The organism is Pirellulales bacterium (assembly GCA_019694435.1).
Classification (GTDB): domain Bacteria; phylum Planctomycetota; class Planctomycetia; order Pirellulales; family JAEUIK01; genus JAIBBZ01.
This window is the reverse complement of record JAIBBZ010000013.1, coordinates 1-56,459: the sequence shown is the minus strand read 5'-3', so window position 1 is coordinate 56,459 and position 56,459 is coordinate 1. Positions and strand designations below refer to the sequence as shown.

Genomic DNA, 56,459 nt, shown 5'->3' with positions numbered 1-56,459 from the left:
CGGGCCACCTTATTTCAACGGCGGCATACCCATGTTTCCGCGACCTTCGGAAACAGCCGACTTGCCGGGCAGAACCAAAGGCGACAGCCGCGAACGCTGAAAGCCGGCGTCGCTGCCGTCGCTGGCCGAGGAGCGAGCCGGATTCGATTCGCCGGCCTCGTCCAAAGCATAGTCGTCGAGCACTTGCTGATCGAACGACAAATCGGGCGGCGGCAGCTTGCGCCAAATGGCGCCGTTCCAATGGGGCTGGCTTTCGCGGGTCGTGCCCCACCATTGCTGCCAGGCGCGGAAGTTATAGGTCTCGGGGTCTTCATCCGCGGCGTCGGCGATGCGCCAAAAGGTTGAGACCCCCTCGTAGAAATTGTCCTCGCCGTGCCACGACAGGCGCCGGCGCTGCAGGTCCTTCGACTCGCCCGTCGCCAGGTCGACGATCGCGGCGCTCGGAGCGTGCAACAGAATACAATCCTTGACGCGGCAAGTGACCTGAGCGTTGAACGGCTCGTCGTGTTGCGATTCGAGCAGCACCAGCCCGCGCTGAGCCGCGACCGTCACGTGGCGCAGGTTCAACTCGATCGGCACTTCGCGCGTGCTGGTCGCGGACATCTCGCCGGCGATGTGGAGTAGTCGGTCACTCGTGGCCAAGAGACCGTTGTCCCAGGTGATCGTCGCCGTCTGGGGGGTCACCACGTCGAACAGCGTTGCTGCCCCGCGCGCCACGCAATCCGTGAATTCGACGACCACGGGCTCGAGTCCGAAAAACGCGCCGATCGTGACCGGCAATTCGCCGCCCGGCGGAGGCAGTACGCGAAGGAACGCCGTCGGTCGCTGAGCTTCACCCTGCCCCGGCGGGATGCTCGCCGTGAGCACGCATTGTTGCAGGCGCACGGCTTGGGCCGCCTGCGCTTCGATCAGCGTCCAGGGCGCGGCCGAGGTGTTGATCGCCGGCGGTTGCCACGCGATCGCCACATTCACCAGGGTCAGGCTGCCACCGACGAGGCTGATCATGGCCGTGGTCGAACGCGGCAACTCGGCATCGCCGGGAGCGAAGACGATCTCCGGACGGAAACCGGCGCCCGCTCGGATCGTCACGGCCTGGTTGGCGAGTTGAATCGGGCGTGTCACTTTGGGCCCGTGATAGCGCAATTCAATTACGTCGCCCATCTTCGCCGCGCGACAAGCCGCCGAGAGCGTCGGGTAGACGTTGCTACCGTTCTCGGCTTCGCTGACGATCAGCAATCCGCGCTTGGCGGCGGGGGCCGTCGATCGGGCAGCATCGCCGGGCGGCGCGGCCGCTGCCTCTGGCACCGAAGCGTTTGCGGCATCAGCGCCTCGCGAATCGGCCAACTTGGCCACCGGCGCGTCGAGGGGCGGCGATTCGGCCGCAAGCGGCTGCTGGCCTTCGGTCGCTCGATCGCGGTTGTCTGGGGCGAGCGGCTCCGTCGACGGCATCTCGCTCGTCGCCAACGATGCTGCCGCGCGGCTGCCAGGCGCGGTCAACGTCGCCTGCGCCGCAGCGGGGCCAAGCTCTCCGCTCGCGGAGTTTGGTTCGGAACCGTTGGTCGATGCATCGGCGTTCCCGTTTGCCGAAGCAGCCGCGCGATCGGCCGCCGGAGCACTCGGCGGAACAGCGCTCTGTTCGGTCGGTGGCAGCGTGGCCGGTTGGTTTGCCGCCTGCGGGCTGACGACGCGCGGCCGCGACAGATCGTCCGCAGCACCTTCGGTCTTGCCGGTGTTGATCGGCGCGGGAAGCGCGTCGGCGGCCGCAGGGCCCGATTGGGGCGCCGCCGCGAGCGCATCACGTCCGCCGCGCGCGACCTGCGGCGGCTCCCAGGCCTCGTCGGCCGAAAGCGGCAAAAACTCGATCAAGGCGACCGCCACCAACAACACGGCCACCGGCGCCATCCAGGGCAAGTGCTGCTCAAAAAACGACAGGGACCGCTCATTCGTCAGCAGCGGAGCCGCCGCTGGTTGGCGCTCGAGCGGCGCGACGCCGAATCGATTGGCCAAAGCCATGAGATCGGCGGTCAATGCAGCGGGCGTCTGATAGCGGCGGCGCGGGTCCTTCGCCAGCATTCGCCGCACGATCGCACAAAGTTCGGTCGGCACCTCGGGATTGAACTGCCGCGGATCGGGCGGCTCGTCACCCTGGTGCTGCAACAGCTTTTGCAGCACCGTGCCATCGGGGAATGGCGGCTGTCCCGAAAGCATGTAGTAAAGCGTGCAGCCGAGCGAGTAGATGTCGCTGCGCACGTCGGCACTGCGCGGGTCGCGCGCCTGCTCGGGAGAGATGTAGTCGAACGTGCCCAGCGTGACGCCGCTGGCGGTCAAGTCGTCTTCCGAGCGCTGCACCTGGTGCAAGCGTGCCAGGCCCATGTCGACCAGCTTGGCCCGGCGGCTGTCGGTGATGATGATGTTCGACGGCTTGATATCGCGATGGACCACATCGCGGCTGCTGGCATGCGCCAATGCGTCGGCGATCTGGAGCGTGAAGTTGACCGCGTCGGGCCAGGCCAAGGGACCGTGGCGCACGATCAAATCGCGAACGTTCACGCCTTCGATGAATTCGAAGACGATGAAATTCAGCCCGCGATCTTCGCCGAAGAAATAGACCCGGGCAATGTTCTCGTGATCGAGCCGTGCGGCGGATTGCGCCTCGTTGCGAAAACGGCGCAGCAACTCCTCGTCGCTGCTCTGATCGCGCGACAACACCTTGAGGGCCACGATCCGGCCGAGTTGGGAGTCGAGGGCCTTGAAAACGGCGCCCATCCCGCCGCCGCCGACGTACTCCTGCAGTTCGAAATGGCCGAGCCGCTCGCCGATCAGGGCCTTGCCCAGGTCGGACGGCGACAAGGACGCTACGCCCGGAAACGGCGTGGGCGAACGCTGGGCGATGACGGTCGGCTGGTCGAATCGCAACAGATCCACCGCGGCCGCGCCGTCGGTGGTCGGCTCGGCGGCAGGCGATTCAGGCTGCGGCGCTTGTCGGCTCGAGTCCGTCATGTATGGCTACCGGGTGGCCTTGGCGTCCTTGCCGCCCTAGCAGTCTGGTTCGAACTGGGGCGAAGCGCCCGCGAGATTTGGATTAGGGAAGAGACGAGCCGTCGGGTCATCCGGTTCCCGCTTTTCGGCTGGCCGCGACATCCTTGTTGGGCCACGCGCAGCTGCGAACGACCTTGTTTCAGGGTATCCAAACCCACGGTGGCCGTCAAAACTAAACCGTTAGCGCGCTTTGACTTGGGCCGCGCCGCCGAAGCGTGGTCCCGCGAATTGCGGGCCACCGAGGGCGTCCCTATACTGGCCCCGCAGTCGCGCACTAACCCATTTCAACCGCACGTTTTAACGAGCCTTCGCTATGAGGAATTTCACGACCCGCCGCGAGATGCTGAAGACTTCGACCGCCTGGGGGGCCGCTTGGGCCCTCGGTTCCTCGATCGCCCCACACGCCCTGGCGCAAACGGAGAAGCCGATGTTCAAGATCTCGCTCGCCCAGTGGTCGCTGCACAAGGCCCTGTACAAGGGGACCGTCAAACATCTCGATTTCGCCAAGATCGCGAAGGAAGACTACGGGATCGACGGGGTCGAGTATGTAGACCAGTTTTTCAGCGCGAAGGCCCAGGACACTCCCTACCTGGACGACATGAAACAAAGGGCAGCCGATCACGGCGTCCAGAACGTGCTGATCATGATCGATACGGCTGGCCCCTTGGGGGAGCCCGACGAGGGCAAGCGGCTCAAAGCGGTCGACAACCACAAGAAATGGGTCGAGGCGGCCAAGTACCTCGGCTGCCATTCAATTCGCGTCAATGCGCGCAGCAACGGTACCCCGGAAGAGCAGGCCAAGCTGGTAACCGACGGACTGCACCGGCTCAGCGAGTTTGCCGCTGGTCATGAAATCAACGTGATCGTCGAAAACCACGGCGGGCTGTCATCGAACGCCGCCTGGCTCGTCGGCGCGATCAAGGCCGTGGGCCTGCCGAATTGCGGTACCCTGCCCGACTTCGGCAACTTCCACATCAGCAAGGAAGAAGAGTACGACCGCTATCAAGGTGTCGAAGAGATGATGCCCCTGGCCAAGGCCGTCAGCGCGAAGAGCTACGACTTTGACGAACAGGGCAACAGCGTGCAGATCGACTTCCGCCGGATGATGCAGATCGTGCTGGCCGCGGGCTATCACGGCTATGTCGGCATCGAATACGAAGGCTCGAAACTCGACGAGCCGGAAGGCATTCGTGCTACGAAGGCGCTGCTGGAGCGCGTTCGCGACGAGCTAGCCAAGGCGTGATCGCATCCGGGAAGACCACCTGAGCGACCGACCTTCGCCAATTACCCAAGATCGACAGACGCCGGACTCGTTCCGGCGTCTTTTTTTGGTTTTTTGCCGGACACTTGGGCTGCTGCCACACATCGCTTTGCACATTTCTTGTGCACAAGGGGCTGTGCTGCCACTTCGGGCACGCGTGCCTAGTCTATCAGCAAGCAGCATGCATCGCTGTAAGTGCTATCACTGCAAGGACATTCGTCTTGCAATTGCCGGCAAGAAACGATTGAATCGTGCCGCGGCCAAGAGAGGTCGCGGAGATGGAAATCCACTTTTGGACATGTGACAGAAGGAGTCGAAGGATGGAAACGCTCTCTGCCGTCGAACGCACCGTGGCCCCGACCACCACCAGCAGCACCGACAAGAGCCAGGAAGTTCACCGTGTGGCGAACGAGCTGTTTCGCCAGGGCCCGGATTGGGTGACTTTCTTCCGCGAAGTGCTCGGTCTGAACGGAGTGGTCCGCAGCGCTTACCCGTCGCCCGAGGCGCTGGGGGATTTCGAAAAGACCGCCGAGTATATGGACATCCAGCACATGCTGGCCAAGCTGCGAACGCGCAGCGGCAACAAGAATTCGGACATCGAGCCGACCACGGTCATCACCGTCCGGCTGCCGAAGAGCCTGCACGACTCGCTGCGTGCCGAGGCTCATCAACGCCGTACCAGCATGAACAAGCTGTGCATCTCGAAGCTGCTGCAGGTGGTCGACAACGAGCTGATCCCGGCCGACGCCTGATTGCAACCGCCCGCTGGCGAGCCGCCGATAGCGCGATTCATTTCGCCCCGGCGCCTCCCCGCCGCCCTCCAACGTGCAGGGCGTGCGGGGAGGCGTCCGGCGCTCGGCCAGAGGCAAGCAGGCACTGCCCCCAGGCATTGAAAGTTGCACCCGCGAAAAAAGAGCGAAGTCTGGGGCGGAACTGTAAGCCGGGTTCTGTTCTCACCCGGTTTTCCGGGCGAGCGACGACCATTTCTCTACGAGACCGATTACTCGGCCCCTGAAGCGGCCTACCCGGGAGTCGTAACGAGCCGGGCCAGCTCGTCGTCGCAGCCCTCGAGCAGCCGCGACATTGCCCCCTGTTTGGCCTTGCTCCCGATGGGGTTTACCTAGCCAGACTGGTCGCCCAGCCTGCTGGTGAGCTCTTACCTCACCGTTTCACCCTTACCTGCGCGGGGACCGAAGCCCCTTGCGCCGGCGGTCTGCTTTCTGTTGCACTTTCCCTGGCCTCGCGGCCGGTGGGGGTTACCCACCATCGTGCCCTGCGGAGCCCGGACTTTCCTCCCGCCACTCGTTGCCGAGCGGCCGGCGGCCGTCCGTTCCCCCCCAGACTTCTGCTTCTAAGTATAGTCGTCACCCGGCACGGATTGGTTCGCCGGCCGTTCGGCGTCTATCGCGCTCAGGTTCGCAGCTTCGGCAAACAGTCGCCCCTGCCAGGTCTGACGACGGGCAAACTCGGCCTCGAGCGCCGCACGAATGGCCGGCTTGTCGAGGCACCAGTCGGGCCCCACGAGATATTTGGGCGGGGCCTCGCCGCTGATCCGTTCGACGAGACATTGGGGAGGCAGGATCTCGAGGCAATCAACGGCGATCGACACGTATTCAGCCAGCGACATCAACTCGAGTTCGCCGCGCGCGACCTGTTCGCCGATGGGCGTACGGCGAACCGCGTAGAGATTGTGAATCTTCACGGCATCGAATCCTAGCCGGCCGACTTCGCGTGCGGACTGGAGCATCTCCTCGCGCGACTCTCCGGGTAGCCCCAGGATCAGGTGCGCACATAGCTCGAAGCCGCGTCCACGGCAACGCTCGACGGCGGCCACGGTGGTCGCATGATCGTGCCCTCGGTTCATTGCGGCGAGCGATCGGTCGTGGCAGGTCTGAACCCCGATTTCGACCGACAGGAACGTCCGCCGGGCCAATTCTGCCAGTAGGTCCACGACTTCGTCGGGCAGGCAATCGGCCCGGGTACCGATCGCGAGGCCGACGACCAACGGATGGGCCAAGGCCTCTTCGTAGACCCGCCGCAGCCGTTCGACCGACGCGTAGGTGTTCGTGGCGGGCTGGAAATAGGCCATGAACCGGTCGACTTTGTAGCGCAGCTTGAGCCGCCGGATGCCGTCGTCGATCTGTTCCGTAATGGGCCGGCGCGGAACGCGCCGGCTGGGGCTGAAGCTAGTGTTGTCGCAAAAGGTGCAGCCGCCGATCGCCACCGTGCCATCCACATTGGGGCACGTGAACCCGGCATTGACGCTGACCTTCTGGACACGGCCGCCGAATCGCCGCCGGAGAAAGAAGTTGTAGTGAAAATAGGCCAGGCCTGCGGCGCGCCAGTCGAGCGCCGCGGCGGACGGGCAATTCGTTGACCCCTGATGCATGGCAGCCTATCCTAGCCGAGATACGCGCCCCGAACGTGTCGGCCATTTGGGCCACGCGAGCACGCCAGTTGCGGGAGCGTGTGAATCCATTTGGGCCATGGCTGTCGGGCACAGCCTGAAGGTGCAGCGCAATGTTCGGCGAGTTGATTCCTCAAGGCGGTGGCGATCCGATTCCGCTGCTGAAAAAGAACTTGCTCGTGGGCCGCCGCGAAAGCTGCGACATCATCCTGCGGTTTCCCAACGTCTCGGCGCACCATTGCCAATTTACCCTCAATGGCGGCTATTGGTACGTCAAAGACCTCCAAAGCAAGAACGGCGTTAAGGTCAACAACGTACGCGTCACAGAAAAGCGCGTCGATCCGGGCGATATTGTCGCCGTGGCTAAGCATTACTACGAGATGCAGTACTCGCCCATCGACTTGGGGGCCGTTGGTCCGCCGCCGAATGACGATCTGCACTCAAACGTTTTCAAGCGCTCATTGCTCGAACGAGCAGGGCTGATGAAGCCCGGACAAGAGCCGGGCAACTCTTCGGGCGGCCCCAAGCGTTACGACGTGTTAAACGACGGCGCCGGCCAGATCAACGATCCCAACCGGCCGAAATAGCCGCAGCTTGGCGACGCCTGCGACGCACACGCCGTTCCGCCGTATCGACGGCGCCTCGAACTGCCACTCAGTGCTCCGACCGCAGCGCCAGGGCGTTCAAACGCGGCGTTTTTCCGCATTGGCGACGATGCGCTCGTTCCGCTGGCGACGGCGCACGCACAGCAACAGCGTTCCGCATGCCGATACCGCCAGCACCAGGCTCGAGGGCTCGGGCACCACGAGGAACGCCGCGTCCGATCCGAACTCAACGACGACTCCGTGTGCGCTGAGAAAATCGAGATTCGCCAAAGACGTGCTGAGCGTCAGCGTGGCAATCCATTCGTCCTGAATCGCTCCCAGGCCACCCAGCGCGACGGGGAGCGCATCGGAAACCAGGCCGGCCTGAGGGCCATTGATATTCGCCGGGCCATCGCGATTCGTGCCGCCGAAGGCGGTCGTTCCGGCAACGTTGCCCGAGACGTAGTTTGGCAGCAGTCCGGTGGTGCCACCGTTGCCGAAACCGTATTCACCCGAGACAACGGCGCCGGGCCCCAGTTGGACGCCGCCAACGTTATCGAAATTGAGCGAGGCGCTGGTTGGCCCGATGACAACTGATCCGCCCGTGATCGCTGGGTCGCCGCCGACGGCTCCCGCGGCGCCAAAATCCCAGGACACAGACGTGAGCAATTGATCCGAGTTGCTGAAGCCCCCCGGTACGCCAGACGAAGTATTGCGGGTGCGCACTTTCAGCGTGGTGGGATTGAGCAAATCGAATTCGACTTCGGCGGACAAGCCACCGGCACCGGAGAAATGGAAGATGGGACCCGCCATGGCTGGTGTCGCCACAGCAAGGACGCAAAAACAAAGCAAGGTGACGAACGATGGCAATGGTGAGCGAAGAGTCTGCATGGTAAATCCCCTGTTTGATCGATTACTGGCGCGACTCGGCGCAAGGCCCAAGTCGCTGCAACGCGAATTCGCGGCCGATTCAAACCGGGGTTGACGGGAGCTGACCCTGCTCCGCTCGAGTTCCGCATGCAGCGGCGTTTGCACGCCGCATGCGTCAACAGGACGGGCCCGCGATTGAATCGCCGACGCACGAGGTGTTGGGCAAAGATTGCTGAGTCCGGTCAGTGCCGTTCAGCGTCAGCAGGCGGCGAGCCTCGGCCAATTCAACCGAGCCGCACCTGCATTGCCCTAGAATTCTTGCTCACGAGCGCTCAAATCTGGCGGATAGCGGTGCTGCATCCAATCCTGCAGCTCTTTTCACATACTAACCCCCCAATGGTGCGAGTCAAGGAATTGACACCGGGATTGTGTGCTTTTTACTCATTTCAGCCAGACGGATATCTACCAGCCGGGTAGAGAAAGCCGTCTCACCGAAATCCAGCAAGCCGCGGCCGCCTAGAACGCTAGGCCGGTTGTTCCAGGGGGGACCGCCGGCCATCGCCGATAAAGGGGCTCGGCAGTCGACCGCCAAGCCACGGCGAACCTCCGCAAAAACACGAAGGTTACAGCGCTTCGTGCTCAGTCGCAGAGCGCTGTCCGAGGCGGCCCGTTTTGCCGGGAAAGAGCGGATCCTGGCCCCTGCCGTGCGCCGCCCGAACTGCCAGAGAAATGCGGATGGGGAGGGATTCGAACCCCCGGACGCCTCACGACGTCAGCAGTTTTCAAGACTGCCGCCTTAGACCACTCGGCCACCCATCCGTTGTTACCGGCGCCCCAACGGATGCCTGGTGCTCGCTACGAGTGGCACGTTGCCGACGCGGTCGCTGGATTATATCGCCGCCTTAGCTGCGGTCGCGAGCACCTCACACGCTGGGCACGGGACAGCAAGACCTCTACGACCGCTACGTCCGGACCGGACGAACTTGTTACGGTCGTCACACAAAGTCCGCCGCAAGCTAGAGTTGCCCAACACCGCGATGCCACTCGTTCCGCTCTTACCGATCTGCTCATGGCCCAGGCGATCTGCGCGAGCTCATTGATCAAGGTCCCGATGGCCGGGATCGGCTACGGACGAGCGCCCGCCGAGCTCGAGACGCTGCTCGGCTCTTGCGTGGGCATCGCCATCTTCGATCGGACGTCGGGCTTGGGGGCCCTGGCTCACGTCGTGCTGCCGGACAGCCGCGGCGCGACCGAGACGCCGGGCAAGTATGCCGACACGGCCATCGCCACGATGAAGCACGAGTTGCTGTGCCGCGGCGCGATGCCCGTGGCCCTGGTCGCCAAGATCGCCGGGGGCGCCACCATGTTCGGCCAACGCACGGCCGGCGACGTAGGAGCCAAGAACTGCGAAGCCGTAAGGGCCCATCTTGCAGAACACAAGATCCGCCTGATCGCCGAGCATATCGGGGGTGACAAAGGGCGCGTAATCCTGTTCAACCTGGCAGATGCCAGCGTGCAAGTGAGAATCGGCCGCGAAACCGTGGCTGTGATCTGAGTGCGGCGGCTCTCTCCGCGGCTTGCAAGGGGGCCGAACGTGGGGTGCTATCCCCTGCCGGCGCGGCGCCGTTGACCCGCGGGCCTCCTTCGTTTACCAATACGTGTTTGGCGCCGGACGCCGGGCACCCTGCGGGCCGCGCGCCAGCGTTTTCGAAGCGGGGAGCGTCGCTCGGCGCCCGCGCACAATCCGGACCGAGGAGTACTGCCCCGTGGGCGGAATCAGCGATCGTCACCAGGAAATCAAGCGCCGTCGGCATCGCCGCAAGAAGCTGGTCGTCTTCAAGCGGAAGCTGAAGCGAGCCACGCACTCCGAGAAGCTGCTGATGTGCGAAAAGCTGCGCCGGATGACTCCCGGGTCGGAAGTCGTCATTGGCAATCTCGGCTTGGAAGAGCGCTAGAACACGTCGCCTCGCGCCGCTCTGCGCATTGCGACGATGACAGATTTGCGCCGGGCCGTTGCGCGCTTCGACCCGCGCCGGGATCGAGCGATCAGGCCAAAGCGGCCCGCAACTCGGCCAGGTGCCTGGGGCAGGCCTTCCTTGGGTCTTCGCCCTCTTCGTACTCGAGCACGACGTATCCGCGATAGGCGGCGTCGCGCAGGATCTTTGCCAGCCGGGCCAGGTCGCTGGGCTGCTTCTGCCCGCCCTGCGGTTGAATCATCACCTTGACCTGCACATTGACGGCATACGGCGCCAGTCGCGCGAGATCGCCGTAGACGTCCGCGCTGCGGAAGTTGCCGGTGTCGAGGTTCACGCCGAACCACGGGCTCCGAACGGCCTCGACCAGGGCCAACGTGCCTTCGGCCGTGTCGGTCAGTCCGCCGTGATTCTCCAAGGCCAGGTAGATGCCGTGCTCGCCGGCCTTGGCGCAACAGGTTTCGATCGCCTCGACCGCCAAACGCCGCGCCTCCGCTTCGCCGACTTTGCCCGCGGCCCCGGAGAAAATGCGAATGACGGGCGCCCCGAGAATCGCCGCATACTCAATCCAGCGCATGACGCCGGCGATCTGTTCGTCGCGTTTTGGTCCCGGGGGCACGGTGAAATCGTTGCCCACGGCCGTGCCGGAAACGTCAAGCCCCAAGCGGAAGCAAAGCTCCTTGATATGCAGCAAATACTCGCGCGCAGGCTCTTGGGGAAAGTAATAGCTCGTTAGTTCGGTGCCTTCGAGACCGAAAGCCGCGCAGTCGCGCACGAAGTCGTCGAGCGTCAACGGAGGGTCTTTGCCGGTCAGTAGATCGCGATAGCTATATGCGGCAAGGCTGAGCTTGAACTTCGGCTCGCCGGTGCGCGCGATCGGCTCGATACCCGGCGCGGGACGCACCCATGCGCCCGCCGTCGCGGCGCAGGCGATTCCGGCACTCGTGTGCAACAGCTGGCGACGTGAGAGGGTACGGACCATCGATTGGCTCCACAAAGTCAGGCCGAACGGCAATCGCTCACCCGCGCCGTCGCAAGGGGGCCAGCCAAGCGCCGAAAAACTCGGGCGGCAAGAAAATGCAGCTCGCGGCCATCATCGCCACGGCAAAGGTACACATCGAAGTCGCCACGGCCAGCAGCGGCCAGACGAGCCACCCCACGACCACCAGCAACGGCCGCAGCCAACGATTCCATACGAGAATCGCAAATGTCATTTCGTAAATCACCTGGACATGGGTCCAAGTCGTGTACAGCAGCGGGCGGTCGTAGAGCGTGCCCGTGAGATCTACGAGCCGCGACTCCGGACGGCTCAACAACCACCACATGGCTTCACCCGTCCACCAGACGTCGCCGCGCAGCTTGGCCAGCGCCATCATCAACACGGCGGCCGACAAGTGAATCTGCAGCAGCCGTGTCGCCACGGTCGCCGCCCACGACCAGGTCGCCGGGCCGGCAATCGACGCCCCTCGGCGGCCGCGTCTCCAGGCGTCGATCGACAATCTTCGACCGCACGGCCCGAGACAGACATAGAACATCATCATGGCCACGAGCGGTTCGAACTCGGTGGTGATCAGCGGCGCCCGATGGAAATAAGAGAGCATCACGACGAGCGCCAGCACCGAGGTGATCCGCGCGAATGCCCCCACGGTGTAGAGCGCGACAATGGTCAGCCCGAGCAGGTGCACCAGCAACAGCTCGGTCGGCTCGCGCAAATAATCCAGATACGACCAGGCGAGAAAATCATCGCCGCGGTATTCACGCACGGTTTCTGAGAGGAGCAGGCCCTTGGGCCCGAACAGCTCCTGCAGATCGGGCGTGAGCGTCGCCAGGTAGTACAGCGCCAGGCAGCCCGAGAGCAGCCGCACGACGCACAGCGGCAGGGGATCGGACGGCGTGAACCAGAAGCGGTTCCAACCCTCGCTGACCGCACGGCCAAAATCGCGGAAGTAGCCCGTCACGGATTGCCCCCGGGAGCCGGCGGTGTACCGGGCGAAGTGCGCGGCGCGCGCCCGGCCGAAGGCGCCGTCTCGCCGGCGGCGGCCGCCTTGAGCAAGCTGACCTGTCCCGAACGCACCAGCATCTGGGCCTCGTAGGGCGTGCGGTAATAGGCCGCGGCGAAGGGATCGGACAGCTTCGAATCCGGGGAACGAACATTCTCCGGCGGTACGAGCAAATGGGCCCGCAGGCGGACCGTGCCCGACACCGCGTCGTACTTCCGCGCCATGTAGCCGGCGGTGAGCCGCGGCAGGATGCTTTCGGCGCCATCCTCACCGATCCGCTGCCCGGCCAGATTGGCAAGGATCTGCATGCGCTGCCGGCGGATGCCGGGCCAGAGATCCGGCTGGGGCAACGTGGCCTCGCGTTTCGTACCGTCTTGGAGTTTGAGATCGAAGACGAACTGATGATCGACGTCGAGCTGATCGGCCTGGGTGAGGAAGTAGTTGTAGCCCAGGTCTTGGAACAGGAGCTGCAAATGCCCGGTCAAGAAGCTGACGTTGTGCAGTCGTTCCACAAACGACTCGCGCTGCGTTGCATTGCCCGTGATGGGGCGCGTGGCCCAAAAGGCCATGACCGCCACGACGGCAAACAAATGCACGATCACCAGCAAGGTAACCGCAGTGCGAACAGAATCCGACGGTGGGGCGGCGGCCACTTCCTGATCGTTGCGAACCGGGGAAACGCTGCCGCTCATGGCACTCGGGGTCGGCTTGGCTGACGTGAACTTGAGCCCTCAAGAGCTGACCATCGTGGCCCACGAGCCCGCCGTGCTCAAGGCCCTGGCGCGGGAATCTTGGCGAGGGCGGCCAAGTCAGCAGCAAAAATAAAACCGGGCCCCTGAAAACAGGGACCCGGTTTGTGCTGTCTCGCGTTGTCGTCCCAGCAGGGCCTCGGAGCGACAACGGGCATTCCTACAATCAACAGTCGGCCGACCCACGCCGAAGTTATCGGGCAGGAGGAGACCGAACTAGTTGGCCATGGGGGCCGGGGCCTCGACGGCCGGAGCCGGGGCCGGGGCCTCGGTGGCCGGGGCCGGAGCTTCGCCAGCCGGAGCGGCCGAACCGCAGCAGCTCGGAGCGGGCTCACAAGCCGGAGCGCAGGCTTCGCAAGCCGGAGCGCCGCAGCAATCAGCCGGAGCGCCACAGCAATCATCAGCGTGGCAACGGCCGTGGCAACGACGACCATGGCAACGACGGCCATGGCAGCGCTTGAACAAACCACAGCAACGGCGAGCGTGGCAGCCGCCGCAATCGGCGCTGCAATCGCTACCACCGCAATCACCACTGCAGGCGTGGCAGCCACGGCAACGGAAGCCGGCGTACGCCTTGCTCGACTCGCCCATCAGGGCGAAGCCGACCATCGCGAAGAAAATCGCGATGCCGAGAATCAAAACACGATTCATGTCCAATCCCTCCTACCAAAGTCCTCAGTGCTACGTAGCAAAACCGGAAAGAACGTCTCTCTGCCGTCGTGAGTCCTAGCTTCGCGTGCCCGTTCCGCGACGGCGGCGGCGGGGCGTCTCCTTGCGGTGACCGCGTTCCCTTCACCCTCCGCGTCATCGAACAGTGCTGCCCTGGAGCCTGTACCGATTGCGCAGAGGTTGCCGGTAACGCAGACTAGGCCGGTAAGTTAGCATGCGCCAACTCGCTGTCAAGGATTACCCACACAGTCTGTAGACCATACGGGAACCAGGAAAGCTGCGTGGCGCATACCGCCACCGATTCTCGAACAACGCTAGGCCACGATCAACGCAGCGAGCGGCTGCCTGCGGCAAAAAAACACCACCCACGTACAAGTTGGGTGGTCAACAGTCGCGATGTGCGACCGGCACGCACATCGTCGAACCCCAAGCAGGTAGATAATTTGCGCGAATTGGCAGCCGGATGTGCGCGGCTCGACTGCGCAATTTTGCGCCGGCTGCCAGTCGAAAAAAAGTTACTGACGCCGAGGGCCCGGGGCAGGCTGCTGCGCTTGGCGCGGAGTCGCCGCCGGGGCTGCCGGACGCTGCGCTGCGACTTTTTCACCTGGCGCCTGTTTCTGCGCCGGCGGGGCAGCACTCGCCGGAACCTGGGTGGCGGGCGTACCCTCGCTCGTCCCTTGCGAACCGGCCGTTGCCCGGCGTTCGATCTCCTGCGCCACCAGTTCCTGCTTGCGGATCATGTCTTCGGGGTCTTCGAAGTTGAGGAACAGCGGCGGCTCCCCGGGGAACAAGACGGCCGCCATGCCGGCGACGCGCCAACCCTCTTCCTCCAAGCGCACCATCCAGACGATGTTGTCGGTGTGGGGCTGGCCCGATTCATCGACGTCGGTCCAACGGCAAGCGACGTGAGCGCCGTCATCGGCGACCATTTCAACCTCGCCGACCTCGAACGAAGCCGTATCGCTACCCGGCGGCGCGACCGCCAGCTCGTGCTTCTTGGTCATCTCGCGCGCGACCGGCGTGAGCAAAGCCTCGGCGGTCTGGTCGTCGCCCGTTTTGACGGCCTGCAGAAACTTGCGCACCGCGTCTTGCGGAGCGCCCGCCGGTTTCGCGGATGCGGTCGTCGGCGAGTCCGACTTGGTACAACCGGTCCCAACCACGGCGATCAACAACGTCAGGCCGACCAGCGGCTGCAAGCAGCGCATCGCTCGAATCTCCTTCCCTGGAGTGCGCGGACCGCTCGCGGCAGGCGAGTCCCCAGCCTGGTTACGATCCGCACTGGGCCGCAGAGTCTGGCAAGAAGGCCGAGGACGGTCAAGACGAGCCCACTGTACGCTTCGAGCGACGCTAGCTGCTGGCGGCGTTTCGCGCGGCGCGATCAGCCGGCGCCAACTCCCCGATCGAAGGCCTCTTGATCGCGCAGATAGAGCGTCAGGGTCGCGTCGAACGTGGCCGCCGAAATCTTCCAGGCCGGCTGTTCATCGGTGTACAGGTTGCAATGCGCCACCAGCACCCGGTGCAGCAGCTTGAACAAGTGGCGCGGTACCCGCAACCGGCGCAGCGCTTCGATCAGCCGCGTCTCGCTCACCGAGGCGTCGAACAGCTCGCGGAGCTTGGGCGAGCGACCTTCGGCCGCACAGGCCTGTAGCCGGGCATTGGCCACGTCGTAGAGCGCTTCGCCCGTCCAATCGAGCGACGGCACCATGTTCTGCTTGTCGAGTCGGGCCCGCTGAAAGAATGCCGCGTCTTCGCGCTGGATGTGGTACGACAATTCGATCGGCAACAGCAGCTTGAAGCCGACGCCCGGGTGCTTGAGAAACTTGTTGTCCAGCAGCGGCCACAGCAGCGACCGCATTTGCTCCGGAGCCCCGTTGATCAGGTGCGGCTCGTCGACCCGGTCGATCAACACGATCGCGCCGCTGTAGCCGGCCCCGCGCAGGATCGTCAGGAATTTGTTGAGCAACTCGTAGCGATCGTCCGTCCGCCCCATCGTCGGCAGCGGCTGGCCGGACAGTTCTTCCGCCGTGAACTTCATCAAGTGGCGGCGCAGCCCGTTGACCTCGCGATTGATCACCCGGAGCTGCCGGGCAATGGCTCGCGCCTGCCACCAGCGCCGCCAGGCGCCCCACGCCCAGGGTATCCAGCCCGCCAGCGCGATCAGATACGGCCAGGGCGTCGACAGCCAGTCCCATTGATCGCGCAGCACTGTGATGGCGGCGACCAGCAACACCGCGGCCAGGCCCAGCGCGACGCGCCATTTGCTGCGCCAGGTTGAGAAGCGCAATTGGTGTCGGAGCCTGCGCCAGCGGCTCGGCGACGGTTCGTCGAGCGATTGATCGTACAGGCTGGCCAGCAACATCAGGTCGCGCGACTGTAGCCGCGTGAGCCGATGCGCAGCGGGGCTGGTGCCGGGGGGCGGGTCGAGCAATCGGTCGATCAGCCGGGTCACGCCGAGCGACAAGATCGCGTCCATGTGATCCCAGAGCTTCCACTCTTGCAGCAGGCGATCGGTGCGGCGCTGGCGCGCCGGCAACTTACTGCTGAAGCGATCAAGGAACGGATTGAAGTCGTCGTACTCGATCACGAACACCCGGCGATCCGGATGCTCAGCGTTGTATTGCTCGAGGTGCTTGACCACCTGCAGCCGCAACGCCGTTTTGCCCGCGCCTTTCTCGCCGAACACGATGGCCGTCGAAGGCTCGGACGGATCGCCGTAGATCTTGTCCCAGGCCGGATGGTGGGTGCTCAGGATGCAATGCTGTTTGAAGACCTGATCGGTCTGGGCATCCTCATCCGTAAACGGGTGAATGACGATGCCGTGATGCTCGAGAAATCGCTGCGTCTTCATCGGCGTGCCCAGGGAGCGGACGATCGAGAGGACGGTTACTTCGCGCTCTTGGCGCCGGTGAGCATCTGCCGGAAGGCTTGCTCTTGCTCGGTCACCGTCTTCTGCGGGCCATAGAACTTCAGAAAGACGAGACCTTGCTTGGTCGCGACGATGGCACCCAGCATGCGGTAATCGGGCCGTTCGACGCCCGGCAATCGCGGAGCCGGGCGGTCCAGATAGGTGCCCGAGATATCGACCCATTCGACGTCGCAGCCGGCGGCTTTGAGCTTTTCACGCTTGGCCCGGTCGGCCGTGGCGCTGCCATCGGGCTGGGTGAATTGGCCGTACCACCGCTCGATGTTGGCCTCGATCGAGCCGCCGGCCGCCATCACGGTCATGCGTCCTGGCAGCTTGTCGCCTTCGGCCGGCTTGATGGAGAACTCGTGAGCGATGATTTGCGACGCCGGCTGCTTGCGGGTCCAGGTGTCCGGAGCCAGCAGCGTGAGCTGGCCCAGGTCGATCGTGCCTGGGGCATCGTCGGCGGCAAACCCCGGGGCCGCGCCCAGGGCGGCCAGGGCCAGGGCCAAGGTCACGATGGACGGCCGGGAATGAACGCGCATCGCACGTCTCCTGTCAGAGGCTTCGAGTTGAGACAGCGGACAACCACCCACGAAGAATTGCCATGAGCAAGTGGGCAGGAAAAGTCTAGCGGTGCCGTCGAGTTGGGGGTAGGCGCCCCGGACGGGGAAACACACCAGGGCAGCGATTCACTGCCGCACCACGATTCACTGGCGCACCACGACCCAGATCAACACCGGCACCAGCACCAGTAGCGCCACGACCAATGCCGTGACCACGGCGACGTTGCGACCCTTCTGGCGATCCTTGCGCCTGCGCCGGCTCGCATGCGGCGCCACTTCACCGATTTCAACTTCTACCGAGACTTCTTCCGTCAGCTCCGGCGCGGCGGGGGGGGGTGGCGCGACCGGGGCCGGCGGCGTCGACGCGACGGGCGGCGGCGCTGGCGGCCGGGGCGCGCTATTCGACAGTGCGGCGATCACCGAATTCGCCGTGCGCCATTGGGGCCACCCTTCGCGCCACACCAGCGCGTCGCCGGCCACGCGGCCTTCTTGCAGCCAGGTGCGAAACACCGTCGCCGGGGCAGGTCCGAACTGGCTCCCGTCCGCCGCGCGCACATACCACATTGACAGGTCGCTTTCCGTCCCCGGCACGGTGTTGCCCGTCGCCAGGGGCGGCTGAGCCGCGGCAGGCAGCTTGGTCGAACCAACGCTCGACGGCGGCAACGCGATCTCGTCAACCAGGACGCTCGTCTCCGGGTCATCGGCGAAGACGCCGGTGCCCCCTGTTTCGGCCGCGGCGGCCCCGCGCGACGGCGAAGCCCCCTCACCGACCGATTCGAGCGGCACGATGAATTTCACGCCGCATTGCGGGCAGACGCAGCGTTTTCCCGCCAGAAAACTCTTGAGATTCAGGCGGTGCTGGTTCGGGCAATAGCAGCGAATACCCATTGGCCTCGACCTATGCCTGTTCGGCGGACGGCGCCGCGGCGCCAGGATCGGGCGTATGCGGCAATTGCAAGGTGTGCGCCGGGACCATCTGCATCTTGTCCGGGTCCCAGCCCATGACCTGACTGGTGCGCCAGGATTCGTTGGCCATGTTCACCGCGACCACACCGGCCAGCCCCAATGCGACGGGGCAGTTCAAGGGCGCCCCATCGCGCAGGTGCTGCTGCAAATTGGTGTGATGAAGTCGGATGTCCTCGCCGCCGGTCTTCTGGTGCGTGGCCAGCACCTTGTCGTCCTTGTCCTTGGCCACCCAGCCCGACGGGGTGAAATACAGCGTGCCGCGGTAGCCGCGGATCAGGTGATCGATACCGACGCGGTTGCTCATGGTGCCCAGGACGTAGACCGTCATCCCGCGCCCATACTCGCAGATCATTTCGAAGTTATCCGGCAAGTCGCGGCCATCGGGCCATTGCCAGATTCCACCCATGCCGACCACGCGGCGCGGATAGACCAGGTTGCACGCCTTCATGATGCGCGTGATGCGGTGAATGAACAGGTCGGTGCAGATGCCGCCGGAATAGGCCGAGTAGTTCCGCCACTCGAAATAGTGATGTGGGTTCCAAGCGACTTGCGGGGCCACGCCGAGCCATGCGTCCCAATCGAGATCGGCCGGCTTGGCCAGGTTGGGGTCGAGGTCGGGATCGCGCCATGGACCCTGCTTGTCGTAGCGCCGAACGTATTCGATTTGTGCCTGGACGACCTGGCCGATCACCCCTTCGGCGATCGCCTGCGCGGCCGAACTATAGCTGTCGTCGCTCATTGCCTGCACACCGACCTGCAGCGGGCGACCAGTCTTCTTCTGCGCGGCCACCACTTCGAGCGCCTGTGGGATCGAGTGGGTCATCGGCTTTTCGCAATAGACGGCCTTGCCCGACTCGAGCGCGTCGATCGTCATCCGGCTGTGCCAGTGCTCTGGCGTGGCGATCGTAACGTAGTCGATGTCTTTGCGATCGAGGAGCTGGCGATAGTCGGTCAGCGGGGCACCACCGACTTTCTTGGCGCCCGCCTCGGCACGCGTCTGCCAACAATCGGCCACAGCCACAGCCTCGAGATTGTTGGACTCCTTGAGGCTGTTGATGGCGTCCATGTGCGCGTTGGCCATCCCGCCTGCGCCGATGAAGCCGATCCGCAACCGCTCGTTGGCGCCAGCGATCTGGGCGTAGCTGCGGGCTGTCCATGCCAATGTCCCGGTCACGGCACCTGCGGCCAAAAAGTCACGGCGGTCGATGGTATGGTCGGACATCAAGCGGTTCCTCGGTGGCTGGACGCGTCAAAGCTTCCTGGCCCTGGTTTTTTGCCGGACGGCACAACCGGTCAGGAGAACGCCTCTAAGACTAGTGGCTCCGGTCGCGTCGCTCAAGCGGCGACGATGCCCGAACTACTGACGGCCACAGACTTTCCGCAGCGGCTGACTTTACCCTCGCCGACCGCGGGGCTAAAATCCACGGCTCAGTCACATTGGTCCTACTTGGGGAGCACGGCCATGCGTTTCCTGGCGAGCTGTCTGGCGGTTGCATCTCTCCTGCCCTCGGCGATCGCCGGGGCCTGGGAAGCATCGCAGCTCAAGGGCGAATACATCGAATCGCGAACGTGTGACGTGTACACGGGCCCGTGTTTCGCCAATGCCGAAGTGGGGCTCACCGGTTCCGAGGCACTTCGGGCCTGGAGCATCGAGCAGGGTCAATTCGATGGCGTCGATCTGTCGGGACTGCGGGTAGCCGTGGCAACGAAGGCCGAGAGCACCTTGAGCTTCGGCGGCCCCCAGGTGGACATGGGCGTGATTCGCTCGGTGGTATACGTGGACCAACGCGCCGACGCACAGCAGCAACAAGCGCTCGTCGATTTCGTCAAGCGGCACGGCGGTCCGGCCGTCGGTACGGTGGTGGCCGTCGAGGCCAAGCCGATCGACATGGCGCTGGATCACCTGGAAATGGTCGGGCGCTTGCAGGTGGGCCGAATTGCCGAACTCGAAACACGTAAGCTCGGCAAAGCCGACTGTGTGTGCACCAACGAGATGATCTACTACCCACCGCTCGCCGCGGTCGACAATTCGGAAGCGGCCTACACGGTCGAAGGCCGGTTCGACGGGCGGGGGTTGGGCGTCAAGTGGAACAACCGCAGCAGCCGTAGCGCTTTCCTGGCGACGTTTTGTTACTAGCATGCCCTGACAGTTACTCGCGCGCCTGGGTCCTAGAAAGTTCGTCGCGGAACTTGCACACGAGCTTGCTCGAAGTCATCGTTGAAGAACCCGGCCGGCATGGATCGCGCGATCTCTGCCGGCTGTTTTGTTTCAGTTCGCGCCCCGAACGGCGCCGCCGCTCGACCGGGCACCGGCAGCACAGCGCTCCGAATATTTGCAGTTGATCAGACCCTCACTCGAAACGGAGAGAGCAGCACATGGCTCGTACGGGATGGATGGTTCTTGCGGCATTGGCCTGGTCGGCCGCGTCCGTCGCGGCGGAATACGAAGTCGGCGCGAACACCGAAAAATTGCCGGCCGGAGCAGTGTCGGACGAAATTGCCGGGCAGCTTGCCGATGCGGGCTGGGCGGTCAAGACGAAGAAGAAGGTCGCCGTCGAATTCTGGCCGCACAAACAGTGGACCGCCAAAGAGGGCTTCGAGGCCTCGGCCGAAGTGTTGTACCCATTCGAGGTCGGTCAACTGCTCGGCGTGATGCGCTACGATCGCGAAGGGACCGATTTCCGCGGGCAGACGATCAAGCCGGGCGTGTACACCGTGCGCTATGCGCAGCAACCGGTCGACGGCAATCACGTGGGCACTTCGGACACGCGCGACTTCTTGTTGCTCTTGCCGGTCGAGGACGACAAGTCGGGCGAAAAGCTTGCCGAAGAGGAGCTCTGGGAGACCAGCGCCAAGGTCGCGGAGTCGACGCACCCGACCATGCTCTGCCTGCTGGCGAGCACGGAAGCAGGCGGCGACGCGCCGGCGATCGTGCACGACGAAGACCGCGAACTGTGGAGCGTGCGGTTTGCCAACGCGGCAATCGCCGGCGGCAAAGTCGCACCGCTGACCTTGACCCTGGTCGTTGTTGGCCAGGCGGCCGAGTGAGCCTCTGATGTCCTGTCGCGTACTGCTTCGACTTTGCTATCGCATGCTGTCGGCCGCGGCGATGTGCCTGGCGCTCGCCGTGGCGCCCAGTTGCGCCTCGGCGCAGAACCCCACGGCGACGGACAACGCTAGCGCCGTTGCAGCGGAGCCGGCTGCGGCCTTTGAGGTCGTCGCGCTGCGCGGCCGCGTCGTTTGGATGGGCGAAGCGCTCAAGCGACGCTTCGGCATCGAGTCGGATCCGGACGCCGCGCAAACACAAGCCGCGCTGGAGACCACCGACGGCCAGGTGCTGCCCCTGGTCAAAGATGCCCGCGGGCGGGGGTTCTGGCTCGATGGGCGGATTCGCGACCGCGACCTCGAACTGCTGGTGCGACGCTACCGCGGCACGCCCGCTCTCAAGATCATTCGCGTCTACGCTTTCGAAGACGGCGAGAAATACGAGCTCGATTACTGGTGCGACATCTGCTCGATTCCGATGTACGAGCTCAAGCCTTGCGAATGCTGTCAGGGGGAGACCCGGATCCGTCTACGCAAGATCGACGACAAAAACCAGCCATGAACTGGCCGTTAGCCGGGGCGATCCGTTCGGTTTATTTGGGTTCTAGTGATCGGGGAGCCGCCTCGAGCGGCTTCGAGTGTCGAACAGGGCTTTCCAAGGGGTGTTTTGGCTGCAGATTGCTTGTGTGCCCCCCAGCGGGAAGCTATACCTGCTCAAGGACGCAGGTGGCGTTGTAAGTTGGCCAGCCACAGCGTTTAAGTTACCCGCTGGCGCCTTCGAGGCGGGTGTGTGGGGGCCAAGGGACCGCGGGGCGGCTAGGCTCGGTGCTTTGGGGGATGCGTACGATGGGCGAGACTGACCGCCATGGACCGATTGAGATCGCCGTTGTCGGTGACCTGACCGAGAACGAAGGTGCGATCAGCGACAAGCTGCTCGACATCCCCCCTGGCGGGGAGTGCATTCTGTTCATTGATTCGCCTGGCGGCAGCCCCTATTGCGCGCTTTCGCTGATGGCCATGATCCGCATGCGCGACATTCGGGCCACCGGTGTCGTCACGGGCGAATGCTCTTCGGCCGCTCTGTGGCCGTTTGCCGCTTGTTCGCGCCGAATCGTCATGCCGTGGAGCGTGTTGCTGTTCCACCCGATGAAATGGCAGAGCGAGGAGCACGTCGGCCTGGCCGAGGCCGCTGAATGGGCCCGGCATTTCGGGCAGCTCGAGACCGAAATGGATCGCTTGCTCGCCGAGTTGTTCAACGTGCCGTACGAGCAGATGGAAAAGTGGATCAATCCTGGCCGTTATGTCTCGGGCCGGGAAATGGCGGACGCAGGCCTGGCCGAGTTGCACCAGCTCAGGCCGATTTCGATGCCGACCCGCAATGGCGCCGCGGCCAAGCCGCGCCGCGGGGCGCCAGCAAAGTCCTAAGCCGATTGGTTCCGCCAACGCGGGTCCGCGCCGCCTTCGGCTGGAAAACCCCGGGCGGTGCTGTCAGCGCTCGATCCGGCCCTCCTGGGTGCAATTGATCTTGGGAGCGGCATTTCTCCGCCGTTAGCATGCCGCGGGGATACTGCGCACTCCTAACAAGGTCTCTGGATGCCGCCACGCTGGATTGGCTGCTTTGCGATCGTCGCCTGCACGATCTGCGGCGGTTGCGGCCCCCGGGCCGAGGCCCAGCGTTATGCGCGGCTGGTCGTCGAACAGTACGGCGGTCTGCACGGGCTCGAGACGACGCCCAACCCGCGACTGCGCGCCGAGTTTGCCCGCGTGATTCGCGAAGGCGGCACGCCACGGTTGCTGTGCCGGCCCGGGATACCCGACGCCGAGAACGCCGCCTCCGTGCTCGCCGGGCTATTCGAACTCCAGCACGTTGACGCCCGACTCGACGAAACGGCTGCCTTGCTGCCGCCGGGGCCCTTGAATCTGGGGCCGATCGACCTGGCGCGCGTCGAGAGCTTGCTCAAGCGTCATGCGGCCGTGCACCGCGTCTGGCGCACCGCCTGGCAGCGGCCGCAATGCGAGTTTGGCCTGTTGCATACGGCCGGTGCATTTGCCGATGTTTCGTTCATCAGCCAGATACGCGCCGGGGCACGACTGGAACTGCTGCAGGGTCTCGTGCATGCGGACCAGGACCGCCTCGACAAGGCCATCGAGAGCATTGGCTATTTATTCCGCGCGGCTGCTGCATTGGCGGCCGAGCGCCACGTCGTGGCCCGGCTCGAGGCGGCCGAATTGCGCGACGAGACTTTGCGCCTCGTCGAGCACGTTGTCCAGCATCGCGCGGCGACGTCCGAACAGCTGGGCCTGTTGCGCGATTGGCTCGGCAAGCAACTCGCCGCGTGGACGCCCGACGCCGAGGCTTGGATCGGCGATCGCGCCTTGGGGATGCACAGCTACGAGGTCATTCGCGGCGGCGAGCTGCTGAAGCTGCTGACCGAAAGCGACCTGGCGCTGTTGGCCGAGCGGCGCGAGTTGGAGCATTTTCCGCAGGCTGCGCTCAAGCAGCTCGACGAGGACGAGCGTTTCTATCTGGAAGCGATGCGCGTGTTGATCGGCGCTTGTCGACAGCCGTACTTCGCGCGCGAGGCCGCCTTCAAGGCCTTGCAAACGCGTCTCACCCAGCTCGAACGCACGCCCCAGTACCCGCTGGTCGCCGCACGGTTGCTGCTGCCAGGCATAGAAGAGGCGCAGCGCCTGCAGGCGCGCGATCGTGCCGCGTGCGTGGCCTGGCATGTGACGCTCGCGGCCGCGGTCGCCGGAGCGCCGGTCGAGCCGTCGCCGACCGATCGGCTCAACCCGCTGTCGGGTCAACCGTGGTGCGTGACGAGCACCGGCGGGCAAGCGTACATCGACGCGATCGGCGCACCGCTCGATCCGTGGCCTCGCCCTGTGGTCGTTCCCCTGCATCCGGCGTCCGCCGCCGCCACCGCCACGCGGCCGCCGCCGCAGCGGAAATAACCACGGCAACCTACCCGCGAAAATCCGTGTGGCAGCGATCGCAGGCTTGATTGGCGCGGCTGACCGCACTTTGCGCCGCGGCCGGATCATCCTGTTCGACGGCCGCGACGAGCTCGCGAACGCGCTCGGCCAGATCCTGGGCAAACTTCAGATACTGTTCGTCGTCGGCAAATTCGTAACTGGAGTCCTGAATCACGGCCGTCAACACCGCCAGTAACCGGGCCTCGTGTAACACCTTGTCGCGTTGACGCTTGAACTCCCCCGCATCGGCGGTCCAGACATCGAGCCGGCCGCGCTGCGATTCTTCCATGCGGGCCATCAGCGGGGCCCGGTCGCTGACTTTGGCCCAGCCGCCGTCCGGCATGCTCGGAGCCGCATCGCCCGCGGGCGCGTCGCCGCGCACCATCTCAGCCAACTCGGCGGACCGGGCCTTGGCTTCCTTGTACGAGCCGTCGGTGCCAACCTTACAATTGAGCGCCACGTGCGCGAGTTGATCGCGCAGCCCCGCGGCGACGCCGCGCCAGCGCACTTCGCCGTCGTACTGGGCAACCACGCCCAACAGCATGGCCAGGAGGCTGAAGCTGGTGCGGGCCTGTCGATAGTTGCCTGACTTGAACTTGCTCGGCGATTTGACCGCCTCGGCCACGAGCGCGACCTGCGCCTTGATCTCGTCTTCGAGGTTGTCGCGCGCGATCAGCGCCGCCCAATGCGCCCCCGAACCGGGCGCGGGCGGATTCTCGCCGGCCGCGCCTGTCGTGCCGGGCTCAGGCGTCGCTGGCTCGGCCGTTGCTACAGGCGATGCTTGATCGGCTACGACCGGCCTGCCTGGCTCGCCGGGGCCCAAATGCTCGCGGACGTCGGTAAAGAACCGGTCGCGAACCGCCGCATCGAACTTTGGCCGCGGCGCCAGCGCCTTCGCGGCCCGGCCAACCTTGCGAGGTGTGGCCGGCTGCTGGCCCCAAACGGGTGCGAGGCATCCAGCAATCAAAAGCAACAGCAGCGGCGGCGCCGCAAGCTTGGTCCAACCCATCGAGACACTCGCCATGCCCAGACAAGAAACCTGTATCCGGATTATGTCCGGTGCCGCCCAGATGAACAAACCGCTTTCGGGCGACGGCATACGCGCCGCCGGCTCGAAGCTAGCCGAAGATGCGGTCGCGGCGGGCCTTGTTCCAGGCCAGTTTTTCGGCCCGGCTCATCTTGGCGAAATCGGGCTCGGCGTTGTCCGCTGAGGGAACGCTCTCGGCCGGAGCAGCCTTCGGAGGACAGGCACATTTCGTGGCCGAGCCGCCTCCGCACCCACAGCCGCCGGCGGGCTTCGTTGCGGGGCTCTCACTTCCGGCGACCGGAATCGCCGCGGGCACCGTAACGCTCGAGCTGCCGTAGCTCATCACGCCGGTTTGCAGCACCTGATCCTCCGCCAGGCTGCGATGCGGACGCAATCCCAGCTTGCCCAATACGGCGTGGTACGCCTTGACCGCCTCCTCGGGCGTGATGACGCGATCGGTGATCAGCCGGAGAAACTCGACGAACGCCAATTGCGATTCGGCACCGTTGATCTTGCGGCCGAACAAGGCCACACGAGCGCCGTATTTCTGCGCCTCGGCGATCAGCTTGAACGCGTCGTAGGTCGTGCCGGCCGCGCCGCCTAAGATGCCCACGACCAGGTGCGGGTCGTAAGCGCACAGCTCTTCCATGGCCTTGGGACCGTGGTAGACGACCTTTAAGAACGTCGGACGGCCGGCCGCCGCCACGCCGGCGAGCGTGCGGGCAATGGCGTCGTTAACGAAGGCCGGCACTTCCGCAGGCGTCAACCCCTGCGGCGCGTTCGGATCGAACACCTCGAGGAAATGCCGAAAGCCGACTCGCTCGGCCTCGAGGCGAAAGGCGCGATAGGCTTCGAGGGCCGTGAGGTCTTCGTCGAGACGGTTGTTGAACGTGATGCTGTAGAGCCCCAGGTTGGCGCCCTTCGATCGCTCCTCGGGCGTGCAGCCGAGATGGCCACACTGGATGTGGTCGAGCGAGGCCGTGCGGAACGGCCGCGAAGGCTCGGCAATGTACTGGTTGCCGCGCAGGACGAAGATGTCGGTCGTGTCGTTGGCCCGCGCCGCGGGCGTCACGTGGCTCTCGGCAAAGAGTTGCTCGGCGACGGCCAGTTGTGCGCACGTGCTGGTCGACATCAACATGATATCGACAAGGCCTTGCCGCACGATTTCGCGGATTTGCTCGCGATACTCGGGCAACGTGCGAAAACGCGTCTCGCCGGCATGCATCTCCGGCGAGCGGCCCGGCGAGCCGATGCCGAACGCCATGTCGGCATCCTTCGCGTCGGCCAGGATGAAGTCCCGGGCGCCGGACGGATCGGCATGAATGTTCCGCAGTTTGCGGTCGAGCGATTTTTCGACCAGGGCCATGGTTGATCCTTACCTTCGCTTGCTGACCGCTCAGCGCGTGGCGCGCACGCGGGCCAGGACGGTGTCGAGGGTTTGCTTGAGCACTTGCCCGCTGCGCTTGAGCGCCTGCATTTCCTTGGGCCACAACTCGAGCTCGTGAATTCCCAGTGCGCCCTTGCGTCCCACGACGGTCGGCACGCTCAGGGCGACGTCGCGAATGCCGTAGGCGCCCTGTTGCACCGTCGAGACGGGCAGGATGCGGCGGCTGTCTTGTCCGATCGCCGCAATGACGTCGCGAATCGCCAGTCCGACCGCGAAGCCGGCGCCGCCTTTTTTCTTGATGACTTCGGCGCCGGAACCCTTTGTGCGCTCGAACAGCTCGCTCGCCAGGTTCGGATTCCAGCCGGGAAATTTTTCCAGCGGCAGTCCGGCCACCGCGGCGCTCGACCAGACCGGCACCATGCTGTCGCCGTGTTCGCCCAAGATCAGCGCGTTGACTTGCGTCGGCGGGACCTGCATCCGCGCTGCGATCAGGCTGCGGAATCGAACGGTGTCGAGCACGGTCCCCAGGCCAATCACCTGCGCCGGCGGCAATTCGAGCAGCTCGGCGGCCAGGTATGTGAGCACGTCGACGGGATTCGAAACCACGACGACGATTGCGTTCTTACAATGCCCCGCCTGGCGCACCTGGCTCAGGATGCCGACGAACAGATCGACATTGCGGTTGATCAGGTCGAGCCGGCTTTCGTCCGGCTTGCGGCGCAGACCCGCCGTAATGCAGATCACGCTGGAATCGGGGATTTCGTCGTAGCCACCCGCAGTAATCCGCTGATCGGCCGTCGTCGACGAGCCGTGCAGCAAATCGAGCGCCTGACCTCCGACCAGGTCGGCGTTCACGTCGAGCAGCGCGAGGTGGCTACCGACCCCGGCCGCCTGCAGCGCAAACGCCGTGCACGAACCGACCAATCCGCCGCCGCCAATGATGCTGATTTTCATTGCCAAGAGAAATTTCTAAGAGTCCGCGAGTTGCCAGAAGCGGTGATTAGCGACTGGCCAAAGCCGCCATGACGCGGTCGGTGATGGTTTGGACGAGGGCCTCGGTGTCGACGCCGGCGATCGGCGCCGGGACCGGGGCGGCATTCGCCGCCGGAGGACTGGCCGCGGCACCCGGCGCCATCAGCGGGGCCGCCTCGAAGGCGCGTTGTTCGACGCCCGTCTCGGTCCAGCTATTGCGGAACACGTCGTTCGCGCAGATGTCGCAGTTCTCCATGCCCTTCTCGAGCCGGGCGTCGGGAAAGCCCCACTTGGCCTTCAGTTCGAGCAGCTCGCGGGCCTCTTGCTGATTGAAGTAGTTAATCTTGCCCAGGTCGCGGGCGAGCATCAGGATGCGGCAGTAGGCGTCGAGGATTTCGGTCCACCAATAGGCGCGCTCGACGTTCTCGCCGTAGCTGACCGTGCCGTGGTTGGCCAGGATCATGATGTTCGTCTTCTCGACGAACGGCAGCACCGTGTCGGCAAACTTCTGTCCGCCGGGGGTCTCGTACTTCGTGATCGGTACGTCGCCGAGAAACACTTCGACCTCGGGTAGCACGCATTGCGGAATAGCCTGCCGGGCCACGGCAAACGCCGTCGCATGGGGCGGGTGGCAATGCACAACGCTTTTCACCTCGGGCCGTTTCTTCATGATCGCCAGGTGCAAGAGCACTTCGCTGGTGCGCTTGCGGCGGCCCGAAAGCTGGTTGCCTTCCAGGTCGACCGAGCAGATGTCGTCGGGCTTCATAAAGCCTTTGCAGATCATCGTCGGGGTGCAGAGCACTTCGTTGTCGCTGATCCGAATCGAGATATTGCCGTCGTTGGCCGCGGCAAATCCCTTGGAATACAGCCGGCGACCAATCTCGCAAATGTCTTGCTTGAGGGCGTGAATGTTCATCGGAAACAGAGCTCCAGGCGGGGTTAGCGTTATGCGGGGCGGACGAGGTCGACGGCGTCGAGCACGGCCGCGTTGTAGGCATCGATCGGTTTGTCGTCGGGATAAAACGGCTGGACGGCCTCGCCGCCCTCGGTGAACGCGATCAGGGCACCGACACCGGCTGCCAATTCGTCGTAGACCACCAGCGCCTCGGCCCGTGGTTCTTGGCTGCCCTGCAAGTTTTCGAGCGACAGCGGCACCACCAGGCGAAACCGCGCGCCGGTCAGGCTGGGATGGCTACGGCCTAGCGTTACGGTGCCAATTACCTCGCCGATGGTCATCGGCCGATCTCCTTAACCGTCAAATCAGTCAAATCTAGCTCGCGGCCGCCGCCGCCAAGGCGCGGCCGTAGGGTTCTAAACAGCGATACGGGGCCCCCAGGCAGAACTGTTGGACCAGCAATTTCACCTGGTGCGGTCGCACGGTTTGCAAATCGACCACCAGCAGGTTGGCTCCCACGGCCGCGCAGCCGCGTCGCAGGCCCGCCTCATCGGCCGGCGCCATGGCCCGGACGCCCGCGTGCCGATTGGTCAGGCACAAGGCGGCGGCAGCCTGGTCGGTCAGCAACACGCCCAGATCGCCACCGCGGGCCACGCGATCCGCCATTTCTCGGGCGACCGTCACCAGCCCGCACGAAGCCAGCGCCTCAACTTCGCGAGGCAGCTTGCGCAAATCGCGGATCAGGGCCGAGGCGTCGAATTTCGTTTCGGCGACGGCGACGGTCACTCGTTGTGTCGATTTCGCCGCCGCCGGAGCCGGGACCGCGGAGGCGCGAACGAGGGCGACACCGCGCTGGCGCAACAGGTCGCGTGCGGCCGGCGTGATCACGGCGCGGGGAGCCACCTGCAAGGTGCGCGCGGAACCCAGGTGCTCGGCAAGCTGCCGCAGCGTGATCACACGCTCGTCGAGCACCAGCGTCAACAGATCCGGGGCAACGGCGGCGGTGGACGGTGTTTGACTGGCCGCAGCCGGCGCGAGACGCACCAGCACCTCGCGCACGATGCGATCGACCAGTTCGGGCGAGAGCCCGACTGCTGCGCCGTTCGTGGTTTCGGTCGATGGCGTCACCGCAAGTCACCAGGCAGTTCTATCGTCCGTCAACAATTCCCAGCACGGTCCAACGGACCGGGCTGGTCGGGTCGCCGATCAGGTCTCGGGCGCTCTTGCCGTCGTTGGACAGCAGGACCAGCTCTGCGCGCCCCGCGCCAAGCGTATCGATAGCCAATTGCGGGTCGCCGTCGGGCGATTGCCCGTCGGCCCGCAACGGCTGCACGACCAGCAGCTTCCAGCCCTGCATCGTGCGATGCTTGACCGTCGAGATGGCCGTGCCGACAACGCGTCCGAGTTGCATCATTCTGTCCCGCCGGTCTGAGGCTACTTGCCGATGATTCGCAGGTCGTCGACCAGCGTGCAGCGGCGCTCGCGGGTAAACGTCAGCGGGGTGGTCACGCCTTCGCCGGTGGGCGTGGCGATCGAAAACGACAGGTAGCCTTCGCCACCGAGACCCAAGGCCGTCATCGAAGCGCCGTTCTTGACGAACAGCGTCGTGTCCATCTCGCGGCCCATGCGGGTCATGTTCCGCACGTTGTTCGAATGAATGATGCTCGTGTGGCGATAGCCGTGCTCGTAGTGCTTGGCCTTGGCGATCGCCTCGTCGACGTTCTTGACGCGCACGATGGGAACGAACGGCATCATCTGTTCGACGGTCACAAAGGGGTTGTGCTCGTCGGTTTCGCCGAACAGCAGTTCGGTATTGGGCAGCACGGTCTTGCCGATGCCCCGCGCCAGAACCGCCGCGTCCTGCCCGAGGAAATCCTTACACGGTACGTCGTGCTTGTGAGCGCCCTCGCCCGCGGTCGTGATGGCGACCTTGGTCAGCGCGTCGACCTCGCGGGCACACAGCGCCGCCGTGCCGGGCCGTTCCATCGCCTTCATAAAGTCGTTGAACACGCTGGCCACGACGAAGACTTCCTTCTCGGCGATGCACAGCAGGTTGTTGTCGTAGGCGGCACCCCGCTGGATGCTGCGCGCCGCGCGGTCCAGGTCGGCCGTTTCGTCGACCACGACCGGCGGATTGCCCGGCCCGGCGACGATGGCCCGCTTACCGCTGTTCATGGCAGCCCGGGCTACGGCCGGCCCCCCGGTGACGCAGATCAACCGGATGCCGCGGTGCTTGAAGACCTGTTCGGCTGTATCGAGCGTCGGCTCGGCGATCACGCAGATCAGATTGTCGATGCCGAGGTCGGCATGAATGGCTTCGTTAAACCGTCGCACGCCTTCGGCCGCGACGCGCTTGCCGCTGGGGTGCGGGTTCACGACCAGCGTATTGCCCGAGGCGATCATGCTGACGGCGTTGCCGGTGATCGTGGGCAGCGAATGAGTGACCGGCGTAATGGCCCCGATGACGCCGAAGGGGGCATGCTCGATCACGGCCAGGCCGTGGTCACCGCTGAACACCTCGCTGCGCATGAATTCAACGCCGGGGGTTCGCTCGCCGAGCGTCTTGAGTTTCTCGATCTTGTGTTCCAGACGGCCGATCTTCGTCTCGTTCATTTCCATCGTGCCGAGCTCGACGCTCTGCTCGATGGAAATCCGGCGAATGTGATCGATGATCCGGCGGCGATCTTCGATCGTGCGTTCCGACAGCCGGTCGAAGGCCTCGGTCGCGGCCGCCACGGCCTCGTCGACCGTTTGAAACACGCCGTGACGCCCCTGGTAGCCGCGCGACACCGCGGCCGGCGCGGTGGCCACCATCTGGGCGAGGACTTCTTGCACCACACTGCGAATCAGGCTTTCAGTCGTTTGCATGGCTCGCTGGATTTCGTTTTTCTCAGGTGGGAATGCGGGAGGATGTCAGGTGCGGGACGTGCGGCCCTCAATCGCCGCGACGATAGACGCAGTCGCTGGCGACGTGCACCGTGTCGACGATGCCGATAATGGCCGCGTCGACGGGCAAGGGTTTTGTTTCGGGAGTCATGCGGGCACTCGAGCCCTGGACAATCAGCACGTAATCCCCCGTGCCGGCGCCGACCGTATCGACCGCCACGAACGTCCGACCTGTCGCTTTCAGCGCGGCGCGGTTTTGTTCGTCGACGCGATAGGGCTCGACCGTCAACAGTTTCTGGCCGACCATCGCCGCGACCTTTTGCGTGGCGACGACGTGTCCGGTGACTTTGGCGACGAACATGCTTTAGCCTTGCAAGAGTTCCTTGACCTGCCGGGCCACGACCAACTCTTCATTGGTGGGCACGACCCAGATTTGCGCGCGGCTCTCGGCGGCATCGATCCGTGCCTCGCCGCGCGCCGTCTCGTTCTTGGCCTCGTCGAGCACGATGCCCAGTTCGGCCAGGTTCCGGCACACCTGGCGGCGGACGTTGATGCCGTTTTCACCGATGCCCCCGGTGAACACGATCGCGTCGGCGCCGCCCAGCTCGACGAGATAGGCGCCCAGGTAATGCCGAACCGAGCCCATGAACACGTCGAGCGCGACTTGAGCCCGCGTGTCGCCCTGGGCGGCCGCGGCTTCGAGGTCGCGAACGTCGCCGCTCGTGCCGCTCAAGCCCAGCAGCCCGCTGTGCTCGGCCAGCTCGACCAGCAGCTCATCCAGACGCTTGCCGGTCCGCTCCAGCAGCACCGGCAAGGCGAACACGTCGAAATCGCCCACGCGGTTGTTGTGCGGCAACCCGGTCTGCGGGCTCATGCCCAGGCTGTTGGCCTGGCTCTGCCCGCCCCGAATCGCGCACAGCGACGCCGAACCTCCCAAATGGCACGACACGATCCGCGCATCGCTGCGCCCGAGCAGTTCGGCCATCCGCGTGGCGATGTAGCGGTGGCTGGCACCATGAAAGCCCCACCGCTGCACCTGGAACGCATCGGCCCACTCCCAGGGAATCGCGTAGTAGCGATTGGCCGCGGGAATGGTCTGATGAAAGCCCGTCTCGAAAGCCGCGACGAGCGGCATCTCCGGCAGCCGCTCGCTGAGAATCCGCATGGCCCGGACGTACGGCGGATTGTGCGCCGGCGCGACCGTCGCCATCGCCTCCATCGCGGCCAGCACCTCGGGCGTCACGCGCTGCACGCCGCTGAATCGCCCGCCGTGCACGGCCTTGAAGCCGATCGCGGCCACTTCGCCCGGATCGCGCAGGCAGCCGTGCCGCGGATCGGTCAACTGCTCCAAGCAGCGGCGGACCGCCACGGCATGATCAGGCACCGGCCCCACCGCTTCCTCGCGGTGGCCGCCGATGTCGACGAACGACTTGCTTTCGGCGGCACCGATGCGTTCGGTTCCGCCGCGCGCAAGCTGGCGCTCGTCGGCCATGTCGAAGAGCCGGTACTTGAAGCTCGTCGAACCGAGATTGGCAACCAGGACTTTCATCGCTTCCCACTCCGGGGAAAGGGCACAGCCCGCGAGGGCCGCGACAACTCCGTTTAGCCGATATAAGCCTGCACCAGACCGGCCGAGGGGCGCGGAATGACGTGGCTGGCGATCAGGTCGCCGATCTGGGCCGCGGTGGCGGCACCCGCTTCGACTGCCGCACGCACGCTGCCGACGTCGCCGCGCACGATCGTGGTCACATACGCGCCGCCGATCTGCACTTGCTTGACGATCTGCACGTTGGCGGCCTTGGCCATCACGTCGGTCGCCTCGATCAGAGCCACGAGGCCCTTGGTTTCCACCAATCCAATCGCGTTATCCATCGAATTTGCCTTTGCTTGAGAGCGAAAATGATCAGGAGAGGGGTCGGGTTCGGCAGGCCGCGAGGCGTCAGTCGCCCGACGACTTGGCCGTCAGTGGCAGCACGACGTTCAGGTCTTCGTGCGGGCGCGGAATCACCTGCACCGCGACGATCTCGCCGATCCGGCCGCCGGCCGCTGCGCCGGCATCGGTGGCCGCTTTAACTGCGGCGACGTCGCCGGTCACGAACGCGGTCACCAGGCCGCTACCGATCTTGGTCCAGCCGAGAAACTCGACGTTGGCCGCCTTCATCATTGCGTCGCTGGCCTCGACCAAGGTGATGAACCCCTTGGCCTCGATCATGCCCAGCGCTTCCATCGACTTTGCCATAACGAATACTCCGGAAACGAAACGGGAACGAACACGATCAAGACACCACCGCGGGTGTCGCTACGAACATCGATCAGTCCTGTGGGATCAACTCGACCGAGGTGGCGTGGTCGAGATCGGCCGCGTTGCCTTCGTCGGTGTCGAGATGCACTTCCAGCTTGCTCGCGGCGTCAGCCCTGACGAGCAGATCTCGCAGCACCACGGCGCACGACGACTCGATCCGCAAACTCATCCGGTCGCCGTTTTTCACGCCGTATTGCTCGGCGTCGGCCAGGCTCATATGCACGTGCCGCTCGGCGCGAATCACGCCTTGTTTCAATTCGACGACTCCCGCGGGCCCCACGAGCACGCAGCCCGGGGTGCCTTCGATCTTGCCGCTGGCGCGCGTCGGCAGATCGATGCCCAAGGAGATGCCGTCGGTGAAGGCCAGCTCGACCTGACTGGCCGGCCGCGTCGGGCCGAGGATGCGCACGCTGGGCAGCATCCGCCGGCGAGGGCCCACCACCATCACGGTCTCTTCCGCCGCGTAGAAGCCGTCCTGGTAGAGCGGCTTCATTGGCGTGAGCGTACGGCCGGGGCCAAACAAGATTTCGACGTGCTCGTCGGTCAAATGCACGTGTCGCGCCGACACGCTGACGACGAGCTTGGAACGCGGCGCAGTGCCTTGCCCGCGCAGGACGATTTCGCGGACGATGCGCTCGACCACGTTGCGGTCGAGTGACGGGAAATTCATCGTGGCGGTGCTCATCGCTCGCTGCGCTCGGTGGGGTTGGTTAGGCGTTATCCGTGGAACCGGCCACGACGACTTGCACGCCCGCGGCCAGCAGGCGGCTGCGCCAGTCCTCGGTGATCTCGTTGTCCACAACCAGGCGCGTGACGGCACTGAGCTCGCACAGGTGGGCCAGGCTTTGGCGCCCGAATTTCGTGCTGTCGGCCACGACGATGATTTCGTCCGCGGCCCGCAGCATCGCGCGTTCGGTTTCGACCAGGAGCAGGTTGCTGTTGTAGTAGCCGCGCTCGGTGATGCCCGCGACGCTCAGCACGGTCCGCCGCACGCCGACATGGCTCAGCATGTCGTTCGCATACGGCCCCAGCGTCACGCCGGTGCGCGGGTAGACGTATCCGCCGACGAGCACCAGGTCGGTGGTCGCATTGGCGGCGAACAGGTTGGCCACGGGGAGGCTGTTGGTCACCACTTGCAGCGGCCGGCCGACCAGCAGCCGGGCCACCTCGTAGGTTGTCGTGCCGCCGTCGAGCAGCACCGTGTCGCCATCGGCGATCAGCCGCACAGCCGCTTGGGCGATGCGTTGCTTCTTGTCCCACTCTGCCGGCTGGCGCTCCTCGAAATGCGGGAGCTTGGGCGAGCTGCCGGCGTAGAACACACCGCCGTGGGTTCGCTTCGCAGCCCCGGACTCCTCGAGGTAATCGAGGTCGCGGCGGATGGTCGACTCGGAAACCTGCAACACTTCGGCCAATTCCGGCAGCGAGGCAAAGCCTCGCGTGCGCACCAATTCCAAGAGCCGGCTTCTTCGTTCTTCCGCCAAGACCACGGTTGGCACCATCCTGCGCAACTTATCCTGATCAACTTCTGCCGATTATCGCCGCAGAATGGCTGTGTTCAATCAGATTTTTGAAATAAATCTGCCATTTCTGTGCGCACGAGTGGTTATGTAGCGTCACTTTCTTCCACAATCGATCGCAAGGCCTTGGCAGAATAGGCTTTGCGCAAAGACACCCGAACCGTATCGGTCAGGCTAAACAGCCAAGATGCGCACTTTACGGCCTTCGAGCCGCAGACGGCCCGCCGCGTAAAGGCGCAAGGCTTCCGGATAGGCTGCGCATTCGGCCTCGAAGACCCGGGCGGCGAGCGACGCCGGGGTGTCGTTATCGAGCACCGGGACGGCCTGCTGCAGGATGATGGGGCCGTGATCGTACTGGTCGTCGACGAAATGCACCGTGCAGCCGCTCAGCTTCGCGCCGTAGGCCAGCACAGCTTCGTGCACGTAGTGCCCATAGAAGCCCGGCCCGCAGAACGCCGGGATCAGCGCTGGATGGATGTTCATCACGCGACCGCGATAGTCGGCCGGGATCTCCACCAGCTTCAAGAACCCGCCCATCACCACGAGATCGACTTGGGCTGCGCGGCAGCGATCGAAGATCGCCGCGCTGAACTCGGCGACCCCGGAAAAACTGCGGCGCTCGACGACGTGGGCAGGCATGCCGGCGCTGGCCGCGATTTGCAATCCGCCGGCCTGCGGATTGCTCGAAACGACTGTCTCGACCGAAGCGTCGAGACGTCCTGCGGCAATCTCGGCCAGCAGGTTGCGCAGCGTGGTGCCTCCACCCGAGATCAGCACAGCCAAGCGTAAGGGCGATCGCTGCATGAGTGACCTGCTCGCCGTCGCTGGCCGCCTCGGCGGCTTCATCAGCCGCGGCCCAGATTGCGGACATAAAGCGTCAACGAATGGCCGTCGATCTCGAGCGGTTTCGCCTCGGCGCCGTCCAACGGCGTTTCGACGAACTGCTTGGCCAACGATTCCTGCATGATGTACTCACGGTGCCTGGTGCAGGCCTGGCGCAGTTCCAGGCTGGCGGTCGCGACGCCGACGGCGATCCGGTCCACATAATCGCATTCGAGTTCCTTGCGGCGAGTCTGCAACGCATGGACGATCTCGCGGGCCAGGCCTTCTTCGATCAGTTCAGGCGTCAACTCGGTGGCCAAGACGACGACTGCCGCGCCGCCGTCGGCCGCGGCCCAGCCGGCCTTGGCCTGCAACCGCACCTGCAGGTCGTCGCGATCGAGCGTGACCGAGCCGCCGGGCAGGTCGAGTCGCACGGCACCGTCGCGCTGTAACGACGCCAGCAGCGCCGCCGCATCGGTCTTCGCGAGCGTCTGCTTGAGCGCCGGCAGCTGCTTGCCCAAGCGCGGACCCAACCGCTTGAGGTCGGGCAGCACCGTGTAGTCGATGTAGTTGTCGGCCGACGCGGGAAACTCGACCTCGCGTACGTTGAGCTCCTCGCGGATCAACGGGACGTGCGACTCGAGCCAGGCGCGATGCTCCGGCTGGCTCAGCACGATTTCGACACCGGCCAGCGGCTGGCGGACCTTGAGCCGGGCGACCGTGCGGGCACTGCGGCCTTGCGAGACGATCTCGCGCACCACGCGCATCTCTTCGGACAGCGCGTCGTCAATCGCGTGCGCAATCGGCACGGGGTAATCGCACAAGTGCACGCTTTCGAGCACGCGCTCGCCGAACGGCCGGACCGCCAAACGCTGCCACAGCTCTTCGGCGACGAACGGCGTGAACGGAGCCAGCAGTCGAGCCAGCGTCAACAGGCATTCGTACAAGGTCCAATGCGCGTCGCTCTGATCGGCGTCGGCCGCGTCGGACCAGAAGCGCTGGCGGCTGCGGCGGACGTACCAGTTGCTGAGCGCATCGAGAAAACTCTTGATCTCGTTGGCCGCGGCAAAATTGTCGTACGCGTCCATCCGCTCGACGACCACCTGCACCGTGCGGTGCAGCTCGCTCATGATCCAGCGATCGAGCTCGCCGCGCTTGGCGATCGGGCAATAGTCGGGCGCGGTTTCGAGCACGCTCGGATCGAGCTGGCCGGCCGCGCGGGCCACGATCGACTTCGCCGGATCGAAGCCGTTGATCCGGGCATAGATGGCGAAGAACGTGTAGGTATTCCACAGCCGCAGCAACGTCTCCGGCACGCTGTCGCGAATCGACTGCTCGTTGTAGCGGATCGATGTCCAAGGGGCCTGGTTCGAGAAGAAATACCAGCGCAGCGCATCGGCCCCGTAGCGGTCGAAGATCTCGTCGGGCTCGCGGTAGTTCCGCTTGCTCTTCGACATCTTCTGGCCGTCTTCGCCCAGCATCAGCCCCAGCACGATGCAGTTGCGAAACGGGTGCGGATACTCGGCCGCCTCGTTGCCAGGCAGCACATCGCGGGCGACGCCTTCGCGGCCGAAGAGCATCGTGCTGATCGCCAGTTGGCTGTAGAACCAACCGCGCGTCTGGTCGATCGCCTCGCTGATGAAGTCCGCCGGAAACTGGCCGGCAAATTGCTCGCGTCCGGCGTGCGGAAAGCCCCATTGCGCGAACGGCATCGCGCCGCTGTCGAACCAGCAATCGATCACCTCGGACACGCGCCGCATGCGGGCGCCCTTGGCCCGGGGCGAATCGTAAGTGATCGCGTCGAGATACGGCTTGTGCACCTTGAGATGCTCGGAAAGGTCGGGACGCTCGCGCTTGGCGGCGGCCCACATCTGCGTCCCGTCGACGCCCGGCTTGGCCAGCAACTCGGCATAGCTGGCCACGGCCTCCATGTAGCCGGACTCTTCGCAGACCCAGATGGGCAGCGGCGTGCCCCAGTAGCGCTCGCGCGAGAGCGCCCAATCGACATTCGTCTCGAGAAAATTGCCAAAACGGCCGTCGCGAATGTGCTCCGGGAGCCAGTTGATGCGGGCGTTGTTGGCCAACATCTCGTCGCGAAACCGCGTCGTGCGTATGAACCAGCTTTGCCGCGGATATTGGATCAACGGATCCTCTTCGGCCCGCCAGCAGAACGGGTAGTCGTGCAGATACTGCTCTTGATGCACGAGCAGGCCGCGGCGCTTCAACTCGCGGGAAATATCCTTGTCGGCCTCCTTCACCCAGCGACCCTGATAGTCGGGCGCTTCGGCCGTGAATCGGCCGTCGGGACCGACGGCGCAGATCAGCTGGGGGCCCTGGCCGGCCGCAAACCGCGCCGCCTCGGCCTGCAGGACGTCGAAGTCGACCTCGCCGAAGGCCGGCGCCTGATGGACGACACCTGTACCGCTGTCGAGCGTGACGAACTCGGCCGCCACGACGCGCCAGGCGACGTGTTCGCTGCCGCCGTCAAGCAGTTTTCCACGGCGCTCGCCCAGGCCGCGCCAGTAGTAGTCAAACGGCGGCCGATAGCGCCGGCCCACCAGCGCGGCGCCGGGCATGGTCTTGAGCACCGTCCAGTTGAGTCCGAACTTCGCGGCCAACGCATCGGCCAGCGCCGCCGCGACGATCAATCTCTCCCCCCCGCCTTCGACCTCGCACACCGCGTACTCCACCGTCGAGTGCACGGCGGCGAACTGGTTGCTGGGCAGCGTCCACGGCGTCGTGGTCCAGACCACGAGCGAAGTCGGCACGCCGCCTTCGGATTCGAGCAGCGGAAAGCGGACGAACACACTGGGGTCGGCAACCTCGCGGTAGCCCTGCCCCACTTCGCCCGAGCTGAGCGCGGTGCCGCCTTGGGCCCACCACCAGACGATCTTGTGACCGCGGTAGAGTTGCCCGGCGTCGAACAACCGCTTGAGCGCCCACCAGACGCTTTCGACGTAGCTCTGGTGATAGGTAACGTAGGCCTCGTCGAGATGGATCCAGAAGCCGAGCCGTTCGGTGAGCCTTTCCCACTGCTGCGTGTAGCGAAAGACGCTTTCCAGGCAGCGATGGATAAACGGCTCGACGCCGAAGGCCTCGATCTCTTCCTTCGAGTGGATCCCCAGCTCTTTGCAGACCTCGACTTCGACGGGCAGGCCGTGCGTGTCCCAGCCGGCCTTGCGTTCGCAGCGCATGCCGCGCATCGTGCGATAGCGCGGAAAAATGTCCTTGATCGCGCGGGTAAGGCAGTGCCCCGGGTGCGGCAGGCCGTTGGCCGTCGGCGGACCCTCGTAGAAGACGAACCGTGGGGCATCCGCCCGGCGGGCGAGCGATTTTTCGTAGATGCCGCGCTCGCGCCAGAATTCCCGAACGAGCGCCTCGAGCTCGGGAAATCTTACGTTGGTAACCGGCGGGTCGAACATCAACCATCCTCGGGCGAACTGTCCGCGACGCGGGAGTCGCGTGCCGCGGGCAGGCGCGTGAGCGTTCCTCGGACCAGCTTGCGGAGTTTCGGCTCGGCCGTGGCCGCCGTGGCCAGGATCTCATGGATATCGACCGGCCGCAGGGCGTCGGGCAGGCACATGTCGGTCACGATCGACAGCCCCAAGACGCGCAGGCCAGCGTGCACGGCCACGATGACTTCCGGCACGGTCGACATGCCCACCACGTCAGCACCGATGAAACGCAAGAAACGATATTCGGCCCGGGTCTCCAGGTTGGGCCCGGTCACCGCCACGTAGACACCGCGGTGCGCGGCAAAGTTCTCCTGACGGGCAATTTCCAGCGCCTGGCCGATCAGCGCCGGGTCGTAGGGGTGGATCATATCGGGGAACCGCGGACCGAGCCGATCGTCGTTGATCCCGATCAGCGGGTTCCCACCCATCAGGTTGATATGGTCCTCGATGACCATGATGTCGCCGAGCGCGTATTGCGGGTTCATGCCGCCGCCAGCGTTGGAAACGATCAACAACTCGGCGCCGAGGGCCTTCATGACCCGCACCGGGAACGTGAGCTGCTGGTGCGTGTAGCCCTCGTAAGCGTGAAAACGGCCCTCCATCGCCACGACCGCATGGCCGCAGAGCTGACCGCAGATCAGCCGCCCCGCATGGCCGATCGAGGTCGAGCGGGGGAAATGCGGCAACGCGGCGAAGTCGAAGGTCGCCTCTGGCTCGATATCGGCCGCCAGGCCGCCGAGTCCGGTGCCCAGAATGATGCCGACGCGGACCTGCGGGCTCCATTGCCGGCGAATCGCCGCGGTGGTTTCGGCAATCTTGCCGGCTAGCTCGAGCATGAAACGCTGTTCCTGGCGCCTGGGTCGGCGATCAACGGTCAGCCGCGAAATCGTATCGCAGGCTACATGTCGTCGTCTTCGAATTCCTCGTCGATCTCGCCATCGTCGCCGCCACCAGTGTCGGCCGCGGGCTCGGGCTCGTCGTCGAAGGTCTCCATGAATTCCTGATCGAGCTCTTCTTCGAAATCGTCGTCGAAGTCGTCGTCGAAGTCGTCGTCGTCGAAGTCCTCTTCCTCTTCGTCTTCTTCGTCGACGGAATCTCCCTCGACGTCATCGTCCAGATCGTCGTCGTCATCGCTGGCGGCCACGGGCACCGCCGGCGCCAGGGGGCGCAACATCGGACGCGCACCGACGGGCGGCACGGCACTCAGACCTCGCAACGGAAACAGAGCGGTCAGCAGCACGGCAAAATCCTAGTCGGGGATGCGTCGGGTGGGCTCGGTTACCCCGCAATCGGAGGTCCGGCCCAGTGCGATTCTTCGCATCACCGCCGGTGTGTCAAGCGGGCTCGGCCGCTCCGAGCGACGCCAGCCGCGCCCCGGGCTCGCCAGCTACTGCGGTACAGCGGGAGGATTCGCCCCGGCGAGCGAGAAATGGGGGCCCGTCGTCAGGCCTTCGATCCCGCGCAACTGCTCGATCACGAAGTCCGCCTCGCGGTGCCTCCCGGTGGAAGCCAGCACCTGGGCCAGCAGCTCGTGGCCGGTTGCATTGGCTGGCTGCCGCAGCAGCAATTCGCGCAGGATCGGTTCGGCCGCCATCCAGCGCCGTAGACGCACCAGGGCGTGGGCCTCGAATTGGCGGACCAGCGGGGCGTCGTAACCGGCTGCCTGGGCCCGTGCAAAGGCCTCGAGCGCGGCCTCGTACCGTCCAACACGGAACTCGCGAACCCCCGCGGCGAATTCGGCATACCGCGGCTCGGCCTCGGGGCCGCGCACCAGGTGCGCGGTCAGCTCGAGCCCCTCTTGAATTCGTTGGCTGGCCAGCAGCAATTCACCCAAGGCTTGCTTGATCTGGGCCGCCTGGGGATCCTTCCGCAGTTGCTCGCGATACATTTCTTCGGCCGCGGCCGGATTGCCCGCCTCGGTCAGCGCCCGAGCCACGGCGAGTCGACCGGCGGCACCCTGCGCTTGCGGCAATTCTTCAGACAACGTCGCGTCGACAGAGACCTGCGTGGGTTGCACGGAGGACGTCGCCGGAGGTAACGCGACCGTCGAGGTGGACCACTGCTCGTCGCTCGGTGCGGCCGCGATCGCGCTCTCGGCGTGGGTGGCTCCCGTGTCGCTGGCCGGCGCCGTCAAGTCGGCCAGGTAGCGATTGGCTTCGGCGTTTTGCGGTTCAGCCGCGAGCCACTCGCGAACCACGGGCAGCGCCTCGTCGCGACAGCCGTTCGAGATCAGCGCCACGCTCAGCCACCGCAGGCAGATCGAGTCGCGACATCCGGCCGAATATGCGGTTTGCAGATATGCAATCGCAGGAATCCAGTTCGCGGTGGCCAACTGGCACGCGCCGCGCACCGCCGAACGCAAATTCTCGCGGCTGCCCGTGATTCCCGGCAAGCGATCCAGCTCGCCCAGCGCTTCGGTGGTGCGGCCATACTTGATGTGCAGGTCGATCAGTTGCCGCCGGGCCGCCGCGACGTGCGGCGCAGTACCCAGCACTTCTTCGAGCGTCTGGCGCGCCGCGTCGTCGTGCCCTTGCAGTTGCTGCACCAGCGCCAGGCAAGTCGCCGCGGCGACGTTGATGTCGCGCACGTGCCACGTTTCGGGATCGGTCTGACCATTGCGCCAGGCCAGCGCATAGGCGCGTTCTGCCAGATCCAGCCGGCCTTGAATCTGCAAGTAGCCGGCCATGGCGCATAGCAGTTGTGCGTCGAGCGGGAACTGTTCGAGCGCCTGGAGACACAAGTCGATCTGCTCCTGACTGGCCTCACTTTGAGCATCGTAGGTGGTCAGCAGGCCGTAGTACGCCTCGAGCAACTCGGTTGAATCGGCAGGCGAGCGATCGAGCGCTTCGCGGTAGTACTGCGTTGCCAGGGCGGCCATACCCAGCGTGGAGTGCGCATCGGCCAGGGTCAGCAGCAGTCGCGGTTGAGGTCCGCACGCGGCCTGGTCCATTTCGGCCAAGGTCAGATTGCGACGGGCCCGCTGGCGGCGGATCTCTTCCAGCGCATCGCGGCGATCGCGCGTCAGGCGCACCGGGGCGAGCTGGATTTGCAGCCCCTCGGCGCCGGCCGCCTCGCGCAGGCTTTCGCGAACGCGACCCTGAAACCGCAGGCCGGCGATACGCGGCACCAGCCTCAAGCAGCCGCGCTGTTCGGCATAGCCCTGCGCGCCGGCAGGCGGAACCTCGATCAGCACCAGGTAGGCCCGTGTGGCCTCGGCCCGCTCGTCGACGAACTGGCGCAGCAACGTCTGCGACTCGGTATCGAGACGTTCGCCGGCGTCAACCCAGAGCACCCAATCGCCGGTCAGTTCGGACCAAAGCCGGTTGCGAGCTGCGGAAAAGTCGTCGGTCCAGACGTGATCGATGACCCGCGCGCGGAATTCGCGGGCAATCTGCCGGGTCGCGTCGCGCGAGCCCGTATCGAGCAGCACGATCTCATCGGCGATCGACTGCAGACTGGCCAGCGTGACGGGCAAGACCGCAGCCTCATCGCGGGCCACGATCGCGACCGAAAGTCGACGTGCAGACTTCGGACCAGGCGCGCTGGACATGGACCCTCCTTGGCCGACACCGTGATGCGAGCAGACTGCGACCCCCAAGGCGGCGAAGTCTATCGACAGACCGGAAGGGCGACCAAGGCCGCTTTTGTCGCGTGCTATCACCGCCCGCGTGCCGCGCGGCGGCGCCGCGAAGGGGCTTCAGGTGTGATAATCGGCGTTCAACCGCACGTATTCGGCAGTCAAATCGGTGGTCCAGAAGCGAATCCGCGCCGTACCTTCGCTGAACCTCAGGTCGATGTGGGTATCGCGGTTTTCGCGGATCGAGGTGCTGACGGCCTGCCGATCGAATTCGACCGGAGCCCCTTGCTCGAACAGCAGTAATCCGTTCACGCGCAAGGACACGCCGCGGGGATCGAACGGAACGCCGGCGTAGCCCGCGGCCGAAACGATCCGGCCCCAATTCGGATCGGCCCCGGCAATGGCCGTCTTCACCAGAGGGCTTTCGGCGACGACCTTGGCAAAGGTGTAGGCCGCTTCGCGGTCGCGGCAGCCTTGCACGTCGATCGTGACCAGGTGCGTGGCCCCCTCGCCGTCGGCCGGAATCGACCGGGCCAACTCGCTGCACACCTCGTGCAAGGCCCGATGAAACGCTGCCCGATCATCACCCGCCAACGGCTGCGTCTGGGCCGCGCCGCTGGCAACCAACAGCACGGTGTCGTTGGTGCTCATGTGGCCATCGACGCTGATGCAATTGAACGTATCTTCGACCACGGCGCCCAACAGCGTCTGAGCATCGGCCGGGGTCAATCGCGCATCGGTCATCACGACCCCCAGCATCGTGGCCATCCGGGGACCGATCATCGCGGCGCCCTTGGCCATGCCGGTGATCGAAACTTCGCTGCCGGCAATCCGGAGGGTGCGGCCGGCCAGCTTGTGCCGGGTGTCGGTTGTCAGCATGCCTCGCGCTGCCGCGACCAGGTCGTCATCGTTGTCGCCGAGCTGGGCGGCCGCGGCGTGGATCCCCCCGGCGATCTTCTCCATCGGCAGAAACTCGCCGATGATGCCCGTGGACAGCACGAGCGCGGCCTCGGCCGGGGCGCCGACGGCCGCTGCGGCCAGACGTGCCATTTCGGCCGCGTCGCGATCGCCACGATCACCCGTGGCGGCGTTGGCATTGCCCGAGTTGATCACGATCACCCGGGTCACGTCATTCGGGGTCCGCTGCCGATCGAACCGCACGGGTGCGGCGCAGATGCGGTTCTGGGTATAAACGCCAGCCGAAACGGCGGGCCGATCCGTGACGACCAGCGCCAAGTCCTGCTTGGCCGCCGAGCGCTTCAGCCCGCAATGAACGCCCGACAATTTGAAGCCCCGAGGAATGCGCGTCGACATCGTTGCCTCTCCGACCGTGTGCCTTGGCGGCGTAGTTCCCGTTAGAGCAGCGCCGTGGTTTCAGGATATCCGTACATCAAGTTGAAATTCTGCAGTGCCGCGCCGGAAGCCCCTTTGATCATGTTGTCCTCGCAACTAATCGTCACGATGCGGTCGCGCACCACGCGCCCGGTGATGTGCACGTAGTTCGTGCCCACCGTGTCCTTCGTGCCCGGCAGGTGGTTCACGACCTTGACGAACGGCTCATTGGCGTAGAAATCGCCCAGGACCGCCAGCAGCTCGTTCTCGCCCAGGGGTTTCAGCGGCCGACTGTAGGTCGTCGTTAAAATGCCGCGATCCATGGGGATCAAATGCGGCGTGAAAATCACGCTGGGGGCCGTCCCCGTGAACCGTCCCAACACTTGCTCGATCTCGGGCGTGTGCCGATGCCGGCCAACGTTGTACGCCGAAACGCTCTCGTTGCATTCGGGAAAGTGCGTGGTCAGTTTCGGCGTTCGCCCGGCACCGGAGACACCACTTTTCGAGTCGACTATGATGTCGCGCGGATCGATCAAACGATGCTTCAGCAAGGGCGCCAACGGCAGAATCGCGCTGGTCGGATAGCAGCCGGGGTTGGCGACGAGCGGCGCCTCGCGGATCGCTTCGCGAAACAGCTCCGGCAGCCCGTAGACGACCTGGCCCAGCCGCTGGGGGTCGCGATGCGGTTCGCCGTACCATTGCGCGTAACTTTCCGGACTGTCGAGCCGGTAATCGGCACTCAGATCAATCACCCGCGCGCCGGCTTGAAGCAGATGCGGCACGATCTCGGCCGTGGTGCCATGCGGCAGGCAGGCAAACACGCAATCGGCGCGGGCAGCCACCGCCACGGGCCCCAGGTCCTCGCAATTCAGGTCGACGCGGCCCGTGAGCGATGGATGCACCATCGCCAGGGGCGGGTTGCCATCTTGCCGGCTGGTGACCGTGGTGAGCCGGGCCTGGGGATGGCGCAGGAGGAGCTTGATCAGCTCGAGGGCGGTGTAGCCCGTTGCTCCCAGGATTGCGACCCGCGTCATCGACTCGACTCCCGCTGCGGTAGGACCAGAAACCAGGCCGGCCGTTGCCCCCCAGCCGAAAGCCAGGGAGTATACCGCGCACGTCCGGCAGGCAAATGACGCCGGCGCGCGGCGAAGTGTTCGCGCGGCGGCGGCGCGAACGTCACAGGCGATCGATCACCAGCTTGTGCGCGGCGACAAACGCTTCGGCGTCGGCCCGGGTAAAGACGCTTTGCGTCGCACTGACGGCGCGCACGCAGCTGGCCCCCAAGGCGCTACCCCATTGCAGGCAAAGCTGCGGATCGCCGCCACGGAGCAGACCGACGATATAGCCGGCATCGAAAGCGTCGCCGGCGCCCGTACCACCGACAAATTCGGTGGGATACACCCCCGCGCGCAACCGCACCTGGTCGTTGACCAGATAGGTGCCTCGACCGCCACAGGTGATGACCGCGGTGCGCGCCCCGGCGGCCACAAACCGTTCGGCCTGTGCTAGCGGGTCGCTCAGCTTGGTCAGGGCCACTGCCTCATCCTCGTTCGGCAGAAACACGTCGGTCTGCGGCAGCACCGGCTCCAGCAGCGGCCAGGCGTCATGATGGTCGGGGAGTACGACGTCGAGCACAGTTCGCACTCCCGCGGCGCGGGCCGCGCGAAACACGTCGGCCAATTCATACGGGTCGAGCGCCGACATCAGCAGGTAACCGCCGACGTAGAGCACCTTCGTCCGCTGGACGCGATGCATGGGAATGTCGGACGCGCGCAGGACGGCATTGGCGCCCAACGTGTGAATGAACCGCCGATCCTCGCCGGCGACGTTGATGATCAAGGTCGCCGAAGTATGGCGTTCGGCCACGCGGTGCACGCTTTCGATGTCGACCCCGCAGGCGTAGAGCTTGTCGAGCATGAAGGTGCCCATGATGTCCTGGCCGACGCAGCCGACGATGCCGACTTCGACCCCTACGCGGGCCAGGTCGATGGCCGTGTTCGCCGCGCAGCCGCCGATATCCAGGGGCAAGGCGTCGGCCAGCACGAGTTGCCCCGGCGCGGGCAGCTCCGGAATCGGCGTGCAGAGATGATCGGCCACGAGGATGCCGACGCTCAGGCAGTCATGTGCCACGGTGATTGCTCCCACTCGCCGCGGTTCGCGGCGCTATGCCCTTCGCTGGCACCACGGTGATATCAGTCGACGTAGTGCGTCGAATTGGCATTGACTCGCTGTCGACCCGGAGCGTAACGTCCGCCGCCTGGCCCGCTGCGCTGGGCGTCGTTCCCTGTGCAACAGGCCCCGCCGCGACCATTTTGCCGGCAGTTCCGGACCGCGCAGGCCCCCGGTTCTACTGGCCGAACGGCGGAATTTCCACCCCCGCCGCGCAGCCGCACCCGGCGCGGCGATGGAGAGCAGGTCATGGCGCATTGCCCACGCGCATGGCTCGGATGCTGCTGCCAGGCAGCCATCGCCGCGGCACTCACGCCCCTGGGGCTGGCTCAAGACGTTCCAGCTCCCGCCGAGGGTCTACGTGTGGCCCGGCTCGTCGAACGGCTCGGCGACCCTTCGTTCCAGAACCGTGCCACCGCGCGCGACGAACTGCTCGCCGCGGGCGCCGCGGCGCGTGTCGCGATCGAGCAGGCCGCGCAATCGCCCGACCTCGAAGTCCGCCTGCGCGCGAAGGAGATTTTGCGCGATCTTAAGGTTCACGAGCTCTGGTCGGCCATGCCGCTGGAAGCATCGGCGGCCGCCGAGCCCGCCTCGCAGGTGCTCAAGCGGCTGAGCGCGAGCAGCGGCAACGAACTGCTGTTGGGCGACCAATACAGCTCGTTCCACGACAAGCCCGTGGACCTCGCCGCAGGCGCGACGACTTTTTGGGTGGCGCTCGACCAGATCTGTGCGCAAACGGGCAACCACGTGCGCCCACATTACGACACCTCGCGGCCGGGCCTGGTCGTCGTCGCCGGGATGCCCGGCAAGAACCCCGTCGCCTATGCCGGCCCAGTACGGGCCCAGATTTCCAGTGCCCGCCGAGTATTCATGGAAGATCTCGACTACGAGACGCTGCGTACCGAGACGACGCACACCTTTCAGATCAACGTGCAGATCATGTGGGAAGATCGGCTGCAGCTGGTTGCCTATCGGTCGCCTCCCGAAGTTGCCGAAATCCGTGTCGGCGATCGGGCGTTTCCGTCGGCCCCGCAACCCACCAGCGGTGGCTGGAACGTGGCCGGCAGCGCGAATCGAAAGCTGTCGCTCGATCTGCGCCTGCACCCGCCGGCCACGGTGACCGGTCGTCTCGATGAGCTTTGCCTGCTTTGGGACGTGATCGCCGTGGGTGATCACGAGACGATCGAAATCTCGCAGCTTGACCGGCCCTCGACGCATCGGCGCGACGGACTGGTGCTCGACGTCGCGGCGCTCGAATCCAAGCCCGGCGGCCGCTGGGATGCCACCCTCACGGTGCTGCGCGACCTCGTGGTGCCCGAACCGGCCGACGTCTTGCTGCAGGAAAATGAGGTCGAGTTGCTCGATGCAACAGGCCGGGCTTTTCGCATTCACGGGCAGACCAATGCGCTGGTCGATGGCGCCGCGCGTCTCAAGATCACCTTCGGCACTCCGGCCGAGGACAGCCAACCCGTAAGGTTGCGATTGACCTACCCGCGAATTCGTTCGCAGCGGAGCCTGGAAATCTGCTTTCGCGACGTGCCGCTCCCCGCGGGGCGGCCGGAATAGACGCCCTGCCCCCTCGTTGTCAGGGCGCTGAGCGACGGACGGGCTGAGCGATGAGCCGCGCTTGAATGACGTCGAAAATCTGCCGGGCGACGTCCTCTTTCGGGCCGCTGAAGGCCGACAGCACCGCACCGGCCGGGTCGATAATTTCGACCGAGTTCTCGGCCGAGTTCATTGCGTCGGGTCCGTTGAGCACGACCAGATCGCAGCTCTTCTTTTGCAGCTTGGCGAGCGCCCGCAATCGATGATCCTCGGTCTCCAGGGCAAAGCCGACGAGCCATTGGCGGGTTTTTGTGGCACCCAGCGTCGCCACGACGTCGGACGTCTCGATCAAGTTCAGGACCAGCGGATCGCCTGTCTTGGCAATCTTACCGGGCGACACCCGGATTGGACGGTAGTCGCACGGAGCCGCGACGCCGATCAGCCCGTCGCATTCGGCAAAAATGGGCCGGCACGCTTCGAGCATGTCTTCGGTCGAAATGACGGGGACCACCTGGGCCTCGGCCGGGTAGTGCACTTCGACCGGACCGCTGACGATCGTCACGCGATGACCTTGGGCCAGCGCGGCCTCGGCCAGCGCCTTGCCCATGCGCCCGCTCGAGGCGTTCGTCAGATAGCGAACCGGGTCGATGTACTGCCGCGTCGGACCGGAGGTGATGAGGATGTGCGCCACGGCACGGTTCTCCGTCGAGCTAGTTCGACTTGCGGCCCAACTCGGCATGAATCGCGGCGACGATGCGCTCGGGCGCGGCCATCCGGCCGACACCCTTGCGCCGGCAGCTCAGCCACCCCTCCTCGGGATCGATAATCTGGAAACCGTCCTCGCGCAACTGGGCCACGTTCCTCTGGACGGCCGGCTTGTCCCACATGGTCGAATTCATCGCCGGGGCCAGCAGGATGGGACCGCCAAAGGCCAGCACGAGCGTACTAAGCAGATCGTCGGCCCGGCCCGTCGCAGCCTTGGCGAGAAGATCGGCCGTCGCCGGAGCGACGCACAATAGCTCGCCACGCTCGGCTAGCGCAATGTGCGTGCCGAGCGGGAACTGAACGGCGTCGAAATCTTCGCGAGCCACCGGCCGGCCGGTCAGCGCGGCAAAGGTGGCAGCGCCGACAAACCGCTCGGCGGCGGCCGTCATGACAACCGTCACCTGGTCGCCGTGCTGAACGAGTTGACTGACCAGCGCCGCAGCCTTATACGCGGCAATGCCCCCGGTTACCCCGACGATCAGCTCGCGCCCGGCGGGAGACTTCGTAGCAGACATGGCACCGCCGCAGCTCGAAGGGCGTGATCGTCAGCGATTCGGAGGGACGGCTTCTCGAGCGATGGGGCCTTGGGTCTACAGGGCCGAGAGATCCAGCTCGGGCGGACCGCCGCCTTGCTCGGTCGCCTCGCCCGTGATCCGCACCTCGGCCGACTCGTCGAGATAGATCTTGTCTTCCATGATCTCACGGACGACCACTTGCAGCTTGTCCGGCGAGTCCATGTTGACCAGCGGACGGGCGCCGGCGTTGAGCTGGACCATCCGCTTTTGCATCAACGTGGCCAGCTTGAATCGGCCGCCCACTTTGTTGACGATTTCCTCTTCGAGCAGTTCGGGAATCATGTGCTCTCAGCTCCGAGTTGGTTCAAGATCTGACACAGATCGGCAACGGCCCGATCCAAGTCTTCGTTGATCACCTGATAGTCGTAGGTGTCGGCAGCAGCCAGCTCTCGGCGGCCGACCTCCAGGCGTCGAGCCAGGGCCGCTTCGCTTTCGGTGGCCCGGTCGCGCAGCCGTTTCTCCAGTTCGGCAAACGACTTCGGCCGCACGAAGATCGTTACGGCGGCCGGAAACTGACGGCGGATCGCCTCGGTCCCTTGGACGTCAATCTCTAAGACTACCCATTTCCCCGCTGCAAGACCAGTGGTCACCTCGCTGCGCAACGTGCCATACCAATGCCCACGGCCGTAAACCTCGAAACATTCGAGGAATTCTCCCGCGTCGCGGCGGCGGGCAAATTCCTCGGACGTGAGAAAGTAGTAATCGCGTCCATCGACCTCGCCGGGTCGGGGGGGCCGCGTCGTGGCCGAAATCGAGCTGACCAGCGGACGCGTGGTCGAGGCCAGGACACGCTTCAGCAGTGTCGACTTGCCGGCACCCGAGGGACCGGAAACCACGATCAAGCGACCTGCTGCACCGTTCGCCATGCGCCTTCCGCCGCACTCACTCGACGTTCTGGACCATCTCACGGATCTTTTCGATCGCCGCCTTGATCTCGATCACGCCACGGGCGATCTCGACATCGTTGCTCTTCGAGCCGATCGTGTTTGTCTCGCGCATCATCTCTTGCACGAGGAATTCCAGCTTCCGGCCCGAGCCTTCGTCCAGTTCGAGCGTCGTTTCGAACTGATCGAGGTGGCTTTTCAGCCGGACGATTTCCTCCGAGACGTCGCTGCGCTCGGAATAGATGCCGACTTCCTTGATCAGATCGCTGGGATTGAGCGTGACGTTGAACTCGGCGAGCAGCTTGTTGACGCGATCGAGCATCCGCTCGCGATACTGATCGACCACCTGCGGGGCTCGGCCCTCGATGGCTTGCAATTCGCGCAAGACCGCCGCGGCGTTGGCCCGCAGGTCGGCGGCCATGGCCTTGCCTTCTTCGCGGCGCATCCGGGCCAGCTTGTCCATCGCTTCTTCGAGCGCGGCGCGAATCACAGGCCAATCGTCGGTCGCATCCTTGAACCCGGCCGGCGCGTCGACGATCACGCCCGGCAGTAAGAGCAATCGATCGAGCCCGATCGTTTCCGGCAAGTGCCACCGCGTGCCCAGCGATTCGAGTTGGCGGCGATAACCCTCGAGCACGGCTTCGTTGATGCGGTAGTCTTCGACCGAGCGCTGGTGTTCGATCCAGAGACTGACCTGGATCGTTCCTCGCCGCACGCGCTGCCGGATCACGCTTTCGATCTCCGGCTCGAGCACGGCGTAGCCTTCGGCCGACTTGACCGTGATCTTGAAGTACCGGCTGTTGATGGCGCGGACTTCGCAGGTGACGTTCACCTGATTCTCTTGCCGGCGTGCCTCGCCGAAGCCGGTCATGCTAAACAGCACGGGCGTGACCCTCGGGAGGAAAACAGGAGCCCCTCGATGCCGCCACGAGCAGGCGCCGCGGCGGCCGTGCGGCTACGGGGTGGTGGGCGGGGGCGTCGATGCGGGTGCCGAGCTGTCCGGAGCGCCGGCGTCGCCCGGGGGCCCGGCGTCACCCGGGGGTGTGGTCTGCACCGGAGGCTCCACCGGCGGAGTTGCCGGGGCCTCGCCTGTTGGAGCGGCACCGCCCGCGGCCGGGGCGCCACCTGCTGCTGGAGCACCGCTTGCCGGAGCGCCGCCTGCTGGGGGGCCTCCTGCGGCGCCCGCGCCGACGGGCGCATTGCCCAAGTCGACCTTGAGCGGCGAGTCGTCCTGGTTCAACACCTTGATCGAAGCGATGCACAGCGCGATCCACACGCCTACGACAATGATGGTAATCCACATCAGGCGATCACCCGTCTTGGCGCCAAAGGCGCTTTGCCCCCCCATGCCGCCGAAGGCGCCGGCCAACCCCCCGCCGCGACCCCGCTGGACCAGCACCAGCAGGATCATGAATACGGAGACTAACAGCAGCAGAATCATGCACAGGGCTTGGAGCATGGCAAACTAACTCACAATCGCGGAGCGATCGTTAGCCACGATCGGCTCGCAGGTTGAAGCGATGGGATTCCGTCGCGCTATACGGCCTGAGGCGCGCCAGCGGCGATGGCCAAGAACTCTTCCGCTTGCAGACTGGCCCCGCCGACCAAGGCCCCGTCGACGTCGGCCTGACCCAGCAAGGCAGCCGCGTTCGCGGCCTTCACGCTGCCGCCGTAGAGGATGCGAACCCCCCCGGCGACGGCCGCATTGTAGCGGGCTGCCAACAACTTGCGAAGGTCGGCATGAACTTCCTGCGCCTGCTCGGGCGTCGCGTTGCGCCCCGTGCCGATGGCCCAGACGGGCTCGTATGCGATCACGATCTTGCCCATTTGCTCGCCATCGACGCCGGCAAGCGACCCCTCGCACTGGGTACGGATCACGTCCGCCGTCCGCCCGGCCTCGCGCTCGTTGAGCAGCTCGCCGACGCACAAGATCGGCGTCAGCCCCGCGGCGAGCGCCGCCTGCAGCTTGCGATTGATGGCGGCGTCGGTCTCCCCCATCAGGTGCCGCCGCTCGCTGTGGCCCAGGATCACATACCGACACCCGACGTCGAGCAGCATCGCGGCGCTCGTCTCGCCTGTGAAGGCGCCGGAGGGCTCGTGGTACATGTTCTGAGCACCCAGCGCCACCGGCGAACCGGCCACGACCTCGCCGACCGCGCATAAATACACGTGCGGTGGGCAGACCGCCAATTCGACGTCGGCCCGGCGCCCGGCTCCCGTCGCGACTGCCCGGGCCAGGCTCACGGCCTTGGCCCGATCGAGATTCATCTTCCAGTTACCGGCTACGAACGGGCGGCGCATGCGGCCTCCTCTGCCAAGGGACTGATCCGTTTGCCCAGCACTTCGGCGACGGCGCGAATTTGCCGGGCAACTTCCGCGTATTGTTCCGGCAACAGGGCCTGCGGCCCGTCGCTCATGGCTTCTTCCGGACAGTTGTGGACTTCGATGTGCACGCCGTCGGCGCCAGCGGCCACGCCGGCCAGAGCACAAGGCGGAATCAACGCCGGGCGTCCCGTGGCATGGCTCGGATCGACGATGATCGGCAGGTGCGAACGCTGCTTGCACGCCGGTACCGCGGCGACGTCGAACAGGTTCCGGGTGATGTTGTCGAAGCTCTTGATGCCGCGCTCGCACAACACCACGCCCGGGTTGCCCTGCGAGAGGACATATTCGGCGCTCATCAACAGGTCTTCGATCGTGGCGCTCATGCCGCGCTTCAGCAGCACCGGCTTGCGCGTGTGGCCCACTTCGGTCAGCAGCGTGAAATTCTGCATGTTCCGCGCACCGATCTGAATCATGTCGGTGTACTGGTCGACGAGTTCCACGCGACGGGGGTCCATCACCTCGGTGACCACGGGCATGCCGTACTTGTCGCCGACGTCGCGGAGAATCTTCAAGCCATCTTCGGCCAGGCCCTGAAACGCATAGGGGCTCGTGCGCGGCTTGAAGGCCCCGCCGCGGAGAATGTTCGCGCCGGCCTCGCGCACCGAGCGGGCAATCGCGTCGAGACGTTCAAAGCTTTCGATCGCGCAGGGACCCGCGATCATGGCCAGATAGCCTCCGCCGACTTTCACGCCCGCCACGTTGACAATGCTGGGCTGCGGATGAGCTTCCAGGCTCGCGAGCTTGTAGGGCGGCAGGATGGGAATGACTTCGGCCACGCCCGCGATCGATTGCAACTGGCCCGATTGAATCAGCGACTCGTCGCCGATCAAGCCTACGATCGTGCGAAACGTACCCCGGCTCAGGTGAGCCTTCAGGCCGAGCGCTTCGATCCGCTCGATGACGTGCTGAATTTGCTGTTCGCTGACGCCCGGCTGCAGAACAATTATCACGGCGCACCTCGACCGCCCAGGGACCAAATGGGCTCGGCCGCACTCTCCTCGCTGGCAAGTGCGGCCGAAGCCAGACTACACAGTGTAACACGAGTCGGCGCTGCGCGGCAGCGGTGGGCGCCCTCGGGGGACGAAAACCAGCCCTCACTGAGTCAGTCGCGATGGAATCGCGGCGGCAACGACTCGACCAGCCGCTTGGGGGCGATGAGCAGGTAGGCCTCGCGCGCGAGCTCGGCGACGGTCTCCCAATCGACCACGCCGTCGAGCCAGATCCCCACCCAACCGCTCGGCCCCATGTAGGGCGGCACAAAGAACTGATTGGGCGCCGCCGCGACCATCCGCCCCTGTTCGCCCGGCGATGCCTTGAGCCAGACGCCGTCGCGCCCGCGGCCGGCATGCTTCGTGCGGCTGGCGAAGATTGCGAACATCTTGTTGCGCAAGCGAAACGTCGGGGCGCCCCAAGCTTCGACCTCGTGGGCCTCGGGGAGGGCCAGGCAAATCTTGCGCAAGCGAGTGATTGGGCGAGGAGGCATGGCCGCTACCGTGCGCCGCCTGCGGTGCGTCAGCCGACCGGCTCGGCGGCAGGAAAACATCCGAGAAACTCGAATCGCCGGGTGCGCTGCTGGAGCGAAGCCAGGGCCCGCTTCACCTTCGCATCGCGCACGAAACCGTCGAATTCGACGAAGAACATGTAGGCCCCGCGTTGATCGGGAATCGGGAACGACTCGATCCACGTCATGTTCAGCCGGTTGCGCTTGAAAATGCTCATTGCGTCGGCCAGCGCCCCCGGCCGGTGCTCGATTTCGAACAGTACGGCCACTTTGTCGCGGCCCGACCGCTCGCTCGGATGATCGCCGATGACTGCGAACCGGGTCATGTTCGTCGCGTGGTCTTCGATGTTCTCGGAGATGATCTCCAGCCCATAGTGCGAGGCCGCCTGGCGGCTGGCGATGGCCGCCGCGTACGGTTTCTCCTGGGCCAATTGCGCGGCGGTTGTCGTGCTGGTCACCTCGACGGTCCGGGCTTGTGGCAAATGGCGGGCGAGCCAGTTGCGGCACTGAGACAAGGCCTGTGGCTTGCTGTAGACCTCTTGAATCTCTGTGCGTGCGCAGCGGCCCAACAGGTGGTGATGCACGCGCAACTGCACCTCGCCGCAGATGCGCACCGGGGCGCGCGAGAACATTTCGAGCGTGTCGGCGATGCGGCCGTCGGTCGAGTTTTCGAGCGGCACGAGCCCGTAATGGGCATGGCCGCGATTGACCTCTTCGAAGACCGCCGCAATGCTCGCCACCGGAATCAGCTCGGCGGACTGACCGAAGCGATCGAGCGCGGCCAGGTGGCTGTAGCTGTAGTTCGGCCCGAGAAACGCCACCTTGAGATGTGATTCCAGGGCCCGCGCTCCACTGATCAGCTCGCGGAACACGGCGCGAATGCAACACTCGGTCAAAGGGCCCTGGTTCATCGCCACGACGCGATTGAGGACTTCCTCCTCGCGGTTGGGTGCGTAGATGGGCTGGCCCTGTTGCTCCTTGATCTTGCCAACCTGCAGCGCCAGTTCGGCGCGCTCGTTCATCAGCTCGATCAACTTGCAATCAATCCGGTCGATTTCGTTGCGCAACCGGGTGAGGTCGGGCGAACGTGGAACCGTGCGAGCCGGCTTGACGGACGTTTTGCCCTTGCCCATGGAGATCGGCTCGCCCTGTCGGGCCCCCCGGAAAAAAGCGCGGCAGCCAGAATGCGGCTGCCGGAAGAAGAAGCGAGTCCCCTTGTAGTTTTGTCGCTAGGGGGTGTCAAGGAGCGGACGGCTCGAAGGCGAGCGCACGGCCAGCGAGGTGATTGACCCACCGGCGAGAAGTGAGCATTACTCGCCAGCGAGGCGGCTCTTGATAGGGATTTCCGGGTTCCCCGTGTTACTGCCAATTTGACAGCAGCAATCGCTCTCGCCTTGGCGGTGTGTCAATATGGCAGCCGCTACGGCAAGCGATTCCGCCTGGCCCGCCAACAAGATTGAAACAGCAACCGTAACCCTCTTCATAACAGCTACTTGCGACACGCCAGAGAACCCGAGGCATGTGCGGCACAGCACTTGCCAGATGTAGCCCTCCATCGCGAGTAAAGGCGACACATCGAGAAAGGAACCTCCTCCATGGCTCAAGGCGAAAAGATCATCGGGATCGATCTCGGCACAACCAACTCGGTGGTGTCCGTGATGGAAGGAAAAGACGCCAAGGTGATCCCCAATGCCGAGGGCAATCGGTTGACCCCCAGCGTCGTGGCGTTCACCGACAAGGGCGAAACGCTCGTCGGTGAGCCTGCGCGTCGGCAGGCGGTGACCAACCCGCGGCGCACCGTTTCGTCGATCAAGCGCTTCATGGGCCGGCGGCACGCCGAGGTCGAAGCCGAAGAGAAGATCGTCCCCTACACGATCACCGGCGGGCCGCAGGAGTACGTGAAAGTCGGGATCGGCGACAAGCAATTCACGCCGCCTGAAGTCTCGGCCAAGGTGCTGCAGAAGCTCAAGGAATCGGCCGAGTCGTACCTGGGCCACAAGGTGAACAAGGCCGTGATCACGGTCCCGGCCTACTTCAACGATGCCCAGCGCCAGGCAACCAAAGACGCCGGGCAGATCGCCGGCCTCGAAGTGGTGCGGATCATCAACGAGCCCACCGCAGCGGCCCTGGCCTATGGCCTCGACAAGAAGGAAGCGGAAAAAATCGTGGTCTTCGACCTCGGCGGCGGGACGTTCGACGTCTCGGTGCTCGAGGTTGCCGAGGGTGTGTTCCGGGTGATCAGCACCAACGGCGACACGCACCTGGGCGGCGACGACTTCGACCAGGCCCTGATCAACTATGTGGCCGACGAGTTCCAGCGCGAGCAAGGTATCGACCTGCGCAAGGACACGATGGCCCTGCAACGCCTGCAGGAAGCCTGCGAAAAGGCCAAGAAAGAACTCAGTTCGTCGGCCACGACCGACATCAATCTGCCGTTCATCACGGCCGACGCGAGC

The 56,459-nt window shown here is 65.1% G+C and carries 56 protein-coding genes, 1 tRNA gene and 1 other RNA gene; 13 read left to right on the top strand and 45 right to left on the bottom strand.

Annotated features, from left to right (window positions below):
- Positions 1–9 precede the first annotated feature (9 nt).
- Positions 10–3,000: a serine/threonine protein kinase gene (locus tag K1X74_11855; protein MBX7167015.1), complete on the bottom strand. Its 2,991-nt coding sequence runs from the start codon at positions 2,998–3,000 to the stop codon at positions 10–12.
- Positions 3,001–3,352: 352 nt separating this feature from the next.
- Between K1X74_11855 and K1X74_11850 the strand changes: the two genes are divergently transcribed.
- Positions 3,353–4,282, top strand: coding sequence for a sugar phosphate isomerase/epimerase (locus K1X74_11850; protein MBX7167014.1), 930 nt, complete (start codon positions 3,353–3,355; stop codon positions 4,280–4,282).
- Between the two features lie 338 nt (positions 4,283–4,620).
- Positions 4,621–5,052 carry a hypothetical protein gene (locus K1X74_11845; GenBank protein MBX7167013.1) on the top strand — a complete coding sequence of 144 codons (432 nt, stop codon included), beginning with the start codon at positions 4,621–4,623 and terminating at the stop codon, positions 5,050–5,052.
- Positions 5,053–5,220: 168 nt separating this feature from the next.
- Here the strand turns inward: K1X74_11845 and rnpB are convergent.
- An RNA gene (rnpB, locus tag K1X74_11840) (RNase P RNA component class A) lies at positions 5,221–5,639 on the bottom strand.
- Positions 5,640–5,651: 12 nt separating this feature from the next.
- Positions 5,652–6,689, bottom strand: a complete 1,038-nt coding sequence (locus K1X74_11835) for a TIGR01212 family radical SAM protein (GenBank protein ID MBX7167012.1) — start codon at positions 6,687–6,689, stop codon at positions 5,652–5,654.
- Positions 6,690–6,820: 131 nt separating this feature from the next.
- On the opposite strand from K1X74_11835, the gene K1X74_11830 reads away from it, so the two are divergent.
- Positions 6,821–7,294, top strand: a complete 474-nt coding sequence (locus K1X74_11830; GenBank protein MBX7167011.1) for an FHA domain-containing protein — start codon at positions 6,821–6,823, stop codon at positions 7,292–7,294.
- A gap of 96 nt (positions 7,295–7,390) precedes the next feature.
- On the opposite strand, the gene K1X74_11825 is transcribed toward K1X74_11830, so the two are convergent.
- Together K1X74_11825 and K1X74_11820 are read right to left on the bottom strand one after the other, a co-directional pair.
- On the bottom strand, positions 7,391–8,326 hold the full coding sequence (locus K1X74_11825) for a hypothetical protein (GenBank protein ID MBX7167010.1): 936 nt from the start codon (positions 8,324–8,326) through the stop codon (positions 7,391–7,393).
- Positions 8,327–8,893: 567 nt separating this feature from the next.
- Positions 8,894–8,980: transfer RNA gene (locus tag K1X74_11820), tRNA-Ser, on the bottom strand.
- Between the two features lie 250 nt (positions 8,981–9,230).
- Between K1X74_11820 and K1X74_11815 the strand changes: the two genes are divergently transcribed.
- Together K1X74_11815 and K1X74_11810 are read left to right on the top strand one after the other, a co-directional pair.
- Complete coding sequence (locus K1X74_11815; GenBank protein MBX7167009.1) at positions 9,231–9,716, top strand: chemotaxis protein CheD; 486 nt, start codon at positions 9,231–9,233, stop codon at positions 9,714–9,716.
- 211 nt (positions 9,717–9,927) lie between these two features.
- A complete protein-coding gene (locus K1X74_11810) occupies positions 9,928–10,116 on the top strand; it encodes a hypothetical protein (protein ID MBX7167008.1) in 189 nt (62 codons plus the stop codon).
- 91 nt (positions 10,117–10,207) lie between these two features.
- Here the strand turns inward: K1X74_11810 and K1X74_11805 are convergent, their stop codons facing one another.
- From K1X74_11805 to K1X74_11795, 3 genes are read right to left on the bottom strand one after another with little or no spacing between them, the layout of a single operon-like run.
- A complete protein-coding gene (locus K1X74_11805) occupies positions 10,208–11,116 on the bottom strand; it encodes a sugar phosphate isomerase/epimerase (GenBank protein ID MBX7167007.1) in 909 nt (302 codons plus the stop codon).
- Positions 11,117–11,153: 37 nt separating this feature from the next.
- A complete protein-coding gene (locus tag K1X74_11800) occupies positions 11,154–12,092 on the bottom strand; it encodes a hypothetical protein (GenBank protein MBX7167006.1) in 939 nt (312 codons plus the stop codon).
- On the bottom strand, positions 12,089–12,826 hold the full coding sequence (locus K1X74_11795; protein MBX7167005.1) for a hypothetical protein: 738 nt from the start codon (positions 12,824–12,826) through the stop codon (positions 12,089–12,091). The genes K1X74_11800 and K1X74_11795 overlap by 4 nt, the downstream gene beginning before the upstream one ends.
- A gap of 462 nt (positions 12,827–13,288) precedes the next feature.
- Here K1X74_11795 and K1X74_11790 point away from each other — a divergent pair, with 462 nt between their 5' ends.
- Positions 13,289–13,606, top strand: coding sequence for a hypothetical protein (locus tag K1X74_11790; protein ID MBX7167004.1), 318 nt, complete (start codon positions 13,289–13,291; stop codon positions 13,604–13,606).
- A gap of 461 nt (positions 13,607–14,067) precedes the next feature.
- Here the strand turns inward: K1X74_11790 and K1X74_11785 are convergent, their stop codons facing one another.
- The 5 genes from K1X74_11785 to K1X74_11765 form a co-directional block, all read right to left on the bottom strand.
- A complete protein-coding gene (locus tag K1X74_11785; GenBank protein MBX7167003.1) occupies positions 14,068–14,757 on the bottom strand; it encodes a nuclear transport factor 2 family protein in 690 nt (229 codons plus the stop codon).
- Between the two features lie 173 nt (positions 14,758–14,930).
- On the bottom strand, positions 14,931–16,400 hold the full coding sequence (locus tag K1X74_11780; protein MBX7167002.1) for a hypothetical protein: 1,470 nt from the start codon (positions 16,398–16,400) through the stop codon (positions 14,931–14,933).
- A 35-nt stretch (positions 16,401–16,435) separates the two neighbouring features.
- Positions 16,436–16,999 (bottom strand): hypothetical protein, encoded by a 564-nt coding sequence (locus K1X74_11775; protein ID MBX7167001.1) that lies wholly within the window; start codon positions 16,997–16,999, stop codon positions 16,436–16,438.
- A 165-nt stretch (positions 17,000–17,164) separates the two neighbouring features.
- Positions 17,165–17,908, bottom strand: coding sequence for a DUF4339 domain-containing protein (locus K1X74_11770; GenBank protein MBX7167000.1), 744 nt, complete (start codon positions 17,906–17,908; stop codon positions 17,165–17,167).
- A gap of 10 nt (positions 17,909–17,918) precedes the next feature.
- Positions 17,919–19,208, bottom strand: a complete 1,290-nt coding sequence (locus tag K1X74_11765) for a Gfo/Idh/MocA family oxidoreductase (protein MBX7166999.1) — start codon at positions 19,206–19,208, stop codon at positions 17,919–17,921.
- 240 nt (positions 19,209–19,448) lie between these two features.
- Between K1X74_11765 and K1X74_11760 the strand changes: the two genes are divergently transcribed.
- From K1X74_11760 to K1X74_11740, 5 genes are all read left to right on the top strand, one after another.
- Positions 19,449–20,123 (top strand): DUF1326 domain-containing protein, encoded by a 675-nt coding sequence (locus K1X74_11760; protein MBX7166998.1) that lies wholly within the window; start codon positions 19,449–19,451, stop codon positions 20,121–20,123.
- Between the two features lie 239 nt (positions 20,124–20,362).
- Positions 20,363–21,034: a hypothetical protein gene (locus tag K1X74_11755; protein MBX7166997.1), complete on the top strand. Its 672-nt coding sequence runs from the start codon at positions 20,363–20,365 to the stop codon at positions 21,032–21,034.
- A 7-nt stretch (positions 21,035–21,041) separates the two neighbouring features.
- Complete coding sequence (locus tag K1X74_11750) at positions 21,042–21,593, top strand: hypothetical protein (protein ID MBX7166996.1); 552 nt, start codon at positions 21,042–21,044, stop codon at positions 21,591–21,593.
- A 284-nt stretch (positions 21,594–21,877) separates the two neighbouring features.
- A complete protein-coding gene (locus K1X74_11745) occupies positions 21,878–22,456 on the top strand; it encodes an ATP-dependent Clp protease proteolytic subunit (protein MBX7166995.1) in 579 nt (192 codons plus the stop codon).
- Between the two features lie 168 nt (positions 22,457–22,624).
- Entirely contained in the window at positions 22,625–23,986 is a 1,362-nt protein-coding gene (locus K1X74_11740; GenBank protein MBX7166994.1) for a hypothetical protein, read from the top strand.
- A 10-nt stretch (positions 23,987–23,996) separates the two neighbouring features.
- Here K1X74_11740 and K1X74_11735 read toward each other — a convergent pair whose 3' ends face one another.
- From K1X74_11735 to K1X74_11630, 22 genes are all read right to left on the bottom strand, one after another.
- Positions 23,997–25,016 (bottom strand): cytochrome c, encoded by a 1,020-nt coding sequence (locus K1X74_11735; GenBank protein ID MBX7166993.1) that lies wholly within the window; start codon positions 25,014–25,016, stop codon positions 23,997–23,999.
- A gap of 109 nt (positions 25,017–25,125) precedes the next feature.
- Positions 25,126–26,400, bottom strand: a complete 1,275-nt coding sequence (locus tag K1X74_11730) for a hypothetical protein (protein MBX7166992.1) — start codon at positions 26,398–26,400, stop codon at positions 25,126–25,128.
- 30 nt (positions 26,401–26,430) lie between these two features.
- A complete protein-coding gene (locus K1X74_11725) occupies positions 26,431–27,375 on the bottom strand; it encodes a lactate/malate dehydrogenase family protein (GenBank protein ID MBX7166991.1) in 945 nt (314 codons plus the stop codon).
- A gap of 46 nt (positions 27,376–27,421) precedes the next feature.
- A complete protein-coding gene (locus K1X74_11720) occupies positions 27,422–28,309 on the bottom strand; it encodes a class II aldolase/adducin family protein (GenBank protein MBX7166990.1) in 888 nt (295 codons plus the stop codon).
- Between the two features lie 29 nt (positions 28,310–28,338).
- Entirely contained in the window at positions 28,339–28,629 is a 291-nt protein-coding gene (locus K1X74_11715; protein ID MBX7166989.1) for a carbon dioxide concentrating mechanism protein CcmL, read from the bottom strand.
- A gap of 34 nt (positions 28,630–28,663) precedes the next feature.
- On the bottom strand, positions 28,664–29,416 hold the full coding sequence (locus tag K1X74_11710; GenBank protein ID MBX7166988.1) for a hypothetical protein: 753 nt from the start codon (positions 29,414–29,416) through the stop codon (positions 28,664–28,666).
- A gap of 19 nt (positions 29,417–29,435) precedes the next feature.
- Positions 29,436–29,699, bottom strand: a complete 264-nt coding sequence (locus K1X74_11705; protein MBX7166987.1) for a EutN/CcmL family microcompartment protein — start codon at positions 29,697–29,699, stop codon at positions 29,436–29,438.
- A gap of 23 nt (positions 29,700–29,722) precedes the next feature.
- Positions 29,723–31,156 carry an aldehyde dehydrogenase EutE gene (locus K1X74_11700; protein MBX7166986.1) on the bottom strand — a complete coding sequence of 478 codons (1,434 nt, stop codon included), beginning with the start codon at positions 31,154–31,156 and terminating at the stop codon, positions 29,723–29,725.
- Positions 31,157–31,223: 67 nt separating this feature from the next.
- Positions 31,224–31,535: a EutN/CcmL family microcompartment protein gene (locus tag K1X74_11695; GenBank protein MBX7166985.1), complete on the bottom strand. Its 312-nt coding sequence runs from the start codon at positions 31,533–31,535 to the stop codon at positions 31,224–31,226.
- A 3-nt stretch (positions 31,536–31,538) separates the two neighbouring features.
- On the bottom strand, positions 31,539–32,723 hold the full coding sequence (locus tag K1X74_11690) for an acetate/propionate family kinase (protein MBX7166984.1): 1,185 nt from the start codon (positions 32,721–32,723) through the stop codon (positions 31,539–31,541).
- Positions 32,724–32,776: 53 nt separating this feature from the next.
- Complete coding sequence (locus K1X74_11685) at positions 32,777–33,046, bottom strand: BMC domain-containing protein (GenBank protein ID MBX7166983.1); 270 nt, start codon at positions 33,044–33,046, stop codon at positions 32,777–32,779.
- Between the two features lie 67 nt (positions 33,047–33,113).
- Positions 33,114–33,413 carry a BMC domain-containing protein gene (locus tag K1X74_11680; protein ID MBX7166982.1) on the bottom strand — a complete coding sequence of 100 codons (300 nt, stop codon included), beginning with the start codon at positions 33,411–33,413 and terminating at the stop codon, positions 33,114–33,116.
- A 73-nt stretch (positions 33,414–33,486) separates the two neighbouring features.
- Positions 33,487–34,146, bottom strand: a complete 660-nt coding sequence (locus tag K1X74_11675; GenBank protein MBX7166981.1) for a phosphate propanoyltransferase — start codon at positions 34,144–34,146, stop codon at positions 33,487–33,489.
- Positions 34,147–34,186: 40 nt separating this feature from the next.
- Positions 34,187–34,975 carry a DeoR/GlpR family DNA-binding transcription regulator gene (locus K1X74_11670; protein ID MBX7166980.1) on the bottom strand — a complete coding sequence of 263 codons (789 nt, stop codon included), beginning with the start codon at positions 34,973–34,975 and terminating at the stop codon, positions 34,187–34,189.
- A gap of 192 nt (positions 34,976–35,167) precedes the next feature.
- Complete coding sequence (gene purN / locus K1X74_11665) at positions 35,168–35,797, bottom strand: phosphoribosylglycinamide formyltransferase (GenBank protein MBX7166979.1); 630 nt, start codon at positions 35,795–35,797, stop codon at positions 35,168–35,170.
- A 41-nt stretch (positions 35,798–35,838) separates the two neighbouring features.
- A complete protein-coding gene (ileS, locus tag K1X74_11660; protein ID MBX7166978.1) occupies positions 35,839–39,237 on the bottom strand; it encodes an isoleucine--tRNA ligase in 3,399 nt (1,132 codons plus the stop codon).
- A complete protein-coding gene (locus tag K1X74_11655; protein ID MBX7166977.1) occupies positions 39,237–40,106 on the bottom strand; it encodes a purine-nucleoside phosphorylase in 870 nt (289 codons plus the stop codon). Before K1X74_11655 ends, ileS begins: the two co-directional genes overlap by 1 nt.
- A 62-nt stretch (positions 40,107–40,168) precedes the next feature.
- Positions 40,169–40,510 carry a hypothetical protein gene (locus K1X74_11650; GenBank protein MBX7166976.1) on the bottom strand — a complete coding sequence of 114 codons (342 nt, stop codon included), beginning with the start codon at positions 40,508–40,510 and terminating at the stop codon, positions 40,169–40,171.
- Positions 40,511–40,657: 147 nt separating this feature from the next.
- Positions 40,658–42,820, bottom strand: coding sequence for a tetratricopeptide repeat protein (locus tag K1X74_11645; GenBank protein MBX7166975.1), 2,163 nt, complete (start codon positions 42,818–42,820; stop codon positions 40,658–40,660).
- Between the two features lie 147 nt (positions 42,821–42,967).
- Positions 42,968–44,161 (bottom strand): bifunctional glutamate N-acetyltransferase/amino-acid acetyltransferase ArgJ, encoded by a 1,194-nt coding sequence (argJ, locus tag K1X74_11640; protein ID MBX7166974.1) that lies wholly within the window; start codon positions 44,159–44,161, stop codon positions 42,968–42,970.
- Positions 44,162–44,202: 41 nt separating this feature from the next.
- Positions 44,203–45,213, bottom strand: a complete 1,011-nt coding sequence (argC, locus tag K1X74_11635; GenBank protein MBX7166973.1) for an N-acetyl-gamma-glutamyl-phosphate reductase — start codon at positions 45,211–45,213, stop codon at positions 44,203–44,205.
- A 142-nt stretch (positions 45,214–45,355) separates the two neighbouring features.
- The gene (locus K1X74_11630) at positions 45,356–46,309 is read right to left on the bottom strand and encodes a carbohydrate kinase family protein (protein ID MBX7166972.1); all 954 of its coding nucleotides are present in this window, start codon (positions 46,307–46,309) and stop codon (positions 45,356–45,358) included.
- A 288-nt stretch (positions 46,310–46,597) separates the two neighbouring features.
- Between K1X74_11630 and K1X74_11625 the strand changes: the two genes are divergently transcribed.
- Positions 46,598–47,914 (top strand): hypothetical protein, encoded by a 1,317-nt coding sequence (locus tag K1X74_11625; GenBank protein ID MBX7166971.1) that lies wholly within the window; start codon positions 46,598–46,600, stop codon positions 47,912–47,914.
- A gap of 19 nt (positions 47,915–47,933) precedes the next feature.
- Here the strand turns inward: K1X74_11625 and K1X74_11620 are convergent, their stop codons facing one another.
- The 10 genes from K1X74_11620 to pheA all read right to left on the bottom strand — a co-directional run bounded on the left by K1X74_11620 (position 47,934) and on the right by pheA (position 55,136).
- Complete coding sequence (locus K1X74_11620; protein MBX7166970.1) at positions 47,934–48,632, bottom strand: phosphopantothenoylcysteine decarboxylase; 699 nt, start codon at positions 48,630–48,632, stop codon at positions 47,934–47,936.
- Positions 48,604–49,173 carry a phosphopantothenoylcysteine decarboxylase gene (locus K1X74_11615; GenBank protein ID MBX7166969.1) on the bottom strand — a complete coding sequence of 190 codons (570 nt, stop codon included), beginning with the start codon at positions 49,171–49,173 and terminating at the stop codon, positions 48,604–48,606. Before K1X74_11615 ends, K1X74_11620 begins: the two co-directional genes overlap by 29 nt.
- A gap of 75 nt (positions 49,174–49,248) precedes the next feature.
- Positions 49,249–49,515: a DNA-directed RNA polymerase subunit omega gene (locus K1X74_11610; GenBank protein MBX7166968.1), complete on the bottom strand. Its 267-nt coding sequence runs from the start codon at positions 49,513–49,515 to the stop codon at positions 49,249–49,251.
- Positions 49,512–50,099, bottom strand: coding sequence for a guanylate kinase (gene gmk, locus K1X74_11605; GenBank protein ID MBX7166967.1), 588 nt, complete (start codon positions 50,097–50,099; stop codon positions 49,512–49,514). The genes K1X74_11610 and gmk overlap by 4 nt, the downstream gene beginning before the upstream one ends.
- A 16-nt stretch (positions 50,100–50,115) precedes the next feature.
- The gene (locus K1X74_11600) at positions 50,116–50,988 is read right to left on the bottom strand and encodes a YicC family protein (protein MBX7166966.1); all 873 of its coding nucleotides are present in this window, start codon (positions 50,986–50,988) and stop codon (positions 50,116–50,118) included.
- 84 nt (positions 50,989–51,072) lie between these two features.
- A complete protein-coding gene (gene secG / locus K1X74_11595) occupies positions 51,073–51,576 on the bottom strand; it encodes a preprotein translocase subunit SecG (GenBank protein ID MBX7166965.1) in 504 nt (167 codons plus the stop codon).
- Between the two features lie 77 nt (positions 51,577–51,653).
- Positions 51,654–52,418: a triose-phosphate isomerase gene (gene tpiA / locus K1X74_11590; GenBank protein MBX7166964.1), complete on the bottom strand. Its 765-nt coding sequence runs from the start codon at positions 52,416–52,418 to the stop codon at positions 51,654–51,656.
- A complete protein-coding gene (gene aroF, locus K1X74_11585) occupies positions 52,400–53,452 on the bottom strand; it encodes a 3-deoxy-7-phosphoheptulonate synthase (GenBank protein ID MBX7166963.1) in 1,053 nt (350 codons plus the stop codon). Before aroF ends, tpiA begins: the two co-directional genes overlap by 19 nt.
- A gap of 152 nt (positions 53,453–53,604) precedes the next feature.
- Positions 53,605–53,985, bottom strand: a complete 381-nt coding sequence (locus tag K1X74_11580) for an MmcQ/YjbR family DNA-binding protein (protein MBX7166962.1) — start codon at positions 53,983–53,985, stop codon at positions 53,605–53,607.
- Between the two features lie 29 nt (positions 53,986–54,014).
- Positions 54,015–55,136, bottom strand: a complete 1,122-nt coding sequence (gene pheA / locus K1X74_11575) for a prephenate dehydratase (GenBank protein MBX7166961.1) — start codon at positions 55,134–55,136, stop codon at positions 54,015–54,017.
- 462 nt (positions 55,137–55,598) lie between these two features.
- Between pheA and K1X74_11570 the strand changes: the two genes are divergently transcribed.
- Positions 55,599–56,459, top strand: an 861-nt coding sequence (locus tag K1X74_11570; GenBank protein ID MBX7166960.1) for an Hsp70 family protein, incomplete at its 3' end; no start/stop codon positions are given.

Bases quoted from the DNA above. Each gene is read 5' to 3' on its own strand.
- K1X74_11855 (MBX7167015.1), bottom strand. From the start codon at position 3,000: ATGACGGACTCGAGCCGACAAGCGCCGCAGCCTGAATCGCCTGCCGCC.
- K1X74_11850 (MBX7167014.1), top strand. From the start codon at position 3,353: ATGAGGAATTTCACGACCCGCCGCGAGATGCTGAAGACTTCGACCGCC.
- K1X74_11845 (MBX7167013.1), top strand. From the start codon at position 4,621: ATGGAAACGCTCTCTGCCGTCGAACGCACCGTGGCCCCGACCACCACC.
- K1X74_11835 (MBX7167012.1), bottom strand. From the start codon at position 6,689: ATGCATCAGGGGTCAACGAATTGCCCGTCCGCCGCGGCGCTCGACTGG.
- K1X74_11830 (MBX7167011.1), top strand. From the start codon at position 6,821: ATGTTCGGCGAGTTGATTCCTCAAGGCGGTGGCGATCCGATTCCGCTG.
- K1X74_11815 (MBX7167009.1), top strand. From the start codon at position 9,231: ATGGCCCAGGCGATCTGCGCGAGCTCATTGATCAAGGTCCCGATGGCC.
- K1X74_11805 (MBX7167007.1), bottom strand. From the start codon at position 11,116: ATGGTCCGTACCCTCTCACGTCGCCAGCTGTTGCACACGAGTGCCGGA.
- K1X74_11795 (MBX7167005.1), bottom strand. From the start codon at position 12,826: ATGAGCGGCAGCGTTTCCCCGGTTCGCAACGATCAGGAAGTGGCCGCC.
- K1X74_11785 (MBX7167003.1), bottom strand. From the start codon at position 14,757: ATGCGCTGCTTGCAGCCGCTGGTCGGCCTGACGTTGTTGATCGCCGTG.
- K1X74_11780 (MBX7167002.1), bottom strand. From the start codon at position 16,400: ATGAAGACGCAGCGATTTCTCGAGCATCACGGCATCGTCATTCACCCG.
- K1X74_11775 (MBX7167001.1), bottom strand. From the start codon at position 16,999: ATGCGCGTTCATTCCCGGCCGTCCATCGTGACCTTGGCCCTGGCCCTG.
- K1X74_11770 (MBX7167000.1), bottom strand. From the start codon at position 17,908: ATGGGTATTCGCTGCTATTGCCCGAACCAGCACCGCCTGAATCTCAAG.
- K1X74_11765 (MBX7166999.1), bottom strand. From the start codon at position 19,208: ATGTCCGACCATACCATCGACCGCCGTGACTTTTTGGCCGCAGGTGCC.
- K1X74_11760 (MBX7166998.1), top strand. From the start codon at position 19,449: ATGCGTTTCCTGGCGAGCTGTCTGGCGGTTGCATCTCTCCTGCCCTCG.
- K1X74_11755 (MBX7166997.1), top strand. From the start codon at position 20,363: ATGGCTCGTACGGGATGGATGGTTCTTGCGGCATTGGCCTGGTCGGCC.
- K1X74_11750 (MBX7166996.1), top strand. From the start codon at position 21,042: ATGTCCTGTCGCGTACTGCTTCGACTTTGCTATCGCATGCTGTCGGCC.
- K1X74_11745 (MBX7166995.1), top strand. From the start codon at position 21,878: ATGGGCGAGACTGACCGCCATGGACCGATTGAGATCGCCGTTGTCGGT.
- K1X74_11740 (MBX7166994.1), top strand. From the start codon at position 22,625: ATGCCGCCACGCTGGATTGGCTGCTTTGCGATCGTCGCCTGCACGATC.
- K1X74_11735 (MBX7166993.1), bottom strand. From the start codon at position 25,016: ATGGGTTGGACCAAGCTTGCGGCGCCGCCGCTGCTGTTGCTTTTGATT.
- K1X74_11730 (MBX7166992.1), bottom strand. From the start codon at position 26,400: ATGGCCCTGGTCGAAAAATCGCTCGACCGCAAACTGCGGAACATTCAT.
- K1X74_11725 (MBX7166991.1), bottom strand. From the start codon at position 27,375: ATGAAAATCAGCATCATTGGCGGCGGCGGATTGGTCGGTTCGTGCACG.
- K1X74_11720 (MBX7166990.1), bottom strand. From the start codon at position 28,309: ATGAACATTCACGCCCTCAAGCAAGACATTTGCGAGATTGGTCGCCGG.
- K1X74_11715 (MBX7166989.1), bottom strand. From the start codon at position 28,629: ATGACCATCGGCGAGGTAATTGGCACCGTAACGCTAGGCCGTAGCCAT.
- K1X74_11705 (MBX7166987.1), bottom strand. From the start codon at position 29,699: ATGCAACTCGGACGCGTTGTCGGCACGGCCATCTCGACGGTCAAGCAT.
- K1X74_11700 (MBX7166986.1), bottom strand. From the start codon at position 31,156: ATGCAAACGACTGAAAGCCTGATTCGCAGTGTGGTGCAAGAAGTCCTC.
- K1X74_11695 (MBX7166985.1), bottom strand. From the start codon at position 31,535: ATGTTCGTCGCCAAAGTCACCGGACACGTCGTCGCCACGCAAAAGGTC.
- K1X74_11690 (MBX7166984.1), bottom strand. From the start codon at position 32,723: ATGAAAGTCCTGGTTGCCAATCTCGGTTCGACGAGCTTCAAGTACCGG.
- K1X74_11685 (MBX7166983.1), bottom strand. From the start codon at position 33,046: ATGGATAACGCGATTGGATTGGTGGAAACCAAGGGCCTCGTGGCTCTG.
- K1X74_11680 (MBX7166982.1), bottom strand. From the start codon at position 33,413: ATGGCAAAGTCGATGGAAGCGCTGGGCATGATCGAGGCCAAGGGGTTC.
- K1X74_11675 (MBX7166981.1), bottom strand. From the start codon at position 34,146: ATGAATTTCCCGTCACTCGACCGCAACGTGGTCGAGCGCATCGTCCGC.
- K1X74_11670 (MBX7166980.1), bottom strand. From the start codon at position 34,975: ATGGTGCCAACCGTGGTCTTGGCGGAAGAACGAAGAAGCCGGCTCTTG.
- purN (MBX7166979.1), bottom strand. From the start codon at position 35,797: ATGCAGCGATCGCCCTTACGCTTGGCTGTGCTGATCTCGGGTGGAGGC.
- ileS (MBX7166978.1), bottom strand. From the start codon at position 39,237: ATGTTCGACCCGCCGGTTACCAACGTAAGATTTCCCGAGCTCGAGGCG.
- K1X74_11655 (MBX7166977.1), bottom strand. From the start codon at position 40,106: ATGCTCGAGCTAGCCGGCAAGATTGCCGAAACCACCGCGGCGATTCGC.
- K1X74_11645 (MBX7166975.1), bottom strand. From the start codon at position 42,820: ATGTCCAGCGCGCCTGGTCCGAAGTCTGCACGTCGACTTTCGGTCGCG.
- argJ (MBX7166974.1), bottom strand. From the start codon at position 44,161: ATGTCGACGCGCATTCCTCGGGGCTTCAAATTGTCGGGCGTTCATTGC.
- argC (MBX7166973.1), bottom strand. From the start codon at position 45,213: ATGACGCGGGTCGCAATCCTGGGAGCAACGGGCTACACCGCCCTCGAG.
- K1X74_11625 (MBX7166971.1), top strand. From the start codon at position 46,598: ATGGCGCATTGCCCACGCGCATGGCTCGGATGCTGCTGCCAGGCAGCC.
- K1X74_11620 (MBX7166970.1), bottom strand. From the start codon at position 48,632: ATGCCGAGTTGGGCCGCAAGTCGAACTAGCTCGACGGAGAACCGTGCC.
- K1X74_11615 (MBX7166969.1), bottom strand. From the start codon at position 49,173: ATGTCTGCTACGAAGTCTCCCGCCGGGCGCGAGCTGATCGTCGGGGTA.
- K1X74_11610 (MBX7166968.1), bottom strand. From the start codon at position 49,515: ATGATTCCCGAACTGCTCGAAGAGGAAATCGTCAACAAAGTGGGCGGC.
- gmk (MBX7166967.1), bottom strand. From the start codon at position 50,099: ATGGCGAACGGTGCAGCAGGTCGCTTGATCGTGGTTTCCGGTCCCTCG.
- K1X74_11600 (MBX7166966.1), bottom strand. From the start codon at position 50,988: ATGACCGGCTTCGGCGAGGCACGCCGGCAAGAGAATCAGGTGAACGTC.
- secG (MBX7166965.1), bottom strand. From the start codon at position 51,576: ATGCTCCAAGCCCTGTGCATGATTCTGCTGCTGTTAGTCTCCGTATTC.
- tpiA (MBX7166964.1), bottom strand. From the start codon at position 52,418: ATGCGCCGCCCGTTCGTAGCCGGTAACTGGAAGATGAATCTCGATCGG.
- K1X74_11580 (MBX7166962.1), bottom strand. From the start codon at position 53,985: ATGCCTCCTCGCCCAATCACTCGCTTGCGCAAGATTTGCCTGGCCCTC.
- pheA (MBX7166961.1), bottom strand. From the start codon at position 55,136: ATGGGCAAGGGCAAAACGTCCGTCAAGCCGGCTCGCACGGTTCCACGT.